The following is a 52,504-nucleotide window of genomic DNA, read 5'->3' as shown; positions in this document are numbered from 1 at the left end:
GCCCCGGTGCGGGCGGTCCGCGTCCCGGTGGCCCGCGTCCCAACCCGATGATGATGCCGCAGGGCCGTCCGGCCGGTCCCGGTGGCGGCGGTGGCCGTCCCGGTGGTCCCGGTGGCGGCGGCGGTCGTCCGGGCGGCGGTGGCGGTCGTCCCGGTGGCGGCGGCGGTCGCCCCGGTGGTGGCGGCGGCGGTTTCGCCGGTCGTCCCGGCGGCGGTGGCCAGCGCACGGGCACCGGTGGTCCCGGTGGCGGTGGCGGCGGTTTCGCCGGTCGTCCCGGCGGCGGTGGCCGTGGCCGCGGCGGCGGCACGGCGGGCGCCTTCGGTCGTCCCGGCGGCCGTCCGGCCCGTGGCCGCAAGTCCAAGCGTCAGAGGCGCCAGGAGTTCGACAACATGTCGGCGCCGGCGATCGGCGGTGTGCAGGTAGCGCGCGGCAACGGCGCGACGATCCGGCTCCCGCGCGGCGCGTCGCTGTCCGACTTCGCCGACCGCATCGGCGCGCACCCCGCGTCGCTGGTGCAGATCATGCTGCACCTCGGCGAGATGGTGACGGCCACGCAGTCGGTCAACGAGGAGACGCTGCAGCTGCTCGGCGCCGAGCTGGACTACAACATCCAGGTCGTCAGCCCCGAGGAGGAGGACCGCGAGCTTCTCGAGGCCTTCGACATCGAGTTCGGCGAGGACGAGGGCGACGAGGCCGACCTGGCCGCGCGGCCCCCGGTCGTCACCGTCATGGGCCACGTCGACCACGGTAAGACCAAGCTGCTCGACGCGATCCGCAAGACCAACATCGCGGCGCGCGAGGCGGGTGGCATCACCCAGCACATCGGCGCCTACCAGGTCGCGGCCCAGCACGAAGGCGAAGACCGCAAGATCACCTTCATCGACACCCCGGGTCACGAGGCGTTCACCGCCATGCGTGCCCGAGGCGCGAAGTCCACGGACATCGCGGTGCTGGTGGTCGCGGCCGACGACGGCGTGAAGCCGCAGACGATCGAGGCGCTCAACCACGCCCAGGCGGCCGACGTGCCGATCGTGGTCGCGGTCAACAAGGTCGACAAGGAGGGCGCCGACCCCAGCAAGGTCAGGGCCCAGCTCACCGAGTACGGCCTGGTGGCCGAGGAGTACGGCGGCTCGACGCTGTTCGTCGACATCTCCGCGCTCAAGGGCCAGGGCATCGACGACCTGCTCGAGGCCATCCTGCTGACCGCGGACGCCGAGCTCGACCTGCGGGCCAACCCGACGATGGACGCGCAGGGCATCGCGATCGAGGCCAACCTCGACAAGGGGCGCGGCCCCGTCGCGACGGTCCTGGTCCAGCGCGGCACGCTCCGCGTCGGCGACTCGATCGTCTGTGGCGAGGCCTACGGCCGCGTCCGGGCGATGCTCGACGACACCGGCGAGCCGGTGGAGGAGGCCACCCCGTCGCGTCCCGTCCTGGTGATGGGTCTGACGGCGGTGCCGAGCGCCGGTGACAACTTCATCGTGGTCGCCGACGACCGGATGGCCCGGCAGATCGCCCAGCAGCGCGCGGCGCGCAAGCGCAGCGCCGACATGGCGAAGTCGAGCCGCAGGCGCACCCTCGAAGAGCTGTTCAGCGACCTGGAGAAGGGTCGCGTCGACGAGCTCAAGCTCATCATCAAGGGTGACGTGTCCGGTTCGGTGGAAGCGCTGGAGGACGCCCTGCTCAAGATCGACGTCGGCGACGAGGTCAGGCTCCGTGTCCTGCACCGCGCCGTCGGTGCGATCACCGAGTACGACGTCAACCTCGCCGTCGCCGACGACAACGCGGTCATCATCGGCTTCAACGTGCGCCCCGAGCCCCGGGCGCGCGACCTGGCCGAGCGCGAGGGCGTCGACATCCGCTACTACTCGGTCATCTACCAGGCGATCGAGGAGATCGAGGCGGCGCTCAAGGGCATGCTCAAGCCCGAGTTCGAAGAGGTCCAGATGGGCACGGCGGAGGTCCGCGAGGTCTTCAAGGTGCCGAAGATCGGCAACGTCGCCGGTTCTCTGGTCCGTTCGGGCGTGATCACCCGCAACAGCAAGGCCAGGCTGATCCGCGACGGCGTCGTCATCGCGGACAACCTGACCGTGTCGTCGCTGCGCCGGTTCAAGGACGACGCGACCGAGGTCCGCGAGGGCTTCGAGTGCGGCATCGGCGTCGGCTACAACGACATCAGGATCGAGGACGTCATCGAGACGTTCGAGATGCGGGAGAAGCCGCGGGCCTGACCCGTGGCCGGGCGCCCGGCGGGTCATCCGCCGGGCGCCTTACGCGCGCCTGGGCCGGTCCTTCGCCGCACCGGCCCGGCGTGCGCTCGACACCAGTGCAAGCGGCGGCTGCCAACGATGTATGTGGGTGCCCTGACCCTGGACATCCTGCTCGGCGACGTGCGGTCGCTGAAGCAGAAACGATCTGTCGTGCGTCCCCTGGTCGCCGAATTGCGGCGGCGTTTTCCCGCCGTGGCCGTGGCCGAGGTCGGCCATCTCGACCTTCACAGGAGGGCGGAGGTCGGCATCGCGGTGATCTCCGCCTCCGCGGGTAACTGCAAAGAGGTGATGGACTCCTGCGAGCGGCTGGTGGCCTTTCGCCCCGAGATCGAGCTCCTGTCCGCCAGGCAGCGGCTCTACAACGACGAAGACTGAACGACAGCGCGACCGCCGGTCGTGCGTGAAGGGGGAGCGAACATGGTGGATGCAGCACGAGCCCGCAAGCTCGCCGACCGCATCCAGCAGATCGTCGCCGAGATGCTGGAGCGCCGGATCAAGGACCCGCGTCTGGGCTTCGTCACCGTGACGGACACGCGGATCACCGCCGACCTGCGTGAGGCGACGGTCTTCTACACGGTGTTCGGCTCCGAGGCCGAGCGTGCCGACAGCGCGGCCGCCCTGGAGAGCGCCAAGGGGATCATCAGGTCCGAGGTGGGCCGCCAGACCGGGGTGCGCTTCACCCCGACGCTGACGTTCAAGCACGACCCCCTGCCCGACAGCGCCCGCCAGCTCGACGACCTGATCATGGCCGCGCGGGCGCGGGACGCCGAGGTGGCCCGCCGGGCGGAGAGCGCCTCCTACGCCGGCGAGGCCGACCCGTACCGCAAGCCGGAGGACGACGAGCCGGACGGGCCCGCGGCGCCGTGACACCCGACGTACGCGACAGGCGGGGCCGCCCGGCCAGGAGCGGTTCCGTCACCGTGTCGGAGGAGGCGTGGGAGCGGACGGTCCGCCTCATCTCGGAGGCCGACGAGGTCGCGCTCGCCTGCCACATCTCGCCGGACGGCGACGCGCTCGGCTCGATGCTGGCTGTCGGGTTCGTGCTGCGCTCGATGGGCAAGCGGGTGTCCGCCTCGTTCGGCGACCGCGACTTCACCGTGCCGCGCCTGCTGCGGTTCCTGCCGGGGCAGGACATGCTGGTGCCGCCCGACCGCTTCCCGGCTGCCCCCGACCTGATGATCACGTTCGACTCGCCGTCCGTCGCCCGGCTGGGGCTGCTGGAGGGCAGCGTCCGCCGGGCACGCGCGCTCATCGTGGTCGACCACCACCCGTCCAACGACGGGTTCGGCACCGTCGACCTCATCGACGCCCGCGCGGCGGCCACCGCGATGCTGGCCGAGCAGCTCATCTACCGGCTCGGCGGCTCGCTCGACCGCGACATCGCCACCTGCCTGTACGCGGGGCTGGTCACCGACACCGGCTCCTTCCGCCACTCCTCCACCAGCCCGGCCGCGCACCAGATGGCGGCCCGGCTGGTGGCGACCGGGCTGCACACCGACGAGATCGCCAGGGAGCTGTGGGACCGCGCCCCGTTCGGCTATCTCAAGGTGCTGGCCTCCGCGCTGGACCGGGCCGTGCTGGACGACGGCCTGGTGTGGACGTACGTGACCCGGGTCGACCGGGCCGCGTACGGGCTGCCGTACTCGGAGCTCGAAGGCATCATCGACGTGGTGCGGCGCACCGACGACGCCGACGTGGCGGCGGTGCTGAAGGAGGACGACCAGGGCGCCTGGCAGGTGTCGACCCGTTCCAAGGGCCGCGTGGACGTGGCGCACGTGTGCGCCGCGCTGGGCGGCGGCGGCCACCACAACGCGGCCGGTTTCACCTCGTACGACAGTCCCGACGCCACGATGGCGAAGTTCCGGGCCCTGCTGAGAGAGGCGTGATGGCCGAAAGCGGCTTGATCATCGTCGACAAACCCGCCGGGTGGACGTCCCACGACGTGGTGGCCAGGCTGCGCCGCCTGGCCGGCACCCGCAGGGTCGGGCACGCCGGCACGCTCGACCCGATGGCGACCGGCGTGCTGGTGGTCGGCGTGGAGAAGGCGACCAGGCTGCTCGGGCACCTGGCGCTGACCCAGAAGGTGTACACGGCCACGATCCGGCTGGGCGTGACCACCAACACCGACGACGCCGAGGGCCAGGTCACCGCGACCTCCTCGGCCGCGGATGTGACCGAGGAGCGGATCCGGGAGGGCGTGGCCGCGCTCACCGGCGAGATCATGCAGATCCCGCCCCAGGTGAGCGCGATCAAGGTCAACGGCGAGCGGGCCTACAAGCTGGCCCGCGCCGGTGAAGGGGTGGAGCTGGCCGCGCGGCCGGTGACCGTGTACGACTTCGCGATCGGCGACCTCCGGCGGCAGGGGGACGTGGTCGACGTGGACGCCACCGTGCGCTGCTCGTCCGGCACCTACATCCGCGCCCTGGCCCGCGACCTGGGCGCCGGGCTCGGCGTCGGCGGCCACCTGACGGCGCTGCGCCGCACCCACGTCGGCCCGTACGGGCTCGACCGGGCCAGGACCCTCGACCAGCTCGCGGAGAAGTGCGAGATCCTGCCGATCGGCGAGGCCGTGGCGGCGGCGTTCCCGCGCCGGGACGTGAGCGTGGAGGAGGCCAGGGTGGTCAGGCACGGCGGCCGGCTGCCCGCGGCCGGGCTGGGCAAGGGCCCGATCGGCATGTTCGGCCCCGACGGCGAGCTGCTGGCGCTGGTGGAGGAGCAGGGCCGGCTGTCGAAGCCGCTGGCCGTCTTCGTCTCCTAGCCGGGCTTGCGCGCCACCATGATGTCGCGCACGATCGCCTGGTCGACCCAGTGCTCGAAGTCGGGATGGTCGACCACGTCGAGGCCCGCTCCGGTGAGGATCCGGGCCAGCTCGTCGCGGCCGCCGCCGTAGGTGTTCCAGGAGACGCCCAGCGCGCCGCCGGGCTTCAGCAGCTCGGCCCAGCCCGGGACGGCGCGCTCCAGCAGCTCCAGCGGGCTGCGCGACAGTCCCGCGCCGCCCTTGCTGCCGTGCTGCACCCCGTAGGGCGCGTCGGTGACGACGGCGTGGAAGGAGTGCGGCTTGAAGAACTCCCTGGCGCGCACGGTGTCGGCGTTGACCACGGTGACCTTCTGGGTCTCGCCCGCCTTGTAGGCCTCCTTGGTCACGCCGAACACCACGTCCAGCCGCCGCCCGACCAGCGCCCGCTGCCGGCGTACGGGCGTGGTCTCGGCGGTGTGCTTGAGCCGCTTGTTCTTCAGCCAGGTGCGCAGGAACCCGGAGTAGGCCTCGAAGTCCTTGCCGTCGTGGTCGAGCCCGTAGGCGTCGTAGCCGTACATGAGGGCCTGGTTGAGGGTGGTGCCGCGGCCGCACAGCGGGTCGAGGACGGCGAGCCCGCCGCCGAGCGGGAAGCCGGAGGCCAGCACGGTGACGTTGAGCAGCAGCTTGGTGAAGTGCTCGTTGGTCTTGCCGGCGTACTTCTGGATGGTGAGCAGGTCGCTGCTCAGCCGGTCGAGCGGGCTGAGCTCCACCGGCCGCAGCAGCTCGCCCTCCACCTCGAACAGCGCGTAGACCGACGACAGGTTGGACAGCAGCGCCACGTCCGCGCCGGAGAGCGGCGCCGAGGTGGTGAAGGTGACGTACGGCAGCCCGCCGATGCGGGTCTCCTCGATGGCGGGCACGTCGGCCGTCAGCCCGCGCTCGGCGAAGACGGCCAGCTCGGCGCGGGTCAGGCGGGGCGCGCTGTCGGCGTAGACCCGGTTGAAGGCAGGCAGGATCAGCAGCGCGTATCGAGGCATGCAGCGGATCGTACCGCCCTCGGTTGCGGGCGACGGGACGGCGCATGGCAGTCTTGGAGGGTCGATCCGGGATGAGGGGAATGGGGGCGGGCGTGCGGGATTCGGAGCGGTCGGTCGTCACGATCGGCGTGTTCGACGGCGTGCATCGCGGCCACCGGCGGGTGGTCGAGCGGGCCGTGGAGACCGCCGCCGAGCGTGGCCTGCGCACGGTCGCGCTGACCTTCGAGCCGCCTCCCGAGGAGGTCGTGCGCCCCGGTTACCGGCCGTTGCGCCTGGCCACGGCCAAGCGCAGGTCCGGCCTGCTGCGCGAGCTGGGCGTGGACGAGGTGGTCGTGCTGCCCTTCACCCTGGAGCTGGCCAGGCTCGGCCCGGCGGAGTTCGCGCGGACGGTGCTCGCCGAGCGGCTGCGCGCGGCGGCGGTCGTGGTGGGGGCGGACTTCTCGTTCGGCCACGACGCGGCGGGCGACGTCGAGACGCTGCGCGCGCTGGGGGAGAAGTACGATTTCGCGGCCGAAGGGGTGCCGCTGGTCGAGGGCGTGTCCTCGACGCTGATCCGCGAGCGGCTGGTCGCGGGCGACGTGGCCGGCGCCGCCGACGGGCTGGGCAGGCCGCACCGGGTGGAGGGCGTGGTGGTGCGCGGCTACCAGCGCGGCCGGCAGCTCGGCTTCCCGACCGCCAACGTCGAGACGCCGCCGCAGACCGCCATCCCGGCCGACGGGGTCTACGCGGGGTGGCTGGAGTGCGTGCCCGTGGCCAACCTGCCCGCCCTCTACGAGGGCGAGCGCTGGCCGGCCGCGATCTCGGTGGGCACCAACCCGACGTTCGAGGGGGTGCCGCGCACGGTCGAGGCGTACGCGCTCGACCGCGACGACCTGGACCTGTACGGGGTGCACGTGGCGGTCGACTTCGCCGCCAGGCTGCGGGGCAACACCCGGTTCGACTCGATCGAGGAGCTCGTCGGCCAGATCCACGCCGACGTCGACGAGGTCCGCCGCCTCACGTCCTGACCTTCAGCCCGTCCAGCAGCCGTGACAGCGCGGCCAGCGTGTCGTCCAGGTCGCCGGGCCGGGCCTGCGGCTGGGCCAGCCACAGCACCGCCTCGTTCATCGCCCCCGACAGCAGCCGGGTGAGCGGGGCGACCGGGTGGGGCGCGATCGTGCCCGCCTCGGCGAGCGCCGCGAGCGCCTCGCCCAGGTGGCGGGCGGAGGTGGCCTCGTCTATCGCCCGCCACTCGTTCCAGCCGAGCACGGCCGGGCCGTCGATGAGCATGATCCGCTGCACGTCGGGGTCGGCGGCGGCCCGCACGAACGCGGCGCATCCGGCCTTGAGCTGCTCCCACGGGTCGCCCTCCGCGTCGGCCTCGGCCGCCACCCGGGCCCCCATCTCCTGCTGCACCTCCTCCAGCACCGCGCGGAACAGCGCCGCCTTGCCGTCGAAGTGGTGGTAGAGCGCGCCCTTGGTCACCCCCGCCTCCCTCACGATCTCCGCCAGGCCCACCGCGGCGTAGCCCCTGCCCGCGAAGAGCCGCCTGCCGACCGCGACCAGCGCGCGCCTGGTCGCCTCGCGCTGCTCGGCCCTGGTTCTCGTCATGGCGCCCGTCCCTGTTGACATACCGATGGTACGCGAACTAGTGTACCTTCACATACCGACGGTATGCGAACAGGAGGGATCATGGAGCTGACCAGCTTCTATCCGGTGATCTGCACCGACAAGGTGGCCGAGTCGCGCGACTTCTACGTGCGGCTGTTCGGGTTCGAGGTCACCTTCGAAGCCGACTGGTACATCAGCCTCAGGCGCGACGCGTACGAGTTGGCCCTGCTCGACCACATGCACCCCACGCTGCCCGAGGGGTACCGTAAGAAGGCGGCCGGGCTGCTGCTCAACTTCGAGGTCGGCGACGCCGACGCCGAGTGGGAGCGGCTCGTCACGGGCGAGGGGCTCGCCCCCGCGCTGCCGCTGCGCAGTGAGGACTTCGGCCAGCGGCACTTCATCGTGGCCGACCCCAACGGGGTCCTCATCGACGTCATCCAGCCCATCGAGCCCGCGGGGGAGTACGTGGCGCAGTACGTGTAGGCTGCGCGCCTTCGCGCGGGCATCGGTTCCGTGATGGTAGTCTTACATGTCGGCTCTGTGACGGCGGCGCCGTGCGCTGCCCTGAAGGCCTTCGACGCGGCGACTGTAGGCACGCACGGTCGTTCGCACCTTCACATCCGCGCGTGCCCGTAGCTCGTAAGGAGAGCCGTGTCGCTCGACACCGCTGCCAAGAAGACCATCATCGCCGAATACGCGACGACCGACGGTGACACCGGGTCCCCCGAGGTGCAGATCGCCCTGCTGAGCAAGCGCATCAGCGAGCTGACCGAGCACCTCAAGACCCACAAGCACGACCACCACAGCCGTCGTGGCCTGCTGCTCCTCGTGGGCCGCCGCCGTCGCCTGCTGAAGTACCTGCAGAATGTCGACATCGCGCGTTACCGTTCGCTCATCGAGCGACTCGGCCTGCGCCGATAACATAGAAGGGAGCGGCGGAGGACGCCGCTCCCTTCTGCTATTCGTCCGGCGAGTCCCGTGGCCGAGGGCCGCGCGCCTGACGTACAACTGAATAACCGAGACACTGAAAGCCCCCGCGTCCGCTCAGCACCATGCGACCCGCGACGCCTGCGGGCCGGTCCTCGGTAGTGGCTTCCGGTATATGACCGGGCGCTTCGATCGAAGACCGGCGCTGCACCTACACATGGGAAGTCCGTACGACGGACTGCCGCCGAAAGTCTCCACCTGTCATGACGGTGGGGCGGCACCATTCCCGTGACGCACGAGGGTGCCGGTGAAATGGGCGCGGGAGACCGACTGACCAAGGAGGTCCCCCGTGGAGGGTGTCCACACCGCTGAAGCCGTCATCGACAACGGCTCTTTCGGCACACGCACAATCCGGTTCGAGACCGGCCGACTCGCGCGCCAGGCGGCCGGCAGCGCCGTCGCCTATCTCGACAACGACACGATGGTGCTGTCCGCGACCACCGCGTCCAAGCAGCCGCGGGAGAACCTCGACTTCTTCCCGCTCACCGTGGACGTCGAGGAGCGCATGTACGCCGCGGGCCGCATCCCCGGCTCGTTCTTCCGCCGTGAGGGCCGGCCGTCCGAGGACGCCATCCTCACCTGCCGGCTGATCGACCGGCCGCTGCGCCCCTCGTTCGTCAAGGGCCTGCGCAACGAGATCCAGGTGGTCGCCACCATCCTGGCGCTCAACCCCGAGCACCTCTACGACGTGGTGGCGATCAACGCCGCGTCGCTGTCCACCCAGCTCGCCGGCCTGCCGTTCTCCGGCCCGATCGGCGGCGTCCGCGTCGCCCTGATCGAGGGCCAGTGGGTGGCCTTCCCGACCCACCACGAGCTGGAGCGGGCCACGTTCGACATGGTCGTGGCCGGGCGGGTGCTCGCCGACGGCGACGTCGCCATCATGATGGTGGAGGCCGAGTCCACCCGCGACACCCTCAAGCTGGTCGCCGAAGGCGCGGTCGCGCCCACCGAGGAGACCGTGGCCGAGGGCCTTGAGGCCGCCAAGCCGTTCATCAAGGTGCTGTGCGAGGCGCAGTCCCGCATCGCGCGGGTCGCCGCCAAGGAGACCGCCGAGTACCCGCTCTTCCTCGACTACCAAGACGACGTCCTGGCCGCCGTGGAGGCCGCGGTGAAGAACGAGCTGGCCGCCGCGCTCACCATCGCCGGCAAGCAGGAGCGCGAGAACGAGCTCGACCGGGTCAAGGCCCTGGCCGGCGAGAAGCTGCTGCCCGAGTTCGAGGGCCGCGAGAAGGAGATCTCCGCCGCCTTCCGCTCGCTGATGAAGAAGCTCATGCGCGAGCGGGTCATCAAGGAGGGCGTGCGCATCGACGGCCGCGGCACCAAGGACATCCGCGCGCTGTCCGCCGAGGTCCACGTGGTGCCCCGGGTGCACGGCTCGGCCCTGTTCGAGCGCGGCGAGACCCAGATCATGGGCATCACCACCCTCAACATGCTGCGCATGGAGCAGGTCATCGACACGCTCAACCCCGAGCGGACCAAGCGCTACATGCACAACTACAACTTCCCGCCCTACTCCACCGGTGAGACCGGCCGGGTGGGCTCGCCCAAGCGGCGCGAGATCGGTCACGGCGCGCTCGCCGAGCGGGCGCTGATCCCGGTCCTGCCGTCGCGCGAGGAGTTCCCGTACGCGATCCGCCAGGTCTCCGAGGCGCTCGGCTCCAACGGCTCGACCTCGATGGGCTCGGTCTGCGCGTCCACGATGTCGCTGCTCGACGCCGGCGTGCCGCTCAAGGAGATGGTCGCGGGCATCGCGATGGGCCTGATCGGCGAGGGCGACACCTACGTCACCCTGACCGACATCCTCGGCGCCGAGGACGCGATGGGCGACATGGACTTCAAGGTCGCCGGCACCAGGGACGTCATCACCGCCCTGCAGCTCGACACCAAGCTCGACGGCATCCCCGCCTCGGTCCTGGCGGGCGCGCTCAAGCAGGCCAAGGGCGCCCGGCTGGCGATCCTCGAGGTGATGCAGGAGGCCATCGACTCCCCGGCGGAGATGAACCCGACGGCGCCGCGCATCATCACCATCAAGGTCCCGGTCGACAAGATCGGTGAGGTCATCGGCCCGAAGGGCAAGATGATCAACCAGATCCAGGACGACACCGGCGCCGAGATCACCATCGAGGACGACGGCACCATCTACATCGGCGCCACCGACGGCACCTCGGCCGAGGCCGCGCGGTCGGCGATCAACGCGATCGCCAACCCGCACATGCCCGAGGTCGGCGAGCGCTACCTGGGCACGGTCGTGAAGATCGCCGCCTTCGGCGCGTTCGTCTCGCTCATGCCCGGCAAGGACGGCCTGCTGCACGTCTCCCAGATCCGCAAGCTGCACGGCGGCAAGCGCATCGAGAACGTCGAGGACGTCATGAGCGTCGGCGAGAAGGTCCAGGTGGAGATCGCCGAGATCGACCAGCGCGGCAAGCTGTCGCTGGTGCCCGTCGAGGTCATCGAGAAAGAGGCCGCCGAGAAGGAGGCCAGGGGCGAGTCCGGCGACGACGGCCAGGCCGAGGGCCCCGCGGCCCCCGCGGCCTCCGCGGCCGACGGCGGCGACAAGTCCGACCGTCCGCGCCGCACCCGCACCCGCGTCCGCACTCGCGGCAGCGGCTCCGAGGGTGACGACCGCAACTCGTGACGGCGACACACAGACACGGCGCCGTGGTCGCGGGGCCGGCGAAGGAGGCCCCGTGACCACGACCACGCTGCACCCCGGCCGTGACGGCGCGGGGGTGGTCAAGCGCACCACCCTCCCCGGAGGCCTGCGCGTGGTGACCGAGACCATGCCGACCGTGCGCAGCGTCGCGGTCGGCATGTGGGTCGGCATCGGCTCACGCGACGAGGACCCCGAACACACGGGGGCCACCCACTTCCTGGAACACCTGCTGTTCAAGGGCACGCCCACGAGGGACGCCATGGAGATCTCGGCGTCCATCGAGGGCATCGGGGGCGAGATCAACGCCTTCACCGCCAAGGAGTACACCTGCTACTACGCGCGGGTGCTCGACGAGGACCTGCCGATCGCGGTGGACGTCCTCGCCGACGTGGTGACCAGCTCGCTCATCGACCGGGAGGACGTCGAGTCCGAGCGCGGCGTGATCCTGGAGGAGATCGCCATGCACGACGACGACCCGTCCGACGTGGTGCACGAGCAGTTCGCGGTGGCACTCTACGGTGACTCGCCGATCGGCCGGCCGATCCTCGGCACCGCCGACTCGATCAACGCGCTCGGCCGCGACCGGATCGCCGAGTACTACGGCCGCTACTACCAGCCGCCGCTCACCGTCGTCTCCGTGGCGGGCAACATCCGCCACGAGGACGTCGTGGAGCTCGTCGCGCGGGCCTACGAGCGGGCGGGCGCCCTCCAGGGCCCCGCCACGTCCGCCCCGCCGCGCACCAGCGGCCCCGGCGCCGAGACCCGATCCGGCGTGCGCGTCCTCGACCGGCCGACCGAGCAGGCCAACCTGGTGCTCGGCACGACCGGCATGGCCCGCACCGACGAGCGGCGCTTCGCCCTCGGCGTGCTCAACGCCGCGCTCGGCGGCGGCATGTCGTCGCGGCTCTTCCAGGAGATCAGGGAGAAGCGCGGCCTGGCCTACTCCGCCTACAGCTACACCTCCGCCTACGCCGACACGGGCCAGTTCGGCATCTACGTCGGCTGCCTCCCCTCCAAGATCGACGACGTGCTCAAGATCTGCCGGGACGAGGTGGCCAGGGTGGTGGCCGAAGGCCTGACCGAGGAGGAGATCGTCCGCGGCAAGGGCCAGATGCGCGGCGGCCTCGTGCTCGGCCTCGAAGACACCGGCTCACGCATGTCCCGCATCGGCAAGAACGAGCTGGTGTACGACGAGCTGCTGTCGGTGGACGAGGTCCTGGCCCGCATCGAGGCGGTCACCGCCGAGGAGATCTCCGCGGTCGCCGGCGATGTGTTCAACCGGCCGCTCACGCTCGCCGTGATCGGCCCGTACGGCGACAAGGACTTCTCCCACGCCATCGCCTGAGACCTCTGGTATAGGGTTGAGCCCGTGATCAAGGTAGGTGTGCTCGGCGCCCGCGGCCGCGTGGGCGTCGAGGTGTGCAAGGCGGTCGAGGCGGCCTCCGACCTGGAGCTGGTGGCCGCGATCGACAAGGACGACCCGATCGAGGGCCTCGAAGGCGCCGAGGTGGTGGTCGACTTCACCCATCCCGACGTGGTGATGGGCAACCTGGAGTGGGCGATCGCCCACGGCATCCATCCGGTGGTCGGCACCACCGGCTTCGACGCCGCGCGGCTCGACGCCGTGCGGGACTGGCTGGCGAGCTCGCCCGGCACCAACTGCCTGATCGCCCCCAACTTCGGCATCGCGGCCGTGCTCATGATGCACTTCGCCCAGCAGGCCGCCCGCCACTTCGACTCCGTGGAGATCATCGAGCTGCACCACCCCAACAAGGCCGACGCCCCCTCGGGCACCGCCCGGCGCACCGCCGAGCTGGTGGCCGAGGCCCGCGCCAAGGCCGGGGTGGGCCCCATGCCCGACGCCACCAGCGCCGAGCTCGACGGGGCGCGCGGCGCCGACGTCGACGGCGTCCGCGTGCACGCCGTTCGCCTGGCCGGGCTCATCGCCCATCAGGAGGTGCTGCTCGGCGGCGGCGGCGAGACCCTCACCATCCGCCACGACACGATGGACCGCGCCGCGTTCACCCCCGGCGTGCTGCTCGGCGTGCGGCGGGTGGGCGAGCTGCCGGGGCTGACCGTGGGCCTGGAGCGCCTGCTCGACCTCTGACCGTCGCCCCGATAGACCGTCGCCCCGATATCCGGAGGCGGCGAGCCACGGACGCGTGAGATCGTGTCGCCATGGTGAGATGGGCCGACGCCGGGGACCTGCCCGGCCTGGCCGCCGTAGAGGTGGCCGCCGACGGGCTCTTCGAGCAGGTGGGCATCACCTTCCCGGCCGGCACGACCATGATCGAAGAGGTCCGCGACCCGTCCTCGGTGCTCGTCGAGGGCGACCCGCCGGCCGGCTTCGCGCTCCTCTCCCGCGTCGACGGCAACCTCCACCTGGAGCAGCTCGCCGTCCACCCCGACCGGATGCGGCAGGGCATCGGCGGACGCCTGATCGAGGCGGTGCTGGACCACGCCCGCGCGGCGGGGACGCCCGCGGTGACGCTGACGACGTTCAGGGACGTGCCGTGGAACGCGCCCTGGTACGAGCGCCACGGCTTCGTGGTGTGGCCGGAGCCTTCATGGGGGCCGGAGCTGCGCGCGCTGGTGGCCCGCGAGCGCGAGATGGGCATCGAGGTGGCGCCCCGCGTGGCCATGGCGGCGACCCTCGGCTGAAGCCGCGCTGACGGGAGCGTAGCAGGATCGGTACCGCTGGGAAGCGGGGAACTATCGAGGCACGGTCCGGCTCGCGTTGCAGGCAGCGGGCGGGTCGTGGAAGCGGGACGGCTGCGGGGGCTGGCCGGTGACCGCTTCCACGAGGTCGGCGGCTACCTGGTGCACCTTCACGTTGCGCTGCTGCGATCCGCGTCGCAGCAGGTCGAAGGCCGCCGAGGCGGTGCACTGCCGCCGGGCCATGATGATGCCGAGCGCCTGGTCGATGACCGCCCGCTTGTCGAGCGCCTCGCGGAGCTGGGCGATGACCTCGTCCAGCCGGGCGGCCCGCCGCACCGCGTCATACAGCACCGCCGCCTGGCCGGCGGTCACGGCGGACACGGTCAGCGTCTCGGCGGGGAAGCCGCCCGCCCGCTCCGCGTAGAGGTTCAGCGTGCCGTGGACGCGGCCGTCGAAGGTCAGCGGTCGCGCGTGGACGCTCCGGACGCCCTGCGCGGCCAACTCGGCGGACAGGCCGCCCCAGCGGGTCTCGCCCGCCAGGTCGTCGGACCAGACGGCCTCGCCGCTGGCGAGCGCCTCCAGGCACGGGCCCACGCCGACGCCGAACTGCAGGGCGTCCAGGACGGCCGCGCCGGGGACGGAGGACGCCACGGTGCGCGGGCCGTCCTCTCCGGCCAGGACCAGGCTCGCCGGCGGGCCGCCGGGCATGGCACCGGCCGCGACGGTGAGGATCTCGCCGAGTGACCGCCCGAACGCTGCGTCCACCGTGTGGGGATTGAGCGGGTCCAACGCCTTAACCTCGCGTATGAAGCCTCTGGACCGGTAGGCCGGCGGACCAGTCAACCTCTGAACGACAGGGCTTTACGCCTACCGGTCATGGACTGCCCAGGACAAGGGAAAGGTAACGTCCCTGAGGTCAGAGCGAGACGGCCAGGCCGATGGACAGGAGCGCCCCGTACGCGAGTTGCAGTCTGCCCGTCTGCTGCAGGGCCGTGATCAGTGCTGGCCCGGCCGCGCCGGCGAGGACCGTACGGACCGGTGAGATCGCCAGCGGGGCGGCGAGCACCGCGAGCGCGGCGGCGGGCGCGAGCGGCACCATCGCCGCCGCGACCACGAACGGCACCACCAGGCAGGCCGCGTAGAGCGTACGGGTGCGCGGCGCGCCCAGCACCACCGCCAGCGTCCGCTTGCCCGACTCCCCGTCGGTGGCGACGTCGCGCAGGTTGTTGACCACCAGCATCGAACAGGACAGCAGCCCGACCGGCACCGACGCCACCAGCGCCGCCCACGACAACTGCTCGGTCTGCACGAACGCCGTGCCGACCACCGGCACCACGCCGAAGAACACGAACACCGACGCCTCGCCCAGCGCCCGGTAACCGTAGGGGCGGCTGCCGCCGGTGTAGAACCAGCCCGCGGCGATCGCCGCCGCGCCCACCAGCAGCACCCACCACGCCCGCGTAACCACCACCAGGACCAGCCCGAGCACCGCCGCGGCGGCGAAGCAGCCCAGCGCGGCCGTCAGCACCTGGCGCGGGGTGGCCGCCCGCGAGCCCACCAGTCGCATCGGGCCGACCCGCTCGTCGTCGGTGCCGCGGATGCCGTCGCTGTAGTCGTTGGCGTAGTTGACGCCGATCTGCAGCAGCAGCGCCACGAGCAGCGCCAGCACTGCCCGCCACCAACTGAAGCCGCCCTCGCCGATGGCCACGCCGGTGCCCGCCATGACCGGCACGATCGCGTTCGGCAGGGTGCGCGGGCGCGCTCCCGCGAGCCATTGAGCAGGGGTTGCCATTGCGCAGAGACCTCTAGCTGATGTCGGTGGTGAGCCTGACCATGCGGATCGGGCGTCCCATGTCGAGCACCCGCTCGGCCATGTCCTCGCCCCAGCCCGCGGACTCCAGGAAGCCGAGGACAGGGTAGTTGTCGGCGAACACCCAGGTGGCGATCTGCCGGTAGCCGTCTTCGCGAAGGTAGTCGACGGTGGCGTTGAGCAGTCGGCTGCCGTGGCCGCGGCGCACGAAGTCGGGGTCGACCAGCAGCGTCAGCATCTCCGCGACCTCGGTCGGGTCGAGGTCGGGGTCCTCGGCGGGGGAGTGGGAGGCCAGGCCCACCACGCGCTCGCCGCCGCGGGGCGTCATCGGCATGTTGGCGCCGCCCACGCCCAGCGCCGGGAAGCCCTCCGTGTCGAGGATGGTCTCCACCGCCACCAGAACGCGGTGCCGGGACGTGGGCGGGGCGGCGATCGCCTCGTCCCACTGGCGCAGCCACATCTTCTCGGCCGCCGGGCCCGTCATCTGCTCGAGGGGACCCTCGGGCAGGAACTCCCGGTAGCCGTAGCGCCAGGCGCGCACCTGCACGTTCGCCACCTGGAGCACATCCTCGCGCCGGGCCGCCCGGACGCCTACGTCTGCCATCTCGGCCCGCTCCTTCGCCTGCCGTTCGTGCCACAAGGCACGAGTTACACCGTATCGGTGTTTGACCCTGGGCGAGGACGCGAACCCTGCTTCCTCGCCCGGTATGCCCGCGTTTTAGTGCGGTTGCCGCACACCCGCATCGAGCACCATGATCGAGAACGGTTCCTGGTGACGTCCACGAACGCCCACTGGCACCCGTCCTCGGCACACACCTTCAGCCGGTCCCAGGAGTCGCCGGCCGCCGCCGCCGCGATCCTGGCCAGCCCGGCCGGCACCCCGGCCCCGATCGGCGCCAGTTCCGGCCGCCGCCCGACGGTCACTCGCAGCGGCAACACCGGCAGCTCCGGCCGCCGGCCGTCGCGCCTCAGCGCCACCCTGAGTCCCTCCCGCAGGGCCACGGCCAGCGCCAGGTCGTCGTCGGTGGCGCGATCACCTGGGCCGGTGAGCGCCCGTTCGCGTAACCAGAGGGCGAGCTCGGCGGGGGTTCCCAGGTCGTCGGCATCGGCCTCGACGCTGTAGGTGTTCACGAAATCGCGCACCAGCTCGGCCGACGCCTCCATGGGGAACACTCTACTCGCTTCATGATCTTCCGGACCTCACAGACATCCCGCCCGCCGTCCCGTACGATCGTCCGCGCCGCGCAGAGGGGTCAGGGCAGGGACTCCGCGAGCCGGCGGACGCCCTCCGCCAGTTCCGCCACGCCCGCCGCCGCGATGTGGGTCACCCTGAGGTGCGGGCCGGGCGGCTCCGCGGGGTAGTACATGCGGCCCGCGCTCACCAGCACCCCGTTCCGCTTGGCGGCCTCCACCAGCGCCCGCTCGTCGGTCTCCGCCGGCAGCCGCAGCCACAGGTGCATCCCTCCGATCGGCAGCACGTACGGCTCCGCTCGCGGCACCCGCGCGGCCAGGGCCGCGGCGAGCGCGTCGCGGCGGGTGGCGATCTCGGCGTGCACCGTCGCCAGGTGCCGCCGCCACGCCGGCGACCCGACGAACTCCACCGCCGCCTCCTGCAGCGGCCGGGCCACGAAGAACGACTCCACCAACTGCGCGGCCCGCAGCCGGTGCGCCGCCGGCCCGCGCGCGACCACCGCCGCCAGCCGCATGCTCGGCGACAGGATCTTGGTGAGCGAGTGGATGTGCACCACGGTCCCGTGACCGTCCATGGACACCAGGGACGGCGGCGCCTGCGGGGTCAGCCAGCGCGCGTAGTCGTCCTCGATCACGAACGCGCCCGCCGCCCTGGCCACGTCCAGCACCTGGCGGCGCCGTTCGAGGGTGAGGGTGACGCCGGTGGGGTTGTGCAGCGTCGGCTGGCACAGGAACACCCGCGCCCCCGTCACCGCGAACGCCTCGGCCAGCAGGTCGGGCCGCACCCCCTCCTGGTCCATCGGCACCGCCGTGGCCCGCAGCCCGGCCGCCTTGGCCGTGGCCAGCGCGCCGGGGTAGGTCGGGGTCTCCACGAGCACCGGGGTGCCCGGAGCGGCCAGCGCGCGGAAGGCGTGGCTGAGCGCCGCCTGCCCGCCGCTGACGATCAGCGCGTCGCCGGCCGTCACGTCGCCGCCCGCCTGCAGCGCGAACCACCGGCGCAGCTCGTCCACCCCGCTCAGCGGCGGCGTCGCCCACACGCCCGGCCGGCGCATCGCCCGGACGGCCGCCGCCGCGAGCTGCCGGTCCGGCCGCAGCCCCAGGGGCAGGTAACCGCTCGTCAGCGGCACCACCCCCTCGGGAGCCGGGGAGAGCAGCGCCGCGATGGCTTCGTCGTCGACCACCCGGTCACCGAGCGCCACCGTCTGCCACGAAAGATCGGCGCTGTCCCGTGCCGGCTCCCGGCGCTGGGCGACGAACGCCCCGCTGCCCGGCCTGGTGATCACCCTGCCCTCGGCGGCGAGCTGCCCCAGCGCCCGGGAGACCGTCACGGGGCTCACTCCGTGCCGCCGCATGATCTCCCGGCTGGACGGCAACCGATCGCCCGGCCGCAGCCGGGAGATCTCGTCCCGCAGCATCGCGGCGATCTGGGCGATACTGCTATCATGATCCATGAGAGACAAGAGTAGCGCTACTGTCGCGAAGGGTGTAGCGCTCCCCGCCCAGGAGTCTGTGGGGGAGCGCCGGCGGGCCGCCGAGAGCGGGGGCACCATGCTCGCCTTCCTCGGCGTGCTCGCCTTCTCCGGTTCCCTCCCCGGCACCGTCTACGCCATGGAGGGCTTCGACCCCTGGCTCGTCGCGATCGGCCGGGCCGCCGTCGCCGGGGCCGTCGCGCTCGTGTGCCTCAAAGCCGCCGGGCTCCCGGCGCTGCCGCCCCGTGCGCACTGGCGCGCGTACGGGCTCATCTCCCTCGGCGTGGTCTTCGGCTTCCCCGTCTTCAGCGGCCTGGCCCTGCACCTCGGCGCGAGCACCGCGCACGGCGCCGTCGTCATCGGCCTGCTGCCCGCCGCTACCGCCGTCTGCGCCGTGCTGATGGCCGGGGAGCGGCCCCGGCCGGTGTTCTGGGCGGCGTCCGGGGCGGGCGCACTGGTCATCACCGTCTTCACCTTCACCCGGACCGAGACCACCGCCGCCTGGCCCGATCTCCTCCTGGTCGGCGCCCTCCTCTCGGCCGCCGTCGGCTACACCGTGGGCGGGCGGCTCGCCCGGCACACGCCCGGCTGGCAGGTCGTCTCGTACGCGCTCGTCCTGTCCCTCCCGGTCACGGTCCCCGTCAGCGCCGTCCTGGCCGCCGTCACGCCCATCACGCCTACGCCGCCCGCCCTTGCGGGCTTCGCGTACGTGGCACTGATCTCGATGTTCCTCGGCTTCATCCCCTGGTACGCGGGCCTGGCCAGAGGCGGCATCGCCCGCGCGGGTCAGACGCAGCTGACCCAGCCGCTGCTCACGCTGGTGTGGGCGTGGTTCCTGATGGGCGAGAGGTACGGCCCCGCCACGGTGGCGGCGGCACTGGCGGTGCTCGTGTGCGTCGCCGTCACCCAGCGCGCCCGTACTTGAAAGCCGTGACGCCAGACCGCAGGATGGGGGAGGAGGTGTCACACATGGCGGACCTCACGATCCCCGAAGGCGGGTTCTGGCCGGCGCCGGAGATCCCGCAGCCGAACATCTACCCGATGGAATGGCGCGTCGAGACCGAGAAACTCGCCGCGATCTACGAGAAGTCCAAGCGCATGGTCTGGAACCCGGCCGACCTCCCCTGGGACGGCCTCGATCCGGACGACTTCACGCGCGAGCAGCGGCTGGGCATCATGTACTGGTTCGCCGTGCTGGCCAACTTCGACGCCTCCGGCCCGGCGGTGTTCGCCCGGGCCACCATCTCGGCGTTCGAGAAGCACGAGGAGGACCCGGTCAGGAAGTGCTTCTTCTCGATCACCCGAGACGAGATGAACCACGAGGAATGCTGCCAGCGCACCATCGCCCGCCTCTGGCCCGGCGGCCCGCTCGACTGGAGCCCCGCCGACGACCTGGAGAAGGCCGCGCACAACAACATCGGCTGGCTCTACCACAACGGCGGCCGCTACTGGACCGGCTACAGCTCCGCGGTGGGCAAGTACTCGCTCCCGGTGCTCTTCACCAGTTTCATGATGGGCGAGATGGCCGCCTCGACGCTGTTCCGCGGCATGGCGTCGGGCACTCAGCACCCCGTTTTCCAGGAGATGTTCCAGCGCATCGGCCGCGACGAGTCCCGCCACCTCCAGATCTGCATGACGATCCTGGAGAACGAATGGCCGGGACTCACCGACGAGACCCGCACCCTGATCACCCGCCAGTTGCGGGCGGGCTTCGTGTTCCTGTCGATGATCCTCTGGGAGCCGCCGGAAGGCTTCTGGGAACTGCCGCCCTACTTCCTGGCCAACCACCGCGTCCTCATGGACCACGCCCGCGACGCGGGGCTCGGCGTGCTCTCGTACGAGGAACAGGCGGACAACTGGCGGGTGGCCATGGCCAAGATCCGCGCCATCGTCGAACGCTGGGGCATCGCCTTCCCCGCCATCCCCGAACTCGACCTCGAAGGGGTGCCGGTGAACATCATCGACCCCGAGGAGATCATCCCGGTATTCTGACCGGCCGTGTGGGGGCGAGCGCACGGGCTGCGCGTCATCGAGCTGGGCCTTCCCGGCGAGATGCGCGCCGCCCTGACCGAGCTGGTCCTGTCCGGAGCCAAGCGCGCCACGGCGGGGCTGCTGGAGCTCGACTACCGGCGTGAGGGCGAGGGCTTCAGGGACGTCGAGCACTGGCGCGAGGCGCATCGCGCCTACTGGCGCGCGGAAGGCTGTGAGGTGGACGACTCGACCACGGTGGTCTGCCTGTCGTTTCGTGTCGTGGGCCAGCGTTCCTCGGACGAGACGTAGGTTCCGCGGTACGGGACGGTGAAGACCCATCCCTGCTTGCGGAGGTGGGCGACAGCCGCGCGAGCCGTCGCTTTGGCGACCCCGTAATTGTTCATCAACCACTTCTCGCTGGGGATCGGCCGGTTCGGCCGGAACGCGCCCTCGCCAATGCGTTCCGCGAGGTCGGCCGCGATTATATGGTAGAGAGGAACCGTCCTGCGTTGCCGGGGAACGCAGGGAGGGCCGACGAAGGTGCCTTCACCCTGCAGTGTGTAGGCCAGTCCGCGATCACGCAGCTCTCTGGCTACGCGGCGTGCGGTGGTCCTGGCGATCGTGAAGCCGGTTTCCAGGGCTGCCTCGCTCGGCACCGGGTCACCCTCGCGGAGCCCCCCGCTGCGGATGCGGGCCTCAATGAGGTCGGCCACCTGCACGTAGAGGGGGACGGGACCTTCGCGATCGAGCACCACCCAAGTCTAGACCTTTCCATACGACCAGTCGAATCAATGTTCGGGCCACGACTCTCGCGGTGAGACGTAGCTGCCTCGTTGCGGGACGGTGTAGATCCATCCCTGTTCGCGCAGGAGCGCCATGGCCCGGCGGACGGTTTCTCGGGCGCAGTCGTACTGCTGGAGCAAGGATGTCTCCGCGGGGATAGGCCGCCGGGGGGCGTACCGGCCGGCCTTGATCTGGTCTGCGAGATCACCGGCGATCTGCCGGAAGAGCGGGGCCTTGCGAGGCTTGCGCGGCGCTTCGTCCGGGGCACCGACGAACGCGCCCTCACCCTGGACCGTGTAGATGAGACCTTCCTCGCGCAGGATGTGAATGGCTCGCCGGGCGGTGGTCCGAGCGACGCCGAACTCCTGCTGGATGTCAGCCTCACTCGGCACCGGGTGCCCCGACGCCAGGCCGGAGACCCGTTGACGGAGGATTTCCGCGATCTGCAGGTAAAGATGAGTGTCTCCATCGTAGTCGAGCACGTATAGCAAGATAGGCGAAGCCGGACGAGCCTCTACATAACGCTTCATCTTTCTGGTCCAGAAGCTTGGCCTTTTGCCACCGCAACAGACAACTAGACGTATGATTTCCTCGTGGTGGAGCCCTCTGGCCTTCGAAACCTTGTCGACTGCGTAGGCACACACGTGCAGTCGGTCACACGCGTCTACTGCCCCATCGAGTGGAGCCCCGCCATGCCGCGCACGGAGCGGATGAAGGTGCGTGAATACACCTGCGACTGCCGGCCCGTCATTTATGAGCTGTGTCAAGCGGGAGGAGTGAGATTCATCCGCCGGATCAGCAGGCTGGACAAGCGGTTGCTGATCGAGGAGTCGCGGCGTGACGTGGCCGCGGTCGTCGACGCCCTCTGGGCCGAGCTGCTGCGCGGTGAGGCCCGCTGACCCCGAACTCCCGGCAGGCGTCATCCCAGCCCTTTGCGCCTGCCGGGTCGAGCTCCCCTCGCAAGTCCTGGATTCGGGCCGGGGCTTGCGAGGGGGCGGCTCTGGCGGAGCTGCCCAGTCGCACAGGTTCCGCCAGAGCCGACAGTCTCCTGCGCCGGCATCACCGAAACCCGCCTGCCGCGGCCTGCGGGAAAGGAGCCAAGGGCCCAGCCGTAGAGACCGTTGGGAGGGCGGGCTCGCCTGGAGATTGCCGCGACCGTTCGCCTTCCTGGGCGACACGCCCGGCCGGGTCGAGGACGATCCGTCCGCCTCCTTCGGGGTGAACAGTCCTCGGCGCCGGGCGGCTGCCCGGCGCCGAGAACCAGCGGAGGGGCCGGAGTCCCGCGCGGCCACCGGACAGAGAACCGCGCGGGTTGGTCCTGCCCGGCCGGTCACGCGGGTGACCGGCCGGGCAGGGGTGCCTGCTGTCGGGTGACATGCCCGTCCAGCACTCTCGTCCACGATACGGATTGCCTTCGACCGCAGTGAGAATGCCCGGCAGCAGGCGACACGGCCCCACGCCCTCCGGGGGACGCGGAACCATGTACGGGTAAAGGCCGATGACGTCCTTGACGGCCTGCCCGCGGGAAAGAGGATGCCATGCCTTTCCCCTGCCAGGCTGCGCTTCCGCGCTTTCGTAGGGATCATGCGTTTTGGGGGTTGTGAGCGTTCGGAATCCGTTGTGTGCGAGTTTTCCGACAGTAAAGAGACCAGTGATTGCCGGATTGGCGTTATATCTGAACCCGTCGCCATCCGGCATCCGTGACGATGAGATGATCGAGAAACCGGAGGCCCACCGTCTCGGCGGCCTCCAGAAGGCGGTGCGTCACCACCACGTCGTCCTCGCTGGGATCCAGCGACCCGCTCGGATGGTTGTGCGCGATCCCGAACAGCGCGCCCCCGGACGTGAGCACCGCCGCCACGATCTCCCGGATCGGGACCGTCGTGTGGTCCGTGCCTCCCTCGGTCATCACCGTCCGGCGCAGCACCGCTCCCCGGACATCGCACACGACCACCACCAGCCGCTCGTGCGCATGCCCGCGCAGCATGGGCGCGGCGACCGCCGCCAGGTCCGCCGTGCAGGCGATCCTGGCCCGCTCCGGCTCCGCGTCGGCCCGCCTGATCAGATGGAACGCCGCCGTCACCCGCGCCGCCTTGGCCGGGCCCACCCCCGGCACGGTGAGCAACCGGTGCGGCTCCGATCGAACCAGCCCGTCCAGATCCCCGCAGTGCTCGATCACCCGCGCGGCCAGATCCATCGCGCTGGCTCCCCGGAACCCGGAGCCGAGCAGCACCGCCAGCAACTCCCGGTCGGCCAGCGCCGCCGCCCCGCTCTCCATGAGCCGCTCCCGAGGCCGCTCGCGCCTCGGCAAGTCCTTGACCCGCATGCCCCACCTCCGCAACGGTTGTATCAACGCCCACCGACAACCTCTGACCTGCGCTTCCGCGACCGAGCAAGATGTCCGGCACGCCCGCGAAAACACCTTTCGCGGATGGCCGAGAGGGCGATGTGACGATCACTCGCCGCACGCGGTGGCTCTCGCGCCCGCCGGACATGACCGGCATGGTGATGCGAGGTGACGAATCCCGCGCATCCCGGAAAAGGTCGGCCCGCCCTCGCACCTGTCGGACAGGGCCGACGGGGTGATGCGAGGCCCTGTACCTCCGACTGCCGGACGGGGTCGGCGGGGTGAAGTGAGGTGACGCACCGCCCTTCGCCAAGGGCGGGCGCGGGGCGGCTGGAGTCGTCGCTCGGCCGGGTCCCCGGAGTACGTGACAGCAGTCGTCGACGAGTCCGGCGATGCCCACGCGTGGCGTCGCCAACCGGCCGCCCCGCGTGCGATCCGCCGCGCGCGGTGGTGTCCGCGCAGCGAGGCGTGCGCGCACGGCGGCGCGAGGGGGAAGGTTCGGGCGACGTGTCGTGCATGGGTTCGCGGCGACTCCGTACGCGAACTCCTTCGTACGTCTCCCGGCCGGAGCCGGACGTTGTGGTACGGGGGCTGGTGCCGCTGTCAGAGGGGATTCAGAGGGGGATGCTGTAGACCATGCGGAAGCGGTCGCCCGGCACGATGATGTCACTTGTCTCCACCGGCCGGTCGCCGGCCCAGTGGGTGCGCTCGACGTGGAGGACGTGCACGCCGGCAGGCAGTTCCAGGGCTTCTCTTTCGCTGGGCTCGGGCTCCCGGGTGTGCAGGCTCTCCACGACTTCGGTGATCTTCACGCCGTGTGCGTACATCCGCGCGACCAGACTGGTCCGCTCCGCCCCTGCGTGCGGTGCGAACCCCAGTGGTTCGTACGCCGTCGCAAGCTGCAGCGGTCGGCCGTCGCCGCGGAACACGTAGTGAGTCCTCGTCACAGTCGCCGATGCGGCGACCCCCAGCCGCCTGGCGAGGTCGGAGCCCGCGGTGGCGGGTTCGCTGTGCCAGTCCCAGGTCACGTGCCTGCCCTGGGACTGCAGATCGGTCGCGAAGGGGGTGGCATGGTCGAGGAACCGCCACCGGTGCAAGGGGATGAGCCTGGACGCCTCGCGTACGTAGTGGCCCGAACCGATACGGCCGATGATGAGACCTTCGCTGACCAGCGCCCGGAGAGCGTGACGGGCGGCGGTCTCGCCGACCCGGTACTTGCGGGTCAGCTGCGCCCGCGACGGGATGACCGCGCCGGGTCCAAGGGTGCCGTCAAGGATCTGCCGCCGGAGGTCTTCGACGACACGCAGGTAGACGCGATCTGAGGTGGCCACTGTCCATCCCTGAGGGTTTGTGTGAGTCGTCCCCCCATGTTGCCGTATTCGGCAGGTGACCGTCCGTCATCGATGACTGTTGGGGCCCCAACTTCGCGGTAGCGGAAAATTATCGGAGAAACCCTGTAACGCCGGTGTAAGGGGTGCCGATTCTCCGGTAGAGGTCGTCGATGTGTGTACCCCCGAGCACATATCGGCGGCCTCTACCTATGTGACCATGGCCGTCCATCTTCGATGAGTCGTCCCAAGGTCTTTCTCCAGGCTGGAGCGGTCGTGGACAAGGGCTGACCGGGACCTTTCCGGGCGCGCCGCCCGTGTCGAGAGTGTCCTGCGGAGGATGGGTCCATTGATCGTCGGCTTCTGCCGGGGCGCCCTTTGCGCCGGCATCGATCGCTGACTCCCCGAGAACTCTTGATCACGGGCAGCGGCAGATGGTCAAGCGCGGGTGACGGATGCACCATCCATCGGTCATGATCGGGCCAGGTGTGTCTCGGGTCGATGCGCCCCGTTCGTCGGGTGAACCCCCTCCAGATCCCGCCTTCCAGATCAGTCCACGCTTTCCGGACCATACTGGGCAGGCGCGGTTTCGGCCGCCCTGGCGGCTGAAACCGCCGAGGTCTGGGTACGGATGTGGTGGCGCCGGGGCGTGAGATGCCTGATCTGTATGGGATGTCGGAGGACCGGTGTGACAAAAGGCGGCTGCAGGCAGGCAAAACCGGGTGGCGGCGTCCATGGGATTTCGGAATCCGGGTAGCGTTCGCACTATGGCATCGCCAACAGGAACCACCGACGCCCCCTTCGGCCGCATGCTGACCGCCATGGTCACGCCGTTCACCTCTGACGGCGAGGTCGACTATCAGGCGGCGCGGCGGCTCGCCACCTATCTGGTGGACGAGCAGCACAACGACGGACTGATCGTCAGCGGAACGACCGGCGAATCCCCCACCACCTCCGACCAGGAGAAGGCCCACCTGCTCAGCACGGTCCTGGAGGCCGTCGGCGACCGGGCGACCGTGGTGGCCGGGGCCGGCACCAATGACACCCGACACAGCGTCGAGCTCGCGCGGCAGGCGGCGCGCGAAGGCGCTCACGGCCTCCTCGTGGTGACTCCGTACTACAGCAAGCCCCCTCAGGAAGGGCTGTACCGGCACTTCACCGCGGTGGCCGACGCCACGGAGCTTCCGGTCATGCTGTACGACATTCCGGGGCGCAGCGGTGTGCCGATCAAGACCCCGACGTTGATCCGGCTGGCCCAGCACGACCGCATCGTCGCCGTCAAGGACGCCAAAGGTGACCTCTTCGGCGGCAGCCAGGTGATGACCGCCACCGATCTCGCGTTCTACTCCGGTGACGACCTGCTCAATCTCGCCTGGCTTTCGCTGGGCGCGGCCGGGTTCGTCAGCGTGATCGGCCACGTGGTGGGTGCCAGGCTCGCCCGCATGATCCAGCTCCATCGCAACGGCGACGTCGAGCAGGCCCGCGAGATCCACCGGCAGGTGGCCCCCGTGGTCGAGGGGATCATGATGAGCGCGGGCGGCGCAATCATGGCGAAGGCCGCACTGAGCATGGTGGGTGTGGAAGCCGGGCCCGTGCGCCTGCCCTTGGTGCCTGCGACGGAAAAGCAAATCGCCGAGCTGCGTACTTGCATGGTGGCCGGCGGGGTGAAGTTGACGGATCACTAGATACGGGGAGGAACTGCGAGTTTTGAGAACGCGATTTGACCATGGGGGTCGGGCATGAGCCATCCGCATCCTGATCTTGGCCCCCCTCCTGCGCTGCCTGAAGGCGGCTTGCGCATCGTTGCGCTGGGCGGGCTGGGTGAGATCGGCAGAAACATGGCGGTCTTCGAATACGACGGCCGCCTGCTGATCGTCGACTGCGGGGTGCTCTTCCCCGAGCCGGAACAGCCGGGTGTCGACCTCATCCTGCCCGACTTCGAATACATCAGGAACCGGCTCGACCAAGTCGAGGCGATCGTCCTGACGCACGCCCACGAGGACCATATCGGGGCCGTGCCCTACCTGCTGCGCGAGCGGCGGGACATCCCTCTCATCGGCTCCAAGCTGACGCTGGCGCTGATCGAAGCGAAGCTCACCGAACACCGGATCCAGCCGGTGAAGAACCAGGTGGTGGAGGGTGAGCGGCGCGCCTTCGGGCCGTTCGACTGCGAGTTCCTTGCGGTCAACCACTCCATCCCCGACGCTCTGGCGGTCGCGATCAGGACGCCCGCCGGGATAGTGCTCCACACCGGCGACTTCCGTATGGACCAGTTGCCGAGCGACGGCCGGCTCACCGACCTGGGCGGGTTCGCCCGGCTCGGCAGCGAGGGCGTCGACCTGCTGATGTCCGACTCGACGAATGCCGAAGTGCCGGGATTCGTCACGAGTGAGCGGGAGATCGGCCCGGTCATCGACGAGGTCATCCGTACCTCTGAGCAGCGGGTGATCGTGGCGAGCTTCGCCTCGCACGTTCACCGCATCCAGCAGGTCATCGACGCGGCTGCCAGGCACGGCCGCAAGGTCGCGCTCGTCGGCCGCTCGATGGTGCGGAACATGGGGGTGGCCCGCGACCTGGGCTACCTCAAGGTGCCGCCGGACCTCGTCGTCGACTCTCGTGACATCGAGCAATGGCCGCCGCAGGACGTGGTGCTGATCTGCACCGGCTCGCAGGGTGAGCCGATGGCCGCCCTGTCGAGGATGGCCAACCGCGATCACCCCATCCGCATCACGGAGGGCGACACGGTTCTGCTCGCCTCGTCGCTGGTGCCGGGGAATGAGACCGCGGTCAACAAGGTCATCAACGGACTCTCCCGGTGGGGCGCCCGGGTCGTGCACAAGGGCAACGCCAAGGTGCACGTTTCCGGCCACGCGGCCGCCGGCGAGCTGCTCTACGTGCTGAACCTGACCCGGCCTTCCAACTTCATGCCGGTGCACGGAGAGTGGCGTCACCTGCGGGCGCACGCCAAGCTGGCCGCGCTCACCGGCGTGCCGGAGGACCACATCGTGATCGCCGAGGACGGGGTCGTCGTCGACCTCGTCGACGGCCGTGCCAGGATCGTCGGCGCGGTGCACGCCGGTTACGTGTACGTGGACGGCTCCTCGGTCGGTGAGATCACGGACGTGTCGCTGAAGGACCGCAGGATCCTGGGCGACGAGGGATTCATCTCCGTGGTCATCGTGGTCGACTCGAGCACGGGCAAGCTCACGGCCGGACCGGAGATCCACGCGCGCGGCTCGGGTATCGATCCGGGGCAGTTCGAGCAGTTCATCCCGCAGATCGAGAAGGCGCTCGAGGAAAAGGCCGCCGACGGAGTGGTCGACATGCAGGAGATCCGCCGTGTGGTGCGCCGCACGGTGGGGCGCTGGGTGAGCGACACCTACCGCCGACGCCCGATGATCATCCCTGTGGTGGTCGAGGTCTGACCCCCACACCGGTACGGCAGGCACACCAACCTGCCGTACCGGCGGAGCCGAGTGCGAACCGCGCCTCGCCTGATCAGCAGGGGAGCGCCTGACAAGAGTTGCCTCGGCGGCGGATGACTCAACTGGCGCACCGGCCTCCCGCGTACGAGACCTGTACGTACGGGACGGGCACGCACAAGGTGGGCTCGTACGGGATGGAGTCATACGGGGCGGTCTCGTAGAGGATGGATACGCAAGCAATGGGCTTGTACAGGGCTGAAGAGTCATGTCAGGCATCCCTCCGCCGCAGCAGCCACGCTCCCGCGAGGACGGGCAGCACCGCATAACAGGCCAGCAGGCCGGCAGCCACAGGCGGCGGCAGCGAGGTGCCGTAGACACCCGGGGTGGTCAGATCGCCGCTGATCTGGCGGGGAAGGGCGCCGAACATGACCGAGCCGAGCCACTCGCTCCATGGAGAGGGGAACTTGTCCACGATCATTGGGATCACGTAGAGGAGCCCTACGAGCAGCGCGATGGCGCCCGCCGCCGAGCGTAGGATCGCTCCCATGCCCAGCCCGAGCAGCGCGAACGCCGGCACGGTCAGACTGAGCGCGACGAGCAGGGGAAGCTTGTCGGCGAACGCGGTCTGGTAGAGCCCTGAGAACCGATCGCCGATGACCCATCGGCACGTGACGTGGGTGCCGAACACGACGGCCGGTCCCGTCACCAGCCCGATCACGCCGACGACGGCCGCTTTGCCCGCCAGCATCGGCCAACGTCGGGGGACCACGGTCAGGCTGGTCCTGATCAGGCCGGTCGTGTATTCGGACGTCATGACCAGCACGCCCAGGATGCCGAGACTGAGCTGAGGAACCATCAGCACGACCTCCTCCAGCTCGGCCAGGCTCGCCCTGGCCTGCTGAGCGGGAGACGCGCTCTCGTACATCTCCGCCGCCATCTGCGCGAGGCCCAGACCGAGCAGGATCCCGCCGAAGGCCACGGCGATGGCAAGTCGATAGGAACGTACAGAGTGGATCTTGAGCCACTCCGAGCGCAGAACAGTCATCGGTTTACTCCAGTGGATGGTCAGGAGCGTCGGCCACAGGCGAACAGCGGGGGAGCGCCTTCACCGGTCAGGGAAAACAGGACGCAGGGAAGTCATCGGCCGGGGCCGCCTGCTCCGTATTGGACGCTGCTCGCGGTGAGCGCGAGGTAGGCGTCTTCCAACGACGGGTAGCGAGCGGTGAGCTCCTCGATCGTGGCCTCCGCGACGAGCTTGCCCCTGCCCAACATGACGATGCTGTCGGCGGTCAGCGCCATCTCGCTCATCAGATGGCTGGAGAGCAGAATCGTCCTACCCTGCGCGGCCAGCGAACGCATCAGGTCACGGATCCACCGGATCCCGTCGGGGTCGAGCCCGTTGACCGGCTCATCGAAGATCAGCACTCCGGGGTCGCCGAGCAGGGCCGCGGCGATGCCGAGCCGCTGCTTCATGCCGAGCGAGAAACCGCCCACGTTCTTCCGCGCGACGTCGGACAGGCCGACGTGGTGCAGGACCGCCGTCACGCGGCGAGGCCCGATGCCGTTGGTGCGCGCCAGGCAGAGAAGATGGTTGTAGGCGCTGCGGCCGACGTGGACCGCGTTGGCGTCGAGCAGGGCGCCGACCTCGCGCATGGGCCGAGGGAAAGAGGCGTAACGCCTGCCGTTGACCAGCACCTCACCCGAGGTGGGGGCGGCCAGGCCCAGTATCAGGCGCATGGTCGTCGATTTGCCGGCGCCGTTGGGGCCGAGGAAGCCGGTGACGCGTCCGGGGCGGACCGTGAAGGACAGATCGTCGACGGCGAGCGTGGCGCCGTAGCGTTTCGTGAGGTACTTGAGCTCGATCACGCGGTTAAGGGTGCGGCACGGCGTGGCCTCGCCACATCGGACCACGGTCCGAACCTTAAAGTCAGACCTCGGGCTGACGTACGGGCCGAGGTCGAGGGCTACCTTCGTTCACGTGCACGAGTCCCACCGCCTCTTCGTCGGGCCGCTGAGCCGCCCGCAGCTGATCGCGCTGGATCTGGCAGCCGCGGTGAGCTTCTCACTGGTCGCCTTCACCGCGACGGTCAACCTGGTCGCGATCCCACCGTGGGCCCGGCTCGCCATCCCGCTGGGCCTGGGGCTTCCTCTGGCTCTGAGGAGGGTGTGGCCACTGCCGGTCTTCCTCTTCACGGTGGCACTGGCCGTCGTGGCCGTGCTCGGCGGGGCGCTCGGCATCGTGTACGTGTCGCCGGCCTACGCGCTCTACCTGGTGGCCGTGAGGGAGGACCGTGGGAGCTGGCTTCCCACGATGACAATCGCGGTTCTCGCCCTGTTGACAATGGTCGGGTTGTTCACCGTAGGCGGCGTGCCACAGGCGACGGGGCCCGTGTGGCTCCTCGGCATGGACGAGGTGCTGTTCGGCATTGCCGCGCTCGGCGGTGCCTGGACGGTCGGCCGCGCCGTGCGCGAGCGACGGATGTACACGGCGCGCCAGGCCGAGCGCCGGGCCGAGCAGGCCGTGGCAGAGGAGCGGTTACGCATCGCGCGGGAGCTGCACGACGTGGTGGCGCACAACGTGGGGCTGATCGCGGTCAAGGCGGGAGTGGCCAATCACGTGCTGGCCACGAACCCGGAGGAGGCCCACGACGCTCTGCGGGTGATAGAGAACGCCAGCAGGAATGCACTGGTCGAGATGCGCCACCTGCTCGGGGTGCTGCGCCCGTCGGAGACGCCTGCCCGAGGGCCCGCGCCGGGGCTGCGCGGCTTGTCCGATCTGGCCGAGCAGGCCGGCCAAGCGGGGGTGAACGTCGAGCTCGACGTGCGGGTTGGGAGCGAGCGCCTTGTCTCTGGGATGAGAGGTGCCGGTCCTCTGCCGAGCGCGCGAGGTGCGGAAGTCCTCTCTGTTCTCGGCAACCGAGACACCGAAAGCCGTCTCGCCGGTGACTCAGGAACCGGCGAGCCGGGAGCCGTTCCTGGAGAAGGGCGGTGGGAGGTCGGAGACGGAAGGCAGGAGCTTGACGGGGACTGGCTGCCTGAAGGAGTGGAGCTGTCCGTCTATCGGATCGTTCAGGAGGCGCTCACCAATGTGGTCAAGCACGCGGCGCCGGCGCGCTGCCGGGTTTCGGTGATCGACGACGGGCGGACGGTACGGATCGAGGTCGGCGATGACGGGCCCGGTCATCGCGCGCTGTCCGACAGAGGGCCAGGTCACGGGCTGATCGGAATGCGGGAGCGGGTCATGATGTACGGCGGGACCTTCGAGGCGGGCCAGGCGGCCGGGCCGGGCTTCCGGGTGTCGGCCACTCTTCCCTACAGGAGGGATTCATGATCCGGGTGGTGATCGCCGACGATCAGACACTGCTCAGGGGCAGCTTCAGAGTCCTGGTGGACTCCGAGGCCGACCTGGAGGTGGTGGGGGAGGCGTCAACCGGGGTCGAGGCCGTGGCGGTCGCGGAGCGGGAGCGGCCCGATGTCGTGCTCATGGACGTGCGGATGCCGGACATGGATGGCATCGAGGCGACCAGGCTCATCGGTAAGGACACGCGGGTCCTGATCGTGACGATGTTCGACCTGGACGCGTACGTCTACGACGCCTTGCGGGCCGGGGCGAGCGGGTTTCTGCTGAAGGACACACCGCCGGCCGACCTGCTCGCCGCGATCAGGGTGGTGGCGCGTGGTGAGGCGCTGCTGGCTCCGACGGTCACGCGGCGGCTGATCGAGGAGTTCGCGCGGATGCCTGCGGCACCGCACACGCAGGGCCTGAAGGGAGTGACCGGGCGGGAGCGCGAGGTGCTGACCTTGATCGCCCGTGGGCTGTCCAACATGGAGATCGCCAGACACCTGCAGCTCAGTCTGGCCACGGTCAAGACGCACATCAGCCGCTTACTGGCCAAATTGGATGCCCGGGACCGTGCGCAGCTGGTGATCGCGGCGTACGAGAGTGGGCTGGTCACGGCGGCTCGGTGACAAGGGTTTCGGCCGAGGGATGAGACTTGTCCGAGGGCTGCCCCGGTGTCTGGCGGGATCACTGAAGAGGACGGGCAGGGCCAAGTGAGGGGGTGTCCGGATGTGGTCGGGAATCAGCGGTCAGCCACCGGGCGTGTGCGCCGCCGAACGGTTCCTGATGACGGCCTACGGCCTGGAGGAGCCACTGGGCCGTCTCTCCGGCCTGGCGGATGACGGAGCTGGGATATCCGAGGGTCAACTGGTGTTCGGCGAACTCGTCCTCGTCATCGAGGAAGAGGCGGCCATCGCGCATCCTGATGACGTCGAGGTCGAGATCGACCATGGTGACCTGGGCGTCGCGCCATTCCGGGACGGTGGTGACGTCGACGTACACCTCGACCCGGTCAGGTGGCGCGTGGAAGGTGGCGGTCCACCAGGCAGAGCGCGGGAAGAGGATCACGGAGTCGTTCGGCCAGGTGGTCGTCAGTTCATCGCCCTTCCGGGCGATGGTCCCGCTGGCCACCGCGACCCAGACGCCGTGCTCGTCCTCACCAAGGAGCGTGCCGGGGTGGTGCCAGTGCAGCTTGCCGCCGTACTTCGTGTAGACGATCTCGATGTCGCCCAACGCCTGTGCCTTTCCGCCGGGTCCGGAGGCCTGTGCTTTCCGCGGGGTCCGGAGCTGGTGAGGGGTCCGTGGTGGTCGGCTGCCTGCCAGAAAGCGGGGGCCGCCGGTGGGTCTCGGGGGAATGGTCTGCGGATGCGTGCGCCATCCCATGGTGCCCAGCATGCACCTCGGGCGGACCAGGTTGGAGGACAAACTGTCAGAGGGCGTCACGCGGGGGCCGACAGGGCGGATGTGGCGGTGCCGACGTGTCGGGGTGCCGGTGTGGACGGGGTACCAGTGCGGACGGGTACCGGTGCCGATGGGGTGCGGTGCCGACGTGTTGGGGGTGCCGCCATGGGCGGCGGTGCGACGGTGCGGTGGTGCCGACCAAGTGGCGGGGTGGAGAGGCTGCGGTGCGGGAGTGGGTTATGGCGAGGCCAGTTCGAGGGCTTGTCTCATGGCGGCCAGCCGGCGAGGGCCGGCCAGGCCGGCGTGGTACAGGTGGAACTCCGAGGCGCCGGCCTTGGCGTAGAGGGCGAGGAGCTCCGCCTGGGCCGCCGGGTCGGCGGGGCGTGGAGGCAGGGTCAGGACGTAGGCGCCGACGCGTTGGCCGGCGGTGCACAGGTCCGCCAGGCGGGTGAGGCGGGCGGCGTCCGTGGCAGGGTCCCCCCAGCAGTTGCCCACCAGGACGTCGGCGTCCGGTTCGCCGACGGGGAGGGCGGCGAAGGGGCCGGTGGCCCAGGGGTCGGGGTTCGCGTGCAGGGTGACGGGGATTCCTGGGGCGATCTGGCGGGCTGTCGTGATCAGGCGGCGGCGGAGAGAGGCCGCGAGCTCCACGCGGATGGCCCGTACGTCGTCCGCCAGAGAGCCGAGGGCGACGTCCATCGGGTGAGGCGTGTCCGCGGTGGGGGTGTCGAGGGCGGTGCGGATGCGGGTTCGGGTGGCGGCGGGGTAGAGGGGAGCGCAGGAGGCGCAGAAGCAGAGGGACATCAGGTCGGAGTCGTACTCGGCGCCTGCGGTCTTCTCGTGGACGCTCTGGTGGGCGAAGCCCATGGGGCCGCAGCCCTCCAGGATGAGGCCGTCCGGCTCGCCCGCCACCAGCACTTCGCGCACCAGCCGCTCGCAGTACTCGGCGACGTCGGCGGCTGACGGGCAGAGGGCGTAGGGGTACGGGTCGCCGAACGCGTTGCGGACGAGGAGGTCAGGGAAGGCGGCGCCGAGGTGGGCGTTGTGGGTGAGCACGGTCCAGGCGTGCACGCGCAGGCCGGCCGCGCGCAGGGCCGACTGTGCGAGGAGGTATGCGTCGGGGCTGGTCCAGGTGGGGGCGGCGGGGGTGAGCCGGCCCCAGGCTTTGGGCCGTACGGGCAGGTAGAAGGCGGAGTGCGGGACGTCGAGGACGCGGTGCGCGGGGTGGAAGGGGGTGGCGGCGCGGGTGGAGTGGTAAGAGGCGGCCAGGGCGACGGTGGTGACGCCGAGTGCGGCGATGCGCTCGGCGGCGGCGGGGTCACCGACGACGTCCCACGGGTAGGCGTAGGCGACGTTCACCATCGCGGCCTCGCCGCGGAGAAGCCGGGCTGGAAGCGGCGCATGTACGTGGTGTCGTCGCGGGCCGTGAAGCCGCAGGTTTTGTACTGCTCGTGCATGACGGCCAGTGCGTCGCGGTCGAGTTCGACGCCCAGGCCGGGGCCGGTGGGCACCGGGACGGCGCCGGCTTCGAAGCGCAGCGCGCCGGGGGCGACCACGTCCTGTCCGTCCTGCCAGGGGGTGTGCGTGTCGCAGGCGTGGGTGAGGTTGGGGGTGGCCGCGGCCAGGTGGGTCATGGCGGCCAGACTGATGCCGAGATGGGAGTTCGAGTGCATGGAAAGTTCGAGTCCGAAGGTCCCGCAGAGTGCGGCGACCTGGGCCGAGCGCTGCAGGCCGCCCCAGTAGTGGTGGTCGAGCAGCAGCACGCCGATGGCGCGGGTGGCGATGGCCTCGGGCAGGTGCTCGGGGGTGACGACGCACATGTTGGTGGCCAGCGGCATCGGCACCTGGGCAGCGACCTGGGCCATGCCGGGGATGTCCGGCGTGGGGTCCTCCAGATACTCCAGTACGCCCTCCAGTTCCCGGCCTACCCGGATGGAGGTGTCGACGGCCCAGGCGGCGTTCGGGTCGAGGCGCAGCGGCACGCCTGGGAACGCCTCGTGCAGTGCCTTGACGGCCTCGATCTCCTCGGCGGGCGGGAACACGCCGCCCTTGAGCTTGATCGAGGTGAAGCCGTGTTCCTTGATGAACAGCGACGCCTGCTCGACCACCCCGGCCGGGTCGAGCGCCTCGCCGAACCTGTCCGGCTCACCGCCCGGGTGGCCCGCCCACTTGTAGAAGAGGTAGGCGCTGTAGGGGACGGCGTCGCGGACCCTGCCGCCGAGCAGGTCGACCACGGGGACGCCGGCGGCCTTGCCGCGGATGTCGAGGCAGGCCACCTCGAACGGGGAGTAGACCCGGTCGACGCTCTTCTCCTTGGTGGCCACGCCGGTCAGGCCGTGCAGGTCGCTGACGGCGTCGCCGACGGTGGCCGCGACGCGCGCGTACATCTGGTTGGTGTGGTGCACGTCCAGGCCGACCAGAGCCTGCGCGCACTCGCGTACTTTGGACAGGTGTCCCAGGTCGCCGTAGGTCTCGCCGAGACCGGTCAGGCCCTCGTCGGTGACCACCTCGATGATCGTGCGCAACGCCCAGGGCTCGTGCACTCCGGCGGCGTTCAGCAGAGGCGGATCCTTGAAGGCGACAGGAGTGACGTGGATCTGCCTGATGATCATGTGATCGCCGTCCATGTATGTGAACAAACGCCAGGTTTGTGGACAGAATGCGGCAACTGTAAGAATCGGGCTGAGAACGTGTCAAGACTCCGAAGGGCCATGTGATGATCTACGGATACGACCCCAGGACCGGCGAGCCCGTGGGCGCCGGCGTGCCCGAGACCGACCGCGCCGGGGTGGACCTGGTCGTCTCCGCCGCCGCGGCCGCGGGCCAGGCCTGGCGGGCCACCCCCGCCGACGACCGCGCGGCCGCGCTGGAGGCCGTCGCGGACGCGCTCGACGCGCACGCCGACGAGCTGTGGCGGCTCGCCGACCAGGAGACAGCGCTCGGCGAGGTACGGCTGCGCGGCGAGGTGGGCCGCACCACCGGCCAGTTCAGGTTCTTCGCCCGGGTGATCAGGGACGGAGGCTACCTGGACGCGATCATCGACCATGCCGACCCGCCGCGGCCCGACGTGCGGCGCATGAAGCAGCCGCTGCCCGGCGTGGTGGCGGTCTTCGCGGCCAGCAACTTCCCGTTCGCGTTCTCGGTGGCGGGCGGTGACACGGCCTCCGCCCTCGCCGCCGGCTGCCCGGTCGTGGTCAAGGCGCATCCCGGGCATCCCGGCACCTCCGAGCGGGTGGCCAAGCTGGTACGCGACGCGCTCCCGTACCCTGACCTGCTGGGGCTGGTGCACGGCGTGGAGGCCGGCGCGGACCTCGTGCGTCACCCGGCGGTGGTCGCGGCCGGGTTCACCGGGTCCGTCGCGGGCGGCAAGGCGATCCAGCGGCTCATCGACGAGCGTGAGACGCCGATCCCGTTCTTCGGTGAGCTGGGCAGTGTGAACCCGGTCGTGGTGCTGCCGTCGGCGCCGGCGCAGCAGGTGGCGACCGGATTCGCCGCCTCGCTGACCCAGGGCGTGGGACAGTTCTGCACCAACCCGGGGCTGCTGTTCGTGCCCGAGGGCGACGAACTGCGCAAGGCGCTGACCGAGGCCGTCGAGGGCACCAGCGGCGGGCCCATGCTGGCCGAGCGGATCCGCGACGGCTACCTGGGCGGGCTGGGCCGGCTCGGGCAGCTCCGGTTGCTGGCCGAGGGCAAGCCGGGGGAGGGCGGCTGGTCGGTGACGCCCCAGGTGTTCACCACGGACCTCGACACGTTCGCCGAGAAGCTGCCCGGCATCGGCGAGGAGTGCTTCGGCCCGGCCTCGATCGTGGTCACCTACCGGGAAATCAGTGACCTGCCGCCGGTGCTGGAGCGGCTGGAGGGCTCGCTCACCGCCACGGTGCACGCCACCGACCCCGGCGAGGCCGAGCCGCTGACCGACGTGCTCGGGCGGAAGGCCGGGCGGCTGATCTGGAACGGCTGGCCGACAGGCGTGGCCGTCACCTGGGCCATGCACCACGGCGGCCCTTGGCCTGCCACGACCACGGCGACCACCTCGGTCGGCGCCACGGCCATCGACCGCTGGCTGGAGCCCACGGCCTACCAGGACTGGCCCGAGGCGCTGCTGCCTGACGAGCTGAAGGACGACAACCCCCTGGGGATTCCGCGCCGCGTGGACGGGGCGCTCGAACGGTGAGTGACGTTACTCGGGTTTGGGTCCCTCCCGTGACCATCGGAGGGACCCAAACCGGGCGCGGCAGGTGCGCGGTCCGGCGGATGGTGGGCGGGGTGGTACGGGTCAGGGGTCGGCGAGTTCGAGGCCGGTGGCGATGATCTTCTCCAGTGCGGCCACGTGTTCCGGCGAAGGGTCGACCAGGGGCGGCCGGACGCCGCCCACGTCCAGCCCGCGCAGCCGTACCCCCGCCTTGACCAATGACACCGCGTACCCCGGCACCTGGTCGCGCAGCTCCACCAGCGGCTTGTAGAAGCCCGTCAGCAGCCTCCGGGTCAGGTCCTCGTCACCGGACGTGACCGCCCGGTAGAAGGCCAGCGCGACTTCGGGGGCGAAGGCGAAGGCGGCGCTGGAGTACAGGTTCACCCCCAGCCCTCGGTAGGCGGGCACGGTCAGCTCGGCCGTCGGCAGGCCGTTGAAGAACGTGAAGTCCGGCCCGGCCGACTCGCGCACGGTCAGGATGATGCGCTGGAGCAGGTCCAGGTCGCCCAGCCCGTCCTTGAACCCGATCACCTCCGGCAGGCGGGCCAGTTCGGCGACGGCGGCGGGGGAGTAGCGGGCGTTGTTGCGCTGGTAGATGATGGCCGGCAGGCCGCCCGCCCCGGTGACCTCGCGCACGTAGCGGACCAGGCCGTCCGGTGGGGCGCTGACCAGGTACGGCGGCATGATGAGCAGCCCGTCGGCGCCGTGCGCGGCGGCGGCCGCGGCCTGGGCCCTGGCCTGGGGGAGGGTGCCGCCCGCGCCCGCGAGGACCGGCACTCTCCCGGCCGTGGCGGCCACGGAGGCCCGCACGGCGGCGGTGTGGTCGTCGGGGCTGAGGGCGTTGAACTCACCTGTTCCACATGCGGTGAACACCCCGCCCGCTCCCGCCGTGACCCCGGCGTCGACGTGCCTGGCGAGCACCTGCTCGGCCACGTCGCCGTCGGGACCGTACGGGGTCACCGGGAAGAACAGCACGCCTTGCAGCCGCATCAACGCCTCCTTCTAGCGGATGCCCTCCCGGCGGAGAGTGGCACCCAGCTTGCGGGTGTGGGTGATCACCGCGTCGATGACCCGCTCGATCTGGGCTTGCGGCAGGTCGGCGGGCATCGAGCAGCTGATCGCGTCCGTGGCCGGGATCCGGTAGTCGACGGTGACGGCCACGCAGGCCACGCCGGCGGTGCCCTGCTCGCGCTCGTAGGCCCAGCCGCGGGTGCGGACCCGGTCCAGTTCGCCGGTCAGCCTGCCCAGGTCGGTGATGGTGTGCTCGGTGAGGCCGGGCAGCGGGTCCGGGAGCAGGGCCTTGACCTCGTCGTCGGTGAGCTGGGCGAGGAGCACCTGGCCGAGCGCGGTGACGTGGGCGGGCAGCCGTCTGCCGACCCGGGGGATGATGTGGTGCGCGGCGCGTGACTCGCGGGTGGCCAGGTAGAGGACGTGCGCCTCGTCCCTGCGAGCGAAGTGAGCGGTCTGTCCGGTTTCGTCCCGGAGGTCCTCCAGCGTCGCCTGGGCGAACGGCAGGGCGGGGTCCTTGTCCAGGTAGGCGGTCCCGGTCAGCAGCGCGTGCGGGCCGATGCCGAAGGCGGATCTCGCGGCTTCGGTCTCCACCCAGTTGAGCTCCACCAGCGTGCGCATCAGCGCGTGCAGGCTGCTGCGCGGGAATCCGGTGCGCTGCTGCAGCTCCGCCAGGGTCAGGGTGTGCGGGGATGCGGCCAGGGTCTCCAGGATGCGTACGGTCCGTTCGGCGGACTTGACCAACTGCGGCTCCATGCTCGTCCCATCTCGACTGCGGCTTCTGGGCGTCAGGATATGGGATGTCGTCCAGGTATATGGACACCGTCATCCCTTCACCGCCCCGCTCGTGAGGCCGCGCATGAACTGCCGCTGGAACGCGAGGAACGCGACGATCGACGGCAGCAGGGCCAGCAGCGTGGCCGCCAGAAGCACCCCGATGCCCACCTCCTCGTCGGACCGGAGCGAGCGCAGCGCGATGGGCAGCGTCCACATGCCGGCTTCGGGCGCCACGATGAGCGGCAGCAGATACTGGTCCCAGATCATGGTGAAGCCGAACACCCCGATCACGCCGAGGGCGGGCCGGCACAGCGGCAGGATGATGGTGAAGAACGTGCGCAGCTCGCCCGCCCCGTCGATGCGGGCCGCCTCCTCCAGCTCGACCGGCACCTCCTTCATGAACTCGGTCATGACCAGGATCGAGAAGCCCCAGGCGCCGACCGGCAGGATCATGCCCGCGTACGTGCCGATCAGGTTGAGGTGGAGCACCGGCAGGTCGGCGAGCACCAGGGAGAGCGGGATCGCGATGATCTCCTCGGGGAGCATCATCGTGGTCAGCATGATGAGCATGACCACGCTCATGCCGCGGAACTTCTTGCGCGCCAGCGAGTAGGCCGCGAAGACGCTCACGATCATCTGCAGCAGCAGCCCGAACCCCACCACCACGAACGAGTTGAATAGGTAGCGGTAGACGTTGCGGTCGGCGGCGTGCACGAAGTTGTCGAAGGTGAACTCGTCCGGCCACCAGGTGAAGGAGGTCGGGTCGAGCGTCTTGTTGAAGGCGCTGATCAGCAGCCCGACCAGCGGCCCGGTGAACACCACCAGCATGCCCGAGTAGGCCAGGATCTTGCCCGCGGTGGCGAACGGCCCGCGGCGCGACTCCAGCCCCAGCGCGCTGTCGAACCTCATCATGCCGACTGCCTCCTGCGCATCAGCTGAACGAGCACGGTCAGCGCGAGCGTGGCCGCGAACAGCACGATCCCGCCCGCGGACGCGATGCCCAGCTCGCCGGTCTGGAAGCCGAGCTTGTAGATGAGCGTCATCAGCACCTCGGACGACCCGTTCGGCCCGCCGTTGGTGAGCACGTACACCTCGACGAACACCCGCAGGCCGCGGATGGCCGCGAGCGTGAACAGGATCCAGAACACCGGCCGCAGCGCGGGCAGCGTGATGTGCCGCAGCCGGCGCCAGGTGGACGCGCCGTCCACCGCCGCGGCCTCGTACAGGGTGCGGTCGATGCCGACCAGTCCGGCCAGGAAGATCATCATGTCGTACGGGGTGCCGCGCCAGATGCTCATGACCATGATCGACAGCAGCGAGGAGTCCTCGTCCGCCAGGAACGGCTGCGGGGCGATGCCCACCCAGCCCAGGATCATGTTGAGCGTGCCGGTGTCGCCCGGGTGGTACATGATCCGCCACACCTCGGCGACCGCCGCCATGGTGACCACGACCGGCAGGAAGGCCGCGGTCCTGACGAACCAGAGATACCGGGCCGGCCCCTCGATGAGCAGCGCGAGACCCAGCCCGAACACCAGCGATCCGGCCGTGGTGCCCAGCGCCAGCACCAGGCTGTGCCAGATCGCCGAGCGGAACGCCTCGTCCGTGAGGATGGTCGCGTAGTTGTCCAGCCCGACCCAGGTGCTGTCGATGTAGCGGATCTCCTGGAAGCTCATCATCAGCCCGGTGAACATCGGGATGAACTTGAAGTACAGGAACAGCAGCAGGGCGGGCGCGAGGAAGGCCCAGGCGATCAGCGCCCCCCGCCGGCGCGCCCGTCCGGGCGTCCGGCCGGGGGCCGCCGTCTGAGGCCGCGCCGGGGTCGGCGTCGGGGTCATGATGCCTTTTGGTTCCGCAGTTCCTGGGTCAGCTTGGTGGTGAGCGCGTCCATCTCGGCCTTGACGTCCTTGGCGCAGTCGGCCCACACCGTGTTGATCGCGTCGGCGGAGGTCTGCCGGATCGGCGCCCAGTTCGGCACCGGGTGGGCGTAGACCGCGTCGGCGTAGGCGTCCTGGAACACCTTCCAGCGCGGGTCCTGACGCTCGGCGGCCAGGTCGACCTCGGAATTGACCGGCAGGCGGACGATCGCGCCGTTGGCGTCCTTGTTCATGCCGATGCGCTGACCTTCGGCGGAGACGGCGAACTCGGCGAACTTCTTCTGGCCCTCGGTGTTCCGCGACCCGGCCATCAGGTAGACGTTCTCGCCCTCACCCAGCGTGCCGGGGCCGCCCGACGGGCCCTGGGGCACCGGGTACACCTCGATCTTGTCGGTGCCGACGCTCTCCACGAACCGGGCGAGCACGTACGGGCCGGTCAGGTAGATGCCGCCCTGGCCCTTCTCGAACACCTCGTGGGTGACCGTGGTGTCGTTGCTGACCGCGCCCGGGTTGACGGTCTTGGCGTCGCAGAACTGGTCCTGGAGGAACTGGACCGCCTCGACGGCCTTGGGGTCGTTCGTGACGGCGGTGAACGCTCCGGAGCCGGACGGGGAGACGAAGTCGCCGCCGTTGCCGTAGATGAAGGAGGAGGCGTACCACGAGGCGTAGCCGCGCTTGGTGCCGCCGGGGATGACGAAGCCGGAGGTGTCGTCCTGGCCGTTGCCGTCGGGGTCCTTCTCGGTGAAGGCCTTGGCCAGCGCGGCGAGGTCCTCCCAGGTCCGGGGCACGTCCATGCCGACCTTCTCCCGCCAGTCCCTGCGGGCGATGATGGCGAAGGCCTGGGCGGAGAAGGGCGCGGCCCAGGTCTTGCCGTCTCCGGCGGTGGCGGCCTTCCAGGCGAGGTCGGAGAGCTTGTCGCCGCCCGCGAGCGAGGCCCGGTCCACCTCGGTCAGCCAGCCCTGGGTCCGCATGTTGCCGATCTGGGCGGTGTCGTTGATCACGACGTCCGGGAGATCGCGCTGCGCCGCCTGCTGCTGCAGCTTGGTCTCGAAGTCGTCGAAGAGCGCGACCACCTTGGTCGGGACCCCGCTGGCCTTGGTGAACGCCTCGGCCAGGCGCTGCGCCGTCTTGGCCGCCTCGGAGTCGGGCGCCTGCCTGATCCAGATCTCCAGCGCGCCGTCGGTGGCCGAGCTCGTTCCCCCGGAGCCGCAGCCTGTCAGCGTGACGGCCAGGGTCGTGGCCAGGGCGACCCCGAGCAGACGTCGTGACATAAGACCGCCTCCTGTTCACATATGTGACAAGTGTCTTAGATATGGGCGAGTCCAGAAAAAAGTAACTAGTGACACACATCACGGTCAATATTCAAGAATGTGAATCTGGACCGGCTTCTTGTACAACGGGGGCATGCGCATACTGATGACCGGCGCCGCAGGGAAAGTCGGCACGCTGCTCCGTCCCCGCCTCGCCCGTGAGGGCCGGACGCTGCGCCTGTCGGACCTGACGCCGCTCGACACCGGACCCGGCGAGGAACTGGCCGTGGCCGACCTCACCGACGACCGGGCCATGGCCGCCGCGATGAAGGACGTCGACGCGGTGCTCCACCTCGGCGGCCAGAGCCGCGAGCACCCGTGGGCCGACGTGGTGCGGGCCAACATGGACGGCACCCACGTGCTGATGGAGGCCGCCCGCGCGGCGGGGGTCCGCCACGTGGTGCTGATGAGCAGCCACCACGCCGCCGGCTTCCACACCCGGCCGGCCTCCGGCGGGGAGCTCGCCGACTACGCCTTCCCGCGCCCCGACACGTACTACGGCGTGAGCAAGCTCGTCATGGAAGGGCTGGGCAGCCTCTACCACGACAGGTTCGGCATGCACGTGACCGCCATCAGGCTCGGCACCTGCAACGAGCGCTCCGCCGACACCCGCGGCCTGGCCACCTGGATCTCGCCGGACGACCTGGCCAGGCTGGTCGAGGCCGCGCTCACGGCCACCGGCTTCCACGTCGTGTGGGGGGTCTCCGACAACGCCCGCCGCTGGTGGTCGCTGGAGGAGGCGCGGGCGATCGGGTACGAGTCGCGCGACAGCTCCGAGTCGTACGCCGCCGAGATCATCGCCGAGCAGGGGGAGCCGGACCTGAGCGATCCGGTGCACGACCGGGTGGGAGGGGTCTTCACGCTGAAGGAGCTCGGCGGGGCCTGGTGACGGTTCCTGCTCGGTAGCCGCCCCGACCGATCAGGTCAGGGCGGCTGTCGGCATGCTCGGACTCGGCTGACGCCTGATGCAACCGGTTGTAGTGACGATGACTCCGCGTCAAAATGTTACGAACGCATATCCGCGTCCATCACCTGCCTGAGCTGCGGACATGTGGATAACGATATATCGATAACGGCTTTGTAACACCTGCAAAGGGTTGACGAAACTTTTCGCATCCTTATAGGAATGCGCTATCCGATCCCGCCGTGCCGGGCTGGGCCTGGAAGAGGGATGTATGTCCGAATCAATCTCTGTCACCCCGGAGCGACCCCCCAGCGCCCCGCCGGCGGCCCCGGGCCCGCCGGGGCGACGCCGGCGGACGCGGAACGTGAACGTGCACCGCCGGCGGGAGGCCCGCACCGCCTACGTCTTCCTCGCGCCGTGGTTCATCGGCCTCTTCCTGGTCACGGTCGGGCCGATCCTGGCCTCGCTGTACCTGTCGTTCACCGACTACAGCCTGCTGGAGGAGGCCGAATGGGTCGGCTGGGACAACTACCGGGAGATGTTCTTCGAGGACACCCGGTTCATCCAGTCGCTCAAGGTCACCACCATCTACGTGGTCGTGTCGGTGCCGCTGCAGCTCGCCTTCGCGCTGGCGCTGGCCCTCGCGCTGGACCGGGGGCTGCGCGGGCTGTCGTTCTACCGCTCGATCTACTACCTGCCCTCGCTCCTGGGCGGCAGTGTGGCCATCGCCATCCTGTGGCGGAAGATCTTCGGCACCGACGGCCTGGTCAACGCCCTGCTGTCCATCTTCGGCATCCAGGGGCCCGGCTGGGTGTCCGACCCGGACACCGCGCTCGGCACGCTGATCCTCCTGCACGTGTGGACGTTCGGCGCGCCCATGGTGATCTTCCTGGCGGGGCTGCGGCAGATCCCGCAGAGCTACTACGAGGCGGCCGCGGTCGACGGGGCCTCCAAGCTGAGGCAGTTCCGCTCGATCACCCTGCCGCTGCTCACGCCGATCATCTTCTTCAACCTCGTCCTCGAAGTGATCAAGTCCTTCCAGTCGTTCACGCAGTCGTTCATCGTCAGCGGCGGCAGCGGAGGACCGGTCGACTCCACGCTCTTCTACACGCTCTACCTCTACCTGAAAGGCTTCAAGAGCTACGAGATGGGCTACGCGGCCGCCATGGCCTGGGTCCTTCTGCTCATCATCGCCGGGCTCACCGGCGTGAACTTCCTCGCGTCGAAGTATTGGGTCTTCTATGGCGACTCGAAGTAAGCAGGTGCCGCTCCTGTTCCGCCCGGTGCCCCGGGGCGGCCGCCTGCTCAAGCACCTGCTGCTGATCGGCTTCGGCCTGGTCATGCTCTACCCGCTGCTGTGGATGATCTCCAGCTCGCTCAAGCCGGAGGACCTCATCTTCCGCGAGCCGGGCCTGTGGCCGAGCGCGGTCACGCTGGACAACTACAGCGAGGGCTGGACGTCGCTGAAGCACACGTTCGGCTACTACCTGTGGAACTCGGCCGTCATCACGGGCCTGTCCGTGCTGGCCAACCTGGTCGCCTGCTCGCTGGCCGCCTACGCGTTCGCCCGGCTGAACTTCCCGTTGAAGAAGCTGTGGTTCGCGATCATGCTGGGCTCGATCATGCTGCCGCACCACGTGACCGTCGTGCCGCAGTACATCGTGTTCGCCAACCTGGACTGGATCAACACGATCTGGCCGCTGGTGGTGCCCAAGTTCCTGGCCACGGACGCGTTCTTCATCTTCCTGATGGTGCAGTTCATCAGGACGCTGCCGCGGGAGCTGGACGAGGCGGCGGCCATCGACGGCGCGGGCTACTGGCGGATCTTCCTCCAGGTCATCCTGCCGCTGTGCATGCCGGCGCTGGCCACGACCGGCATCTTCACCTTCATCTGGACGTGGAACGACTTCTTCAGCCAGAACCTGTACCTGACCAACTCCGACAACCTCACGGTCGCCGTAGCGCTCCGGCAGTTCCTGGACTCCAGCGGCGAGTCCTCGTGGGGCCCGATGTTCGCGATGTCGATCGTGTCACTGGGGCCGATCTTCGGGTTCTTCCTGGCGGGGCAGAAGTACCTGATCCGCGGCGTGGCGACCACCGGCCTGAAGTAGTTCCTCTTCACCCCCTGTAACCCAAGAGGAGGTAGAGCTGTGAACCTCAGCTCTCGCAAGACGATGACGGTCGCCGCGCTGTCGGCGGCCCTGCTGACCGCGGCCGCGTGCGGCGGCGACAGCGGCGGCGCAGGCGACGGCGGCGACGGCGGCAAGGTGAAGATCACCTTCGCCTACTGGGGCAGCGACGCCCGGCAGAAGCTGACCGAGCAGGCCATCCAGAAGTTCGAGGAGAAGAGCCCGACGATCGACGTCGAGGGCGACTTCTCCAACTGGGACAGCTACTACGAGAAGCTCGCCACCAAGGTCGCCGCCAACGACGCCCCCGACGTGCTGAGCATCGAGATCCGCGGCCTCAGCGAGTACGCCGGCCGCGGCGCGCTGATGGACCTGGGCGGCAAGCTGCCCACCGCCGACCTGGACCAGCAGGTCCTGTCGAGCGGCCAGATCGAGGGCAAGCAGTACGCCGTCCCGACCGGCGTCAACGCCTTCTCCATGCTGGCCAACCCGGCCGCGCTGGAGAAGGCGAAGAAGGAGCTGCCGGACGACACCTCGTGGACCTGGGACCAGTGGGTCACGCTGGCCCAGGAGATCTCGGCCACGGGCGCCGCCACCGGCGCGGAGTACAACTTCAACCCCGCCTGGCTGCAGATCTACGCGGCCCAGCGCGGCGAGAAGTTCTACGACGGCACGAAGATCGGCATGTCGGCCGACACGATCAAGTCCTGGTGGGCCATCCACCAGAAGCTCATCGAGACCAAGGGCTCGCCCGACGCCGCCAAGAGCGAGGAGATCGGCGACACCGGTCCCGAGCAGTCGCTGCTCGGCACCAACGCGGGCGCCATGGGCATGTGGTGGAGCAACCAGCTCAACGCCCTGACGAAGTCGTCCGGCCAGGACATGACGCTGCTGCGGATGCCCAAGGCGGAGGGCGCCACCACCAGCGGCATGTTCCTGCAGCCCGCCATGTTCTACGCCGCCTCGGCCAAGACCGAGCGCGCGGCCGAAGCGGGCAAGTTCATCGACTTCCTGGTCAACGACCCCGACGCGGCCGGCATCCTGCTGAGCGACCGCGGCCTGCCCACCAACGCCAAGGTGCTCGCCGCCGTCAAGGACAAGCTCCCGCCCGCCGACCAGAAGACCCTGGAGTTCATCGACGAGGTCAAGAGCGAGCTGAGCCCGATCGAGGCCCCGCCGAAGGGCGCCCTGGAGATGGAGGACATCCTGGAGCGCGCCAGCGAGGAGGTCGTGTTCGGCCGGGCGACCCCGGACGAGGCCGCGGCGAAGTTCCTGCAGGAGGCGAACGCCGCCATCGCCGGCTGACCAGCCGGCGACCGGCCGGGGGCACCCCGCCCCCGGCCGCCACCGCGACCCGGGGAGAGAGCACGTGAGCACCAGGTACGCCTTCGTCGGTCTCGGCCACCGCGCGCAGCTGTACGTCGACGCGCTGCTGGGCGACTGGCGGGACACCGGGACCATCGTCGGCCTGTGCGACGTCAACACCACCCGCATGGCCTACTACGCCGAGAGGATCGGCGGCTCGGTGCCGTGCTTCGCGCCGGACGAGTACGGCAAGATGCTGGAACTGGCCGACGCCGTGGTGGTGTGCACGGTCGACGCCACCCACGCCCGCTACGTCGTCGCCGCCCTCGACGCCGGCCTCGACGTCATCGTGGAGAAGCCGCTCACCGTCGACGCCGAGGGCTGCGCCGCCATCGCCGAGGCGGCCGAGCGCAACCCCGGCAAGCTGGTGGTCACGTTCAACTACCGCTACTCGCCGCGCAACTCGGCGGTGAAGCGGCTCCTCGGCGAGGGGCTGATCGGCGAGGTCACGTCGGTGCACTTCGAGTGGGCGCTCGACACCATCCACGGCGCCGACTACTTCCGCCGCTGGCACCGCGAGCGCGCCAACTCCGGCGGGCTGCTCGTGCACAAGTCCACCCACCACTTCGACCTGGTCAACTGGTGGCTCGGCACGGCTCCGGAGCTCGTCTTCGCCCAGACCGACCTGCGTTTCTACGGCCAGGCCAGGCCGCGGGGCCCGCGACCGCCGCGCGGCCAGGGCGCTCCGGGGCTGGGCAGCGATCCGTACATCCTGGACATATCCCAGGACGAGCGGCTCAAGCGGCTCTACCTGGACGCCGAGCACGAGGACGGCTACATCCGTGACCAGGACGTCTTCGCGCCCGGGGTGACCATCGACGACACCATGGCGGTGCTGGTCCGCTACGCCGACCGGGCGATGCTCACCTACTCGCTGACCGCGCACGCGCCGTTCGAGGGGTACCGGGTGGCGTTCAACGGCACGGAGGGCCGGATCGAGCTGGAGGTGTGCGAACGCGCCTGGACCCCGCCGCACGCCGCCGTCGACCCGAGCGCGGCGAGCAAGGAGCGCGCGGCCGGCTCCTGGGAGCGGCTCGTCCTGCACCGCCATTGGCGGGAGCCGGAGGAGGTGCCGATCGACCGGGGCGCCGGCGGCCACGGCGGCGGTGACCGGCTGCTGCTGGACGACGTCTTCCGCGGCCCGGGCGACGACCCGCTCGGCCGCCCGGCGGGTTACCGGGACGGCATCCGCAGCGTGCTGGTGGGCGTCGCGGCCACCCGCTCCGCCGACACCGGCCTGCCCGTCCGCCTCACGGCCGACGGCACCCGCCTGGCCGACGCCTGACCCGTACGAGATGCGGCATCTGGGGGAGTTCTCGGGGCTCGCCGACGTGGCCGGGAGGCAGTGGGAGCTGTTCCCGGACGCGCCGGCCGGGCCGGAGCTGCGCAAGGCGGCGCGCGAGGCCATCGGGACGCTCGACCTGACGGCGCGGGACGTACGGGTGGAGCGCACGTGGACGGCCGGCGGCCTGGACGGCGAGGAGCTGTCCTGGGACGTCGGCTACGGCCCGCGCACCCGCGCCTACCTGCTCAGACCGCACGGCCACCGCGGAACGCTCCCCGGCGTGGTGGCCCTGCACTGCCACGCGGGCATGAAGTGGGCGGGCAAGGAGAAGATCGCCGACGGGCCCGAGCCGCCCACGCCGGAGGTGCGGCGGCTGCGCGGCGAGCTCTACGGCGGCCGGGCGTTCGCCTCCGAACTGGCCGGGCGCGGCTTCGCCGTGCTGGCGCACGACGTGACCGGCTGGGGGAGCCGCCGGTTCCCGCCGGAGGACATGCCGGAACGGGTGACGGCCCTCGCGGACGACCCGGAGCTGTCAGAGGCCGACCGCTACGACGTCGCCGCCGGCCACCACGAGCACGTGCTGGAGAAGTACTGCCGGCTGCTGGGCACGTCGTTCGCGGGCGTGGTGGCGGGCGAGGACCTGGCCGCGGCGGCGTACCTGCGCGGCCGGCCCGGCGTCGGCCCGGTCGGCTGCGTGGGCCTGTCGGGCGGCGGGCTGCGGGCGGCCCTGCTGGGCGCGTTCGACCCCGGCGTCCGGGCGGTCGTGGTCGCCGCGATGACGTCGTCCTACGGCGACCTGCTGGACGGGTACGTGGCCGCGCACACGTGGATGCTCTTCCCTCCCGGCCTGTCCCGGGTGTGCGACTGGCCCGCGCTGGTCGCCGCCGGGGCGCCGCGGCCGCTGCTGGCGCTGTACGCCGGAGACGACCAGCTGTTCCCCGGGCGGGGGATGCGCCGCGCCCACGAGGCCGTCGCCCGCCGCTACCCCGGCGGCGGGTATGAGGGCGTCTTCTTCGACGTCCCGCACCGCTTCGACGTGCCGATGCAGGAGCACGCCTTCACCTGGCTGGCCGACCGGCTGAATCCGGCCTGAGAGGGCGGCCACCGGACGGGATCGGCGGACCAAAGGCCCGGCCCGCGCCGGGCCGGGCCGGGTGTCAGCGGCCCGCGGCCAGCTCGGCCGCCTCCTGGCGGGACAGGCGTCCGTCGACCACCACGACGGACACCTTCCGGTCGAGCCGGTCACCGAACGTCAGCGGCGTGTCCCAGGCCAGCGCCGTGCCGACGCCCGGATACTCGGCCACCCGGACGAACCAGGGGTCGCCGCCCTGGACGAACAGGAGCGTCCACGCCTCCGACGACAGCGCCAGCCACGGCGTCCGCGAGCCATGGACCCGCTCCTCGCCTTCCGCCGTCGCGGTGAACACGCGCAATCCCGGCGAGCCCGCCGGCGCGCGCCAGAAGAACCCGCCGTAACCGGCGCCCGCCCGCCCCTTCGTGGCCGAGCTGCGCACCGTCAGCGGCGCCCCGGTCAGGTTGTGCAGGGTGAAGCCGAACTCCAGCACCCAACCGCGTGCCGCCGGGCGGGCCCGCACCGTCCGCTCCTCCCGCACCAGCGCCTCTTCCCCGGGCCGCTGCCACAGCAGCGTCTCGATGAAGCCGGCCGGGTGGCGCTCGGTGAAGGCCACGTGCCGCTGGACGCCGTGGTCGTCGAGCCAGGCCGGGCCCCGGTCGCGGACGTAGGTGCGCCCGCCCCAGAAGTTGCGCCCGCCCAGGTCCGTCACCGCCACCCCGGCCCCGAGGTGGTGCGGGTGGTCGTCGGGCCGCAACTCGGTCACCACGGCGCCGCCGAGGGTGCGCACCGGGTGCAGGTAGGGGCGGGGCGCGGCGGTCAGCGGCAGGTCCGGGCTGGTCACGTACTCGGCGACGGGCAGGCCGCGCACCACCAGCGGCGTGGCCCAGCTGAGGCCCAGCTCGGAGAAGAGCGCGAGCTTCGCGGCGCACGCGTCGACGGCGGCGGCGATGCCGGGGAGCACCCGGCCCTCGCCGGACAGGTCCTGGTGGTCGTCGGCGATCGGCAGCGGGTCGGGCGCGAGCCTGATCGCCTCCATCACCTCCATGAACCCGCCCGTCCGCTGGATCGGCGCCAGCAGCGGGACCCCGGAGCGCACGTGCTCGACCAGGTTGACCAGCAGGTCGGTGCGGCCGTAGCGGCGCGCGGGCCCGTCGTCCACTCGCACCTCGTCCATCGTGTAGACGAACCGGACGCGCCCCCTGTCGCCGTGCACGAGCACGTACGGCTCGTCGCGCTCGGCCGCGCAGAGCGTGACCGCGGCCACCAGCGGAGTGCCGTCGGCGAGCGTGACCCGGACGGCGGAGGTGTCGTCGGACTCGATCCGGTTGGCGTGGAACAGCTCGGTCTCCACGGAGGCGATGGCGCCGCGCTCGTCGGCCCCGGCCACGGCCAGCGCGGTGGCCAGCGCGTGCGCGAACGGGTTCGTCAGCGCGCCGTCGACCACGTCCACCCCGTCGAGCACCCGCCGGCCCGCCCACGGGCTGCGGGTGAAGTACGCGGCCGGGCGCGGCCACGAGCCGCCCACGCCGATGCCGGTGACGCGGCCGATCGCGCCGCTCGCGATCAGTTCGCGCACCGCGGGCACCGCCGCCGAGCCGAGGCTCTGGAAGCCGACCTGACAGGCCAGCCCCGCCTTGGCGGCGGCCCGCTCCATCCGGTAGAAGTCCGCCAGCGTGGCCGCCGTCGGCTTCTCCACCAGCACGTGCGCCCCCGCCTCCAGCGCGGCCAGCGCCAGCTCGGCGTGGGTCGGGATGGGCGTGGCCAGGATCGCGATCTCGGCGCCGGTCCTGGCGATCAGTCCGGGCAGGTCGGCCGAGATCTCCGGGGAGCCGAGCCCGTGCAGGCTCTCCGGCGGGACCGGCCGCACGTCGCAGACCCCGGCCAGCTCGACCAGCCCGGTCAGCCGGCGCAGCCGGTCGAGATAGTGGGCGCCGAAGCCCTGGGCTCCGGCCAGCACGACACGCATGTCACCTCCAGCGCAGGCCGAGGCCCCGGTGTTCGCCGGCGCGCAGCTCCGCGCCGTCCATCCGGACAGGGTGCGGCTCGGCGAGCAGCCCCAGAGCGGCGAACGAGGCGTCCTCGACGTCCTCGGCCATGGACGGCAGCGGCAGCGTCAGCGCCAGCTGCCCCGACAGGTCCGGCAGCAGGTGCGGGTGGACCGGCACGTCGAAGGCGCGGGCCAGCTCCGCGATCCGCAGGAACGGGGTGATGCCGCCGACCCTGACCACGTTCGGCTGCACGACGTCGCAGGCGCCGGCCACCAGCAGGTCGCGGAAGCCGTAGACGGTGTAGACGTTCTCGCCGACCGCGATCGGCACGTCCACCGACCGGCGCAGCTCCACGTGGGCCGCCACGTCGTCGGCCGGCAGCGGCTCCTCCAGCCAGTGCAGCCCGTACGGGGCGAGCGCCTCGGCGGCGCGCCGGGCCCGGTGCAGGTCCCAGCGCTGGTTGGCGTCCACCATCAGCAGCGTGTCCGGGCCGATCACCTCGCGGACGGCGGCCACCCGGGCCACGTCCTCGCGCAGGTCGGGCCGGCCCACCTTGATCTTCACCCCGGGCAGACCGGCGGCCTTCCACCGGCCGGCCTGCGCCACCAGTTCGTCCAGGGGGTAGTGCAGGTTGACCCCGCTTCCGTACACCGGGACGGAGTCCCTGCGGCGGCCCAGCACGTCGACCAGGCCGCGCTCGCCGCAGCGCAGGTCCCACAGCGCCAGGTCGACGCCGGCCAGCGCGATCGTGGTGATCCCGCCGGGCCCTGCCTCGCGCAGGTGCCGCCAGAGCCGGTCCCACACGACCTCGGGATGCGGGTCCAGGCCGATCAGCGCGTCGCGGACGTCGTGCTCCAGCAGCGCACCCACCGCGTGCGCGCCGATCTGCGGCGTCCAGGAGAACCCGGTGCCCACCCGGCCGTCGGCGAGCGCGACCTCGACGACCAGGACGTGGTTGGCGGGCACGTCGGGCCCCCACGGGCGGCGCAGCGCGACCGTGCGCGGTGTGACGGTCAGATCGCGGATCATGGCGTGCCGATCAGCGCACGCCCGTGCTTGATCAACGCTTCGAGCTCGGCCACGTCCTCGGGCGCGGCGTCGACCAGCGGCGGCCGGACCGGCCCCACGTCCAGGCCGCCCAGCCGGACCCCGGCCTTGACCAGCGCGACCGCGTACCCGGGGACCTTCGAGCGCAGCCGCACCAGCGGCTCGTAGAACTCGGTCAGCAGCCGGTGGTCGCCGTTGAGGTACGCGTTCGCGATCTCGGGCGCGAAGGCGAAGACCGCCGAGGAGTACAGCTCGACGCCGATCCCCCGGTAGGCGCCCATGGTCAGCTCGGCCGTCGGCAGGCCGTTGAAGAACGTGAAACCGTCGCCCACCTCCCTGCGCACCGCCAGCACCGAGCGCTGGATGAGGTCGATGTCGCCCAGGCCGTCCTTCAGCCCGACCACGCCCGGCACCCGGGCCAGTTCGACGACCCGGTCCGGGTCGAGCACCACCGGGCCGCGCTGGTAGACGATCACCGGCAGGATCGCCGCGATCGCCCGCACGTACGCGACGAACCCCTCGGCCGTGCCCATGGCCAGGTAGGGCGGCATCAGCA

The 52,504-nt window shown here is 70.7% G+C and carries 50 protein-coding genes and 1 pseudogene; 27 read left to right on the top strand and 24 right to left on the bottom strand.

All coding sequences use genetic code 11. The annotated features are described in order from the left end of the window. The 5 genes from infB to truB all read left to right on the top strand — a co-directional run. The coding region (infB, locus tag OUY22_RS10610; protein ID WP_270154673.1) for a translation initiation factor IF-2 at positions 1 to 2,231 on the top strand (2,231 nt) is incomplete at its 5' end. Between the two features lie 117 nt (positions 2,232 to 2,348). After that, the gene (locus tag OUY22_RS10605; protein ID WP_270154672.1) at positions 2,349 to 2,645 is read left to right on the top strand and encodes a DUF503 domain-containing protein; all 297 of its coding nucleotides are present in this window, start codon (positions 2,349 to 2,351) and stop codon (positions 2,643 to 2,645) included. A 42-nt stretch (positions 2,646 to 2,687) separates the two neighbouring features. Further along, positions 2,688 to 3,137, top strand: a complete 450-nt coding sequence (gene rbfA, locus OUY22_RS10600; RefSeq protein ID WP_270154671.1) for a 30S ribosome-binding factor RbfA — start codon at positions 2,688 to 2,690, stop codon at positions 3,135 to 3,137. Continuing rightward, entirely contained in the window at positions 3,134 to 4,156 is a 1,023-nt protein-coding gene (locus OUY22_RS10595; protein ID WP_270154670.1) for a DHH family phosphoesterase, read from the top strand. Before rbfA ends, OUY22_RS10595 begins: the two co-directional genes overlap by 4 nt. Then, positions 4,156 to 5,028: a tRNA pseudouridine(55) synthase TruB gene (gene truB / locus OUY22_RS10590; RefSeq protein ID WP_270154669.1), complete on the top strand. Its 873-nt coding sequence runs from the start codon at positions 4,156 to 4,158 to the stop codon at positions 5,026 to 5,028. Before OUY22_RS10595 ends, truB begins: the two co-directional genes overlap by 1 nt. Here truB and OUY22_RS10585 read toward each other — a convergent pair. After that, positions 5,025 to 6,044, bottom strand: coding sequence for a TRM11 family SAM-dependent methyltransferase (locus OUY22_RS10585; RefSeq protein WP_270154668.1), 1,020 nt, complete (start codon positions 6,042 to 6,044; stop codon positions 5,025 to 5,027). The two genes, truB and OUY22_RS10585, sit on opposite strands and share 4 nt — an antisense overlap. Before the next feature lie 80 nt (positions 6,045 to 6,124). Here OUY22_RS10585 and OUY22_RS10580 point away from each other — a divergent pair, with 80 nt between their 5' ends. Then, positions 6,125 to 7,051 (top strand): bifunctional riboflavin kinase/FAD synthetase, encoded by a 927-nt coding sequence (locus OUY22_RS10580; RefSeq protein WP_270154675.1) that lies wholly within the window; start codon positions 6,125 to 6,127, stop codon positions 7,049 to 7,051. Here the strand turns inward: OUY22_RS10580 and OUY22_RS10575 are convergent. Continuing rightward, positions 7,041 to 7,634, bottom strand: a complete 594-nt coding sequence (locus OUY22_RS10575) for a TetR/AcrR family transcriptional regulator (RefSeq protein ID WP_270154667.1) — start codon at positions 7,632 to 7,634, stop codon at positions 7,041 to 7,043. The two genes, OUY22_RS10580 and OUY22_RS10575, sit on opposite strands and share 11 nt — an antisense overlap. An 81-nt stretch (positions 7,635 to 7,715) precedes the next feature. On the opposite strand from OUY22_RS10575, the gene OUY22_RS10570 reads away from it, so the two are divergent. From OUY22_RS10570 to OUY22_RS10545, 6 genes are all read left to right on the top strand, one after another. Further along, entirely contained in the window at positions 7,716 to 8,117 is a 402-nt protein-coding gene (locus OUY22_RS10570; protein ID WP_270154666.1) for a VOC family protein, read from the top strand. Positions 8,118 to 8,285: 168 nt separating this feature from the next. Next, on the top strand, positions 8,286 to 8,555 hold the full coding sequence (rpsO, locus tag OUY22_RS10565) for a 30S ribosomal protein S15 (protein ID WP_270154665.1): 270 nt from the start codon (positions 8,286 to 8,288) through the stop codon (positions 8,553 to 8,555). Between the two features lie 355 nt (positions 8,556 to 8,910). Continuing rightward, entirely contained in the window at positions 8,911 to 11,256 is a 2,346-nt protein-coding gene (locus OUY22_RS10560; RefSeq protein ID WP_270154664.1) for a polyribonucleotide nucleotidyltransferase, read from the top strand. Positions 11,257 to 11,308: 52 nt separating this feature from the next. After that, positions 11,309 to 12,619 (top strand): M16 family metallopeptidase, encoded by a 1,311-nt coding sequence (locus OUY22_RS10555; RefSeq protein ID WP_270154663.1) that lies wholly within the window; start codon positions 11,309 to 11,311, stop codon positions 12,617 to 12,619. Between the two features lie 24 nt (positions 12,620 to 12,643). Further along, positions 12,644 to 13,381, top strand: a complete 738-nt coding sequence (gene dapB, locus OUY22_RS10550) for a 4-hydroxy-tetrahydrodipicolinate reductase (RefSeq protein ID WP_270154662.1) — start codon at positions 12,644 to 12,646, stop codon at positions 13,379 to 13,381. Positions 13,382 to 13,452: 71 nt separating this feature from the next. Next, positions 13,453 to 13,935: a GNAT family N-acetyltransferase gene (locus OUY22_RS10545; protein ID WP_270154661.1), complete on the top strand. Its 483-nt coding sequence runs from the start codon at positions 13,453 to 13,455 to the stop codon at positions 13,933 to 13,935. A 51-nt stretch (positions 13,936 to 13,986) separates the two neighbouring features. On the opposite strand, the gene OUY22_RS10540 is transcribed toward OUY22_RS10545, so the two are convergent. The 5 genes from OUY22_RS10540 to OUY22_RS10520 form a co-directional block, all read right to left on the bottom strand. After that, positions 13,987 to 14,697 carry a GAF and ANTAR domain-containing protein gene (locus OUY22_RS10540; protein ID WP_270154660.1) on the bottom strand — a complete coding sequence of 237 codons (711 nt, stop codon included), beginning with the start codon at positions 14,695 to 14,697 and terminating at the stop codon, positions 13,987 to 13,989. Positions 14,698 to 14,848: 151 nt separating this feature from the next. Beyond that, a complete protein-coding gene (locus OUY22_RS10535) occupies positions 14,849 to 15,724 on the bottom strand; it encodes a 1,4-dihydroxy-2-naphthoate polyprenyltransferase (RefSeq protein ID WP_270154659.1) in 876 nt (291 codons plus the stop codon). A 13-nt stretch (positions 15,725 to 15,737) separates the two neighbouring features. Continuing rightward, entirely contained in the window at positions 15,738 to 16,346 is a 609-nt protein-coding gene (locus tag OUY22_RS10530) for a GNAT family N-acetyltransferase (RefSeq protein WP_148033600.1), read from the bottom strand. Between the two features lie 44 nt (positions 16,347 to 16,390). Next, the gene (locus OUY22_RS10525; protein ID WP_270154658.1) at positions 16,391 to 16,906 is read right to left on the bottom strand and encodes a CGNR zinc finger domain-containing protein; all 516 of its coding nucleotides are present in this window, start codon (positions 16,904 to 16,906) and stop codon (positions 16,391 to 16,393) included. 89 nt (positions 16,907 to 16,995) lie between these two features. Continuing rightward, entirely contained in the window at positions 16,996 to 18,384 is a 1,389-nt protein-coding gene (locus OUY22_RS10520; RefSeq protein ID WP_270154657.1) for an aminotransferase-like domain-containing protein, read from the bottom strand. Between the two features lie 58 nt (positions 18,385 to 18,442). Between OUY22_RS10520 and OUY22_RS10515 the strand changes: the two genes are divergently transcribed. Genes OUY22_RS10515 through OUY22_RS10505 form a run of 3 tightly spaced genes read left to right on the top strand, consistent with a single transcriptional unit; the run spans position 18,443 to position 20,682 of the window. Continuing rightward, positions 18,443 to 19,327, top strand: a complete 885-nt coding sequence (locus OUY22_RS10515) for a DMT family transporter (RefSeq protein ID WP_270154656.1) — start codon at positions 18,443 to 18,445, stop codon at positions 19,325 to 19,327. Between the two features lie 44 nt (positions 19,328 to 19,371). After that, positions 19,372 to 20,394 (top strand): hypothetical protein, encoded by a 1,023-nt coding sequence (locus OUY22_RS10510; RefSeq protein WP_270154655.1) that lies wholly within the window; start codon positions 19,372 to 19,374, stop codon positions 20,392 to 20,394. Between the two features lie 6 nt (positions 20,395 to 20,400). Further along, complete coding sequence (locus tag OUY22_RS10505; RefSeq protein WP_270154654.1) at positions 20,401 to 20,682, top strand: ASCH domain-containing protein; 282 nt, start codon at positions 20,401 to 20,403, stop codon at positions 20,680 to 20,682. Here OUY22_RS10505 and OUY22_RS10500 read toward each other — a convergent pair. After that, entirely contained in the window at positions 20,586 to 21,086 is a 501-nt protein-coding gene (locus OUY22_RS10500) for a GntR family transcriptional regulator (RefSeq protein ID WP_270154674.1), read from the bottom strand. The two genes, OUY22_RS10505 and OUY22_RS10500, sit on opposite strands and share 97 nt — an antisense overlap. A gap of 75 nt (positions 21,087 to 21,161) precedes the next feature. After that, positions 21,162 to 21,638, bottom strand: a complete 477-nt coding sequence (locus OUY22_RS10495; RefSeq protein WP_270154653.1) for a GntR family transcriptional regulator — start codon at positions 21,636 to 21,638, stop codon at positions 21,162 to 21,164. A 294-nt stretch (positions 21,639 to 21,932) separates the two neighbouring features. Here OUY22_RS10495 and OUY22_RS10490 point away from each other — a divergent pair, with 294 nt between their 5' ends. Next, positions 21,933 to 22,055: a hypothetical protein gene (locus tag OUY22_RS10490; protein WP_270154652.1), complete on the top strand. Its 123-nt coding sequence runs from the start codon at positions 21,933 to 21,935 to the stop codon at positions 22,053 to 22,055. Positions 22,056 to 22,825: 770 nt separating this feature from the next. On the opposite strand, the gene OUY22_RS10485 is transcribed toward OUY22_RS10490, so the two are convergent. After that, positions 22,826 to 23,482: a JAB domain-containing protein gene (locus OUY22_RS10485; RefSeq protein WP_270154651.1), complete on the bottom strand. Its 657-nt coding sequence runs from the start codon at positions 23,480 to 23,482 to the stop codon at positions 22,826 to 22,828. 635 nt (positions 23,483 to 24,117) lie between these two features. After that, positions 24,118 to 24,834 carry a GntR family transcriptional regulator gene (locus OUY22_RS10480; protein ID WP_270154650.1) on the bottom strand — a complete coding sequence of 239 codons (717 nt, stop codon included), beginning with the start codon at positions 24,832 to 24,834 and terminating at the stop codon, positions 24,118 to 24,120. A gap of 764 nt (positions 24,835 to 25,598) precedes the next feature. Between OUY22_RS10480 and dapA the strand changes: the two genes are divergently transcribed. After that, the gene (gene dapA, locus OUY22_RS10475; RefSeq protein WP_270154649.1) at positions 25,599 to 26,516 is read left to right on the top strand and encodes a 4-hydroxy-tetrahydrodipicolinate synthase; all 918 of its coding nucleotides are present in this window, start codon (positions 25,599 to 25,601) and stop codon (positions 26,514 to 26,516) included. 54 nt (positions 26,517 to 26,570) lie between these two features. Then, positions 26,571 to 28,256, top strand: coding sequence for a ribonuclease J (locus tag OUY22_RS10470; protein WP_270154648.1), 1,686 nt, complete (start codon positions 26,571 to 26,573; stop codon positions 28,254 to 28,256). Positions 28,257 to 28,524: 268 nt separating this feature from the next. Here OUY22_RS10470 and OUY22_RS10465 read toward each other — a convergent pair whose 3' ends face one another. Then, positions 28,525 to 29,301 (bottom strand): ABC-2 transporter permease, encoded by a 777-nt coding sequence (locus OUY22_RS10465; protein WP_270154647.1) that lies wholly within the window; start codon positions 29,299 to 29,301, stop codon positions 28,525 to 28,527. A 98-nt stretch (positions 29,302 to 29,399) separates the two neighbouring features. Then, a pseudogene (locus OUY22_RS10460) lies at positions 29,400 to 30,122 on the bottom strand (ABC transporter ATP-binding protein); the annotation flags it as partial. Positions 30,123 to 30,234: 112 nt separating this feature from the next. On the opposite strand from OUY22_RS10460, the gene OUY22_RS10455 reads away from it, so the two are divergent. After that, complete coding sequence (locus OUY22_RS10455; RefSeq protein ID WP_270154645.1) at positions 30,235 to 31,587, top strand: sensor histidine kinase; 1,353 nt, start codon at positions 30,235 to 30,237, stop codon at positions 31,585 to 31,587. Beyond that, positions 31,584 to 32,225 (top strand): response regulator, encoded by a 642-nt coding sequence (locus OUY22_RS10450; protein WP_270154644.1) that lies wholly within the window; start codon positions 31,584 to 31,586, stop codon positions 32,223 to 32,225. Before OUY22_RS10455 ends, OUY22_RS10450 begins: the two co-directional genes overlap by 4 nt. Before the next feature lie 58 nt (positions 32,226 to 32,283). On the opposite strand, the gene OUY22_RS10445 is transcribed toward OUY22_RS10450, so the two are convergent. From OUY22_RS10445 to OUY22_RS10435, 3 genes are all read right to left on the bottom strand, one after another. Then, a complete protein-coding gene (locus tag OUY22_RS10445) occupies positions 32,284 to 32,829 on the bottom strand; it encodes a DUF402 domain-containing protein (RefSeq protein ID WP_270154643.1) in 546 nt (181 codons plus the stop codon). 405 nt (positions 32,830 to 33,234) lie between these two features. Beyond that, the gene (locus OUY22_RS10440) at positions 33,235 to 34,356 is read right to left on the bottom strand and encodes a hypothetical protein (RefSeq protein WP_270154642.1); all 1,122 of its coding nucleotides are present in this window, start codon (positions 34,354 to 34,356) and stop codon (positions 33,235 to 33,237) included. Next, complete coding sequence (locus OUY22_RS10435; protein WP_270154641.1) at positions 34,350 to 35,621, bottom strand: glucarate dehydratase family protein; 1,272 nt, start codon at positions 35,619 to 35,621, stop codon at positions 34,350 to 34,352. Before OUY22_RS10435 ends, OUY22_RS10440 begins: the two co-directional genes overlap by 7 nt. Positions 35,622 to 35,710: 89 nt before the next feature. Here OUY22_RS10435 and OUY22_RS10430 point away from each other — a divergent pair, with 89 nt between their 5' ends. Continuing rightward, a complete protein-coding gene (locus OUY22_RS10430; protein WP_270154640.1) occupies positions 35,711 to 37,168 on the top strand; it encodes an aldehyde dehydrogenase family protein in 1,458 nt (485 codons plus the stop codon). 102 nt (positions 37,169 to 37,270) lie between these two features. Here OUY22_RS10430 and OUY22_RS10425 read toward each other — a convergent pair whose 3' ends face one another. From OUY22_RS10425 to OUY22_RS10405, 5 genes are all read right to left on the bottom strand, one after another. Then, positions 37,271 to 38,176 carry a 5-dehydro-4-deoxyglucarate dehydratase gene (locus OUY22_RS10425; RefSeq protein ID WP_270154639.1) on the bottom strand — a complete coding sequence of 302 codons (906 nt, stop codon included), beginning with the start codon at positions 38,174 to 38,176 and terminating at the stop codon, positions 37,271 to 37,273. 12 nt (positions 38,177 to 38,188) lie between these two features. Continuing rightward, the gene (locus tag OUY22_RS10420; RefSeq protein ID WP_270154637.1) at positions 38,189 to 38,950 is read right to left on the bottom strand and encodes an IclR family transcriptional regulator; all 762 of its coding nucleotides are present in this window, start codon (positions 38,948 to 38,950) and stop codon (positions 38,189 to 38,191) included. 69 nt (positions 38,951 to 39,019) lie between these two features. Continuing rightward, positions 39,020 to 39,883: a carbohydrate ABC transporter permease gene (locus OUY22_RS10415; RefSeq protein WP_270154636.1), complete on the bottom strand. Its 864-nt coding sequence runs from the start codon at positions 39,881 to 39,883 to the stop codon at positions 39,020 to 39,022. Then, a complete protein-coding gene (locus tag OUY22_RS10410; protein WP_270154635.1) occupies positions 39,880 to 40,806 on the bottom strand; it encodes a carbohydrate ABC transporter permease in 927 nt (308 codons plus the stop codon). Before OUY22_RS10410 ends, OUY22_RS10415 begins: the two co-directional genes overlap by 4 nt. Beyond that, positions 40,803 to 42,116, bottom strand: a complete 1,314-nt coding sequence (locus OUY22_RS10405) for a sugar ABC transporter substrate-binding protein (RefSeq protein WP_270154634.1) — start codon at positions 42,114 to 42,116, stop codon at positions 40,803 to 40,805. The genes OUY22_RS10410 and OUY22_RS10405 overlap by 4 nt, the downstream gene beginning before the upstream one ends. 133 nt (positions 42,117 to 42,249) lie before the next feature. On the opposite strand from OUY22_RS10405, the gene OUY22_RS10400 reads away from it, so the two are divergent. The 6 genes from OUY22_RS10400 (at position 42,250) to OUY22_RS10375 (ending at position 48,931) form a co-directional block, all read left to right on the top strand. Beyond that, entirely contained in the window at positions 42,250 to 43,044 is a 795-nt protein-coding gene (locus tag OUY22_RS10400; RefSeq protein WP_270154633.1) for an NAD-dependent epimerase/dehydratase family protein, read from the top strand. Between the two features lie 286 nt (positions 43,045 to 43,330). Continuing rightward, positions 43,331 to 44,317, top strand: coding sequence for a carbohydrate ABC transporter permease (locus OUY22_RS10395; protein WP_270154632.1), 987 nt, complete (start codon positions 43,331 to 43,333; stop codon positions 44,315 to 44,317). After that, positions 44,301 to 45,170 carry a carbohydrate ABC transporter permease gene (locus OUY22_RS10390; protein WP_270154631.1) on the top strand — a complete coding sequence of 290 codons (870 nt, stop codon included), beginning with the start codon at positions 44,301 to 44,303 and terminating at the stop codon, positions 45,168 to 45,170. Before OUY22_RS10395 ends, OUY22_RS10390 begins: the two co-directional genes overlap by 17 nt. Positions 45,171 to 45,209: 39 nt before the next feature. Beyond that, positions 45,210 to 46,493 carry an ABC transporter substrate-binding protein gene (locus OUY22_RS10385; protein ID WP_270154630.1) on the top strand — a complete coding sequence of 428 codons (1,284 nt, stop codon included), beginning with the start codon at positions 45,210 to 45,212 and terminating at the stop codon, positions 46,491 to 46,493. A 64-nt stretch (positions 46,494 to 46,557) separates the two neighbouring features. Next, a complete protein-coding gene (locus OUY22_RS10380) occupies positions 46,558 to 47,838 on the top strand; it encodes a Gfo/Idh/MocA family protein (RefSeq protein ID WP_270154629.1) in 1,281 nt (426 codons plus the stop codon). Between the two features lie 10 nt (positions 47,839 to 47,848). Further along, entirely contained in the window at positions 47,849 to 48,931 is a 1,083-nt protein-coding gene (locus OUY22_RS10375) for a dienelactone hydrolase family protein (RefSeq protein WP_270154628.1), read from the top strand. A 64-nt stretch (positions 48,932 to 48,995) separates the two neighbouring features. Here the strand turns inward: OUY22_RS10375 and OUY22_RS10370 are convergent, their stop codons facing one another. From OUY22_RS10370 to OUY22_RS10360, 3 genes are all read right to left on the bottom strand, one after another. Continuing rightward, the gene (locus tag OUY22_RS10370) at positions 48,996 to 50,879 is read right to left on the bottom strand and encodes a DUF6807 family protein (protein WP_270154627.1); all 1,884 of its coding nucleotides are present in this window, start codon (positions 50,877 to 50,879) and stop codon (positions 48,996 to 48,998) included. 1 nt (position 50,880) lies between these two features. After that, complete coding sequence (locus tag OUY22_RS10365; protein WP_270154626.1) at positions 50,881 to 51,930, bottom strand: mandelate racemase/muconate lactonizing enzyme family protein; 1,050 nt, start codon at positions 51,928 to 51,930, stop codon at positions 50,881 to 50,883. Then, the coding region (locus tag OUY22_RS10360) for a dihydrodipicolinate synthase family protein (protein ID WP_270154625.1) at positions 51,927 to 52,504 on the bottom strand (578 nt) is incomplete at its 5' end. The genes OUY22_RS10365 and OUY22_RS10360, both read right to left, overlap by 4 nt.

Source organism: Nonomuraea corallina, assembly GCF_027620315.1.
GTDB lineage: Bacteria > Actinomycetota > Actinomycetes > Streptosporangiales > Streptosporangiaceae > Nonomuraea > Nonomuraea corallina.
The sequence above is the reverse complement of the archived record's forward strand: the minus strand, read 5'-3'. Positions and strand labels throughout refer to the sequence as shown.

Excerpts from the sequence above, each read along its gene's own strand:
- OUY22_RS10605 (WP_270154672.1), top strand. The coding sequence starts at position 2,349 with ATGTATGTGGGTGCCCTGACCCTGGACATCCTGCTCGGCGACGTGCGG.
- dapA (WP_270154649.1), top strand. The coding sequence starts at position 25,599 with ATGGCATCGCCAACAGGAACCACCGACGCCCCCTTCGGCCGCATGCTG.
- OUY22_RS10420 (WP_270154637.1), bottom strand. The coding sequence starts at position 38,950 with ATGGAGCCGCAGTTGGTCAAGTCCGCCGAACGGACCGTACGCATCCTG.
- OUY22_RS10510 (WP_270154655.1), top strand. The coding sequence starts at position 19,372 with ATGGCGGACCTCACGATCCCCGAAGGCGGGTTCTGGCCGGCGCCGGAG.
- OUY22_RS10390 (WP_270154631.1), top strand. The coding sequence starts at position 44,301 with ATGGCGACTCGAAGTAAGCAGGTGCCGCTCCTGTTCCGCCCGGTGCCC.
- OUY22_RS10450 (WP_270154644.1), top strand. The coding sequence starts at position 31,584 with ATGATCCGGGTGGTGATCGCCGACGATCAGACACTGCTCAGGGGCAGC.
- OUY22_RS10440 (WP_270154642.1), bottom strand. The coding sequence starts at position 34,356 with ATGGTGAACGTCGCCTACGCCTACCCGTGGGACGTCGTCGGTGACCCC.
- OUY22_RS10465 (WP_270154647.1), bottom strand. The coding sequence starts at position 29,301 with ATGACTGTTCTGCGCTCGGAGTGGCTCAAGATCCACTCTGTACGTTCC.
- OUY22_RS10575 (WP_270154667.1), bottom strand. The coding sequence starts at position 7,634 with ATGACGAGAACCAGGGCCGAGCAGCGCGAGGCGACCAGGCGCGCGCTG.
- rbfA (WP_270154671.1), top strand. The coding sequence starts at position 2,688 with ATGGTGGATGCAGCACGAGCCCGCAAGCTCGCCGACCGCATCCAGCAG.
- OUY22_RS10365 (WP_270154626.1), bottom strand. The coding sequence starts at position 51,930 with ATGATCCGCGATCTGACCGTCACACCGCGCACGGTCGCGCTGCGCCGC.
- OUY22_RS10470 (WP_270154648.1), top strand. The coding sequence starts at position 26,571 with ATGAGCCATCCGCATCCTGATCTTGGCCCCCCTCCTGCGCTGCCTGAA.
- truB (WP_270154669.1), top strand. The coding sequence starts at position 4,156 with ATGGCCGAAAGCGGCTTGATCATCGTCGACAAACCCGCCGGGTGGACG.
- OUY22_RS10405 (WP_270154634.1), bottom strand. The coding sequence starts at position 42,116 with ATGTCACGACGTCTGCTCGGGGTCGCCCTGGCCACGACCCTGGCCGTC.
- OUY22_RS10375 (WP_270154628.1), top strand. The coding sequence starts at position 47,849 with ATGCGGCATCTGGGGGAGTTCTCGGGGCTCGCCGACGTGGCCGGGAGG.
- OUY22_RS10580 (WP_270154675.1), top strand. The coding sequence starts at position 6,125 with ATGGGGGCGGGCGTGCGGGATTCGGAGCGGTCGGTCGTCACGATCGGC.
- OUY22_RS10545 (WP_270154661.1), top strand. The coding sequence starts at position 13,453 with ATGGTGAGATGGGCCGACGCCGGGGACCTGCCCGGCCTGGCCGCCGTA.
- OUY22_RS10370 (WP_270154627.1), bottom strand. The coding sequence starts at position 50,879 with ATGCGTGTCGTGCTGGCCGGAGCCCAGGGCTTCGGCGCCCACTATCTC.
- OUY22_RS10395 (WP_270154632.1), top strand. The coding sequence starts at position 43,331 with ATGTCCGAATCAATCTCTGTCACCCCGGAGCGACCCCCCAGCGCCCCG.
- OUY22_RS10425 (WP_270154639.1), bottom strand. The coding sequence starts at position 38,176 with ATGCGGCTGCAAGGCGTGCTGTTCTTCCCGGTGACCCCGTACGGTCCC.
- OUY22_RS10415 (WP_270154636.1), bottom strand. The coding sequence starts at position 39,883 with ATGATGAGGTTCGACAGCGCGCTGGGGCTGGAGTCGCGCCGCGGGCCG.
- OUY22_RS10435 (WP_270154641.1), bottom strand. The coding sequence starts at position 35,621 with ATGGACGGCGATCACATGATCATCAGGCAGATCCACGTCACTCCTGTC.
- OUY22_RS10585 (WP_270154668.1), bottom strand. The coding sequence starts at position 6,044 with ATGCCTCGATACGCGCTGCTGATCCTGCCTGCCTTCAACCGGGTCTAC.
- OUY22_RS10485 (WP_270154651.1), bottom strand. The coding sequence starts at position 23,482 with ATGCGGGTCAAGGACTTGCCGAGGCGCGAGCGGCCTCGGGAGCGGCTC.
- OUY22_RS10535 (WP_270154659.1), bottom strand. The coding sequence starts at position 15,724 with ATGGCAACCCCTGCTCAATGGCTCGCGGGAGCGCGCCCGCGCACCCTG.
- OUY22_RS10530 (WP_148033600.1), bottom strand. The coding sequence starts at position 16,346 with ATGGCAGACGTAGGCGTCCGGGCGGCCCGGCGCGAGGATGTGCTCCAG.
- OUY22_RS10570 (WP_270154666.1), top strand. The coding sequence starts at position 7,716 with ATGGAGCTGACCAGCTTCTATCCGGTGATCTGCACCGACAAGGTGGCC.
- OUY22_RS10520 (WP_270154657.1), bottom strand. The coding sequence starts at position 18,384 with ATGGATCATGATAGCAGTATCGCCCAGATCGCCGCGATGCTGCGGGAC.
- OUY22_RS10410 (WP_270154635.1), bottom strand. The coding sequence starts at position 40,806 with ATGACCCCGACGCCGACCCCGGCGCGGCCTCAGACGGCGGCCCCCGGC.
- OUY22_RS10430 (WP_270154640.1), top strand. The coding sequence starts at position 35,711 with ATGATCTACGGATACGACCCCAGGACCGGCGAGCCCGTGGGCGCCGGC.
- OUY22_RS10400 (WP_270154633.1), top strand. The coding sequence starts at position 42,250 with ATGCGCATACTGATGACCGGCGCCGCAGGGAAAGTCGGCACGCTGCTC.
- OUY22_RS10525 (WP_270154658.1), bottom strand. The coding sequence starts at position 16,906 with ATGGAGGCGTCGGCCGAGCTGGTGCGCGATTTCGTGAACACCTACAGC.